This is a genomic window from Streptosporangium sp. OZ121 (assembly GCF_051918885.1).
Classification (GTDB): Bacteria; Actinomycetota; Actinomycetes; order Streptosporangiales; family Streptosporangiaceae; genus Streptosporangium.
Map to the genome: position 1 here is coordinate 1 of NZ_JBPXMC010000014.1, position 56,130 is coordinate 56,130.

Consider the following 56,130-nt stretch of genomic DNA (forward strand, 5'->3'; position numbering starts at 1 on the left):
GGCCGTGATCCGCAAGCTCAACGCCATCACCCCGCCCGCCACCGCCTTCGACGCCGCCTTCTCCTCGGACTGAACCCTCAGATCCTCGGACCGAACCCCAGGCCGGAACCCCGGCGGAGACCAGCCGAACTTCCCGGCTGAAACCCGCGCGGCAACCCGGCCTGAAACCCGAACCGACCCCCTCAGGGCGAACCTCCCGGGCCGAAAGTCCCGGCCCGGGATTCCTGACTGAGCTCGCTGACAGAATTTTCTTAAGTTGAGCTGCTGTGACGGAAAAATATAGCCCTGAGACATATATCCGTAATATCCGCACAACGTACGATTCCTTGCACAAGCGGGTCGGACCTCCCGGCTCGACCCGCCGCGGGGTCGTCTCCTTCGTTTTAACGACCACGTATGCCCGCCGTGACATCCCCTCCGACCGGATGGCCGAAATGGTGATGTCCTCGGCACCGTCCGGCCTCGGCCGGGCGGATGAAAACCGTCATCCCCCAGGAGTCGACTCACCATAGGAGGCCAGATGCGTACGGGAGTGTGGCTGGTAGGAGCACGAGGGTCCGTCGCCGTCACGAGTGTGATCGGGGCGCTCGCGGTGCGCGCCGGTCTCGCCCAGCCGACGGGCTGCGTCACGGAACTCCCCGAGTTCGGCGGCGCCGGGCTGCCAGGTCTGGGAGACCTGGTGTTCGGCGGGCACGACATCGTGCCGACCCCGCTGGAGAAGAAGGCGGCCGCGCTGGCCGGAGCCGGGATCGTACCGGCCCGGCTGGTCGAGGCCCTGCGCGACGAGCTCGCCCGCGTCGAGGAGAACCTGAGGCAGGTGCCGCTCGCCGAGAACCAGGCCGCGACAGCGGAGCTGATCAGCGCCGACATCACCGAGTTCCGGCTGCGGCACGGCCTGGAACGGGTCGTCGTCATCAACGTCTCGACCACCGAGCCGGCACCCGAGCCCCATCCGGCCCACGCCGACCTGGAGCTGCTGGAGGCCGAGCTGGCGGTCTCCGGGGACCTGCTGCCGCCCAGCGCCCTGACGGCGTACGCCGCCTTCCGCGCGGGCTGCCCCTACGTGGACTTCACCCCGTCGACGGGCGCCAGGCTGCCCGCCCTGGACCGGCTCGCCGGCCTGCTGGGGCTGCCGTACGGAGGCCACGACGGCAAGACCGGCGAGACGCTCGTCAAGTCGGTGCTCGCCCCGATGTTCGCCCAGCGCAACCTGCGGGTCCGCACCTGGTCGGGGATGAACCTCCTCGGCGGGGGAGACGGCGCCAACCTCGCCGACCCCGCCGCCAACGCCGCCAAGGCCGCCAGCAAACAGCGGGTGCTGGGCGAGACGCTCGGCTACACCCCGCAGGGCGAGACCCGCATCGAGTACGTGGAGGACATAGGCGACTTCAAGACCGCTTGGGACCTTGTCACCTTCGAGGGGTTCCTGGGTACGCCCATGCGCATGGAGTTCACCTGGCACGGCTGCGACTCCGCCCTCGCCGCGCCCCTGGTCCTGGACCTGGCGAGGCTCACGGCGGCGGCGCACCGCTCCGGCCGCACCGGCCCGCTGAGCGAGCTGGCCTTCTTCTTCAAGGACCCGCTCGGTGTGGTGCCGCACGCGCTGGCCGACCAGTGGCGGGTGCTCCGGGAGTTCGCCGGCACCCTCGGCGGAGAGGAGCCGGTCTGATGCCGTCGCTGCGCGACCTCGTGGAGCTCGTGCGCGCCCCCGCCGCCCTGTCCGTACCCGGTGACGTCGTCGCCGGGGCCGCCGCCGGGCAGGTGCTCGGCGGCAGGACCCTCGGCCTGGCCTGCTCCTCGGTCTGCCTGTACTGGGCGGGGATGGCCGCCAACGACTGGGCCGACCGCCACCTGGACGCGGTGGAACGCCCGGAGCGGCCGATCCCGTCCGGCCGCGTGTCGCCCGGCGCGGCGCTCGGGGTGGCCGCCGGGCTCACCGCCGCGGGTCTCGCGGCGGCCGGGCTCTCCGGCGGTCGCCGGGCCCTCGCGGTCGCCGTCCCGCTCGCCGCCGCCGTCTGGTCGTACGACCTGGTGGCCAAGAACACCGCGGCGGGCCCCCTGGCGATGGCGCTGTGCCGGGGGCTCGACGTGCTGCTGGGCGCCACCCCGGGGCGGAGCGTCGCGGAGGCGCTGCCCTCGGCGTTCACCGTCGCGGCCCACACCTACCTGCTCACCGCGCTGTCGCGCGCCGAGGTGTCCGGCTCCGACCGGAGCCTCCCGGTGGCGACCCTGGCCGGTACCGTCGCGCTCGCCGTGGCCACCGCCCTGGGGCGCGGCGAGGCGTCGTCGCAGCCGCAGACCGCACGCGCGGCGCAGGTGGTGCGGGCCGTGCAGGCGGGCCTCACCGGCTGGTACGCCGCCAGGTTCGGCCTGTCCCAGGCCCAGGCGGTCGCCGAGCCGTCGGCCTCCCGGCTGCGGGCCGCCGTCGGCACCGGCATCGTCGCGCTGCCCGCCCTGCAGGGCGCGCTCGTCGCCCGCAGCGGCGCCACCCGCGAGGGCATCGCGGTCGCGGCGGCCGTCCCGCTCGGGCGGGCCCTCGCGAGGAAGGTGTCCCCCACGTGAGCTCCGGCAGCACCGGCATCAGCACCGGTACCGGCGCGGGCACCGGGCCGAGGTTCGGCTACGGCACCAACGGGTTCGCCAACCACCGGCTCGCCGACGCGCTCCGGGTCATCGCCGACCTCGGCTACCAGGGCGTCGCCCTCACGCTCGACCACGACCACCTGGACCCGTACCAGGAAGGGCTGGCGGGCAGGGTCGCGGCCACGGCCGACCTGCTGCGCGACCTCGGGCTCGGCGTGGTCGTCGAGACCGGGGCCCGCTACCTGCTGGACCCGTGGCACAAGCACGCCCCCACGCTGCTGCACGACGAGCGCGAGACGCGCCTGGACTTCCTGAACCGGGCGGTCGCCATAGGCGCCGACCTGGGAGCCGAGGCGGTGTCGTTCTGGGCGGGAGTGCGTCCGGAGGCGGTCGACGAGGCCACGGCCTGGGCCAGGCTCGTCGACGGCTGCGCCCGGCTCGCCGAGACGGCCGGCGCCGCCGGCGTGCCGCTGGGCTTCGAACCCGAACCCGGCATGCTCGTCGAGACGATCGCCGGATGGCGCAAGCTCCACGCCGAGCTCGGCGAGCCGCCGGGGTTCGGCATCACGCTGGACATCGGCCACTGCCGCTGCCTCGAACCCGACCCGGTCCCCGACTGCGTCAGGGCCGTCGCCGAACACCTGGTCAACGTGCAGATCGACGACATGCGCCGCGGCGTGCACGAGCACCTGGAGTTCGGCGAGGGGGAGATCGACTTCCCTCCCGTGCTGCGCGCCCTGACCGGCTGCGGCTACCGGGGCCTCGTCGCGGTCGAGCTGCCCCGCCACTCGCACGCCGCGCCGCAGGTGGCCGCCCGATCCCTGGACTTCCTGCGTGCGGCCGCCGCAGAAGGGACGAACGCATGACCCCACGACCGAGCATCCAGACGGACGGCCTGCTGAAGGCGCTCGACCAGGAGTGGCTCGCCGGCGCGCGCGAAAGCGTCGCCGCCAAGCCCGAGAGCGTCACGCGGCACTTCGCCTCCGCGGGACGGCGCGCCGGACGGGCACCGCTGCCGGACGCACCCGGCTGGACCGCCGACGAGGCGGCGAGGGCCGTCCTGCTCGCCGCGCTCCCGCCGGACGCGGTGGCCGGGCAGGTCGCCGACCTCTACCGGTACGGCGACGCCGACGAGAAGCGCGCCGTGCTCAAGGCCCTGCCGCTGCTGCCCCTCGGCGCGGAGGCGGTACCGCTCCTGCACGACGCGATCCGCACCAACGACACCCGCCTGGTGGCCGCCGCCCTCGGCCCCTACGCCCGCCACCTCGACCAGACCATGTGGCGGCAGGCGGTGCTCAAGTGCGTGTTCATGGGCGTGCCGCTCGCCGCCGTGGACCGGCTGGAGGAGCGGGCCGACGCCGAACTGGCCGGGATGCTGGCCGCGTTCGCCGAGGAGCGAACCGCGGCCGGGCGCCACACCCCCGACGACGCGACCGCACTGCTCGACCGCCTGACCAGCGAGAAGTCCGACCGTCCGACCAGCGAGAAGGAGGCCTGATGCGGATCTTCGACCCGCACATCCACATGACGTCGCGCACCACCGACGACTACGCGAGGATGGCCGCCGCCGGGGTGCTCGCCGTCGTGGAACCCGCCTTCTGGCTGGGCCAGCCGCGCACCAACCCCGGCTCGTTCACCGACTACTTCGACTCGCTGATCGGCTGGGAGCCGTACCGCGCGGGGCAGTTCGGCATCCTGCACCACGCCACCATCGCGCTGAACCCCAAGGAGGCCGGGGACCCGCGCTGCCGGCCCGTGCTCGACCTGCTCCCGCGCTACCTGGAGAAGGACCGCGTCGTCGCGGTGGGCGAGATCGGCTACGACTCGATGACCCCCGCCGAGGACGACGCCTTCGAACGGCAGCTCGCGATGGCCGTCGACCACGAGCTGCCCGCGCTCGTGCACACCCCGCACCGCGACAAGGCCAGGGGCACCCAGCGCACCCTCGACGTCGTCGCCTCGTCCGGCATCGCGCCCGGACGGGTCGCCGTCGACCACCTCAACGAGGTCACCGCGGGCATCGTGCACGACTCGGGCTGCTGGATGGGCTTCTCCATCTACCCCGAGACCAAGATGTCGCCGCCCCGCATGGTGGAGATCCTGCGCGAGCACGGCCTGGAGCGGGTGCTGGTCAACTCCGCCGCCGACTGGGGCGTGTCCGACCCGCTGCTCACCCTGGAGACCGGCAGGGCGATGCTGGAGGCCGGGTTCAGCGAGGACGACGTCGACCGGGTGCTCTGGCGCAACCCCGTGGAGTTCTACGGCCAGTCGGGACGCCTGGACCTGTCCGAGGTCGCCGGGGCGCGGGAGGCCACGTTCGAGGGCAGTTCCATCAAGCGCGGAGGGTCTTGATGCGGCTGCGTCACCCCGGCGGACGGACGTTGCACCTCAGCTACTGCACCAACGTGCACCCGGCCGAGGACCTCGACGGCATCGTCGAGCAGCTCGACACGTACGCGGTGCCGGTCCGCGCCCGCCTCGGCGCCGAGACGCTCGGGCTCGGGCTCTGGCTGGCCGCGCCCGTCGCCGCCGCGCTCGCCGCCGACCCCGCGCTGCTGGCCGGGTTCCGCCGCGAGCTGGACGCGCGGGAGCTGGAGGTCGTGACGCTCAACGGCTTCCCCTACCGCTCGTTCCAGGACCCGGTGGTCAAGCACGCGGTCTACCACCCCGACTGGACCACCTCCGAACGGCTCACCTACACCCTCGACCTGGCGAACATCCTGGCCGCCCTCCTGCCGGACGACGCCGCCAGGGGGTCGATCTCCACGCTCCCGCTCGCCTGGCGCGACCCCTGGGACGAGGACATGGCCGGCCTCGCCATGAGCAGGCTCGACGAGCTCGCCACCGGGCTCGGCGCCGTCGAGTCCGCCACCGGCCGCGTCATCAGGGTGGCGTTCGAACCCGAGCCCGGCTGCGTGGTGGAGACCACCGGGCAGGCCGTACGCGCCCTGTCCGGCGTCGACACCGACCGGCTCGGCGTCTGCCTGGACCTCGCCCACCTGGCGTGCGCCTGGGAGCGGCCCGCCGACGCGCTGCGCCAGTACGCCGAGGCGGGCCTGCCCGTCGTCAAGGTGCAGGTCTCCGCGGCCCTGGAGAGCGACGACCCGGAGACCCTGCGCGAGTACGTCGAGCCGCGCTTCCTGCACCAGACCCGCAACGCGGCCGGCGACGACGCCGACGACCTCGACGAGGCGTTCGAGCGGAAGCTGCCGGGACCGTGGCGGGTTCACTACCACGTACCGCTGCACGTCGCACCGCAGGCGCCGCTCGGCACCACCGTGCCGGTGCTCCGCGAGGCCCTCGCGGAGCTGGTCGGCGGCCCCGAGCCGCTCTGCGACCACTTCGACGTGGAGACCTACACCTGGGGCGTGCTGCCACCCGCGCTGCGCCCGCAGACCCCCGAACAGCTCGCCGCGGGCATCGCCGACGAGCTGGACTTCGCCCGCGCCGAGATGCGCGATCTGGGAGTGAAAGCATGACATCGTTGCTGGTCCTCGACGTGGTGGGACTCACCCCGAGACTGCTGGCGCACATGCCCAGGCTGCGCGCCGTCGCCGACGGCGGTTTCCAGGCCGAGCTCGGCACCGTGCTGCCCGCCGTCACCTGCTCGGCCCAGTCGACCTTCCTCACCGGCGTCGCGCCCACCGAGCACGGCGTCGTCGGCAACGGCTGGTACTTCCGCGAGCTCGGCGAGGTCCTCCTGTGGCGCCAGCACAACGCGCTGGTCGGCGGGGACAAGCTGTGGCACGCCGCCCGGCGCGAGCGGCCCGGCTTCACCGTGGCCAACGTGTGCTGGTGGTACGCGATGGGCGCCGACGTCGACTGGACGGTCACCCCCCGGCCCATCTACCGCGCCGACGGGCGCAAGGACCCCGACTGCTACACCTACCCGCCGGAGCTGCACGACGAGCTCACCGGCAAGCTGGGCGCCTTCCCGCTGTTCACCTACTGGGGCCCGGGCGCGGGAATCGCCTCGTCCACCTGGATCTGCCGCGCCACCGAGCAGATCATGAAGGACCACGACCCGGATCTCACCCTGGCGTACGTGCCGCACCTGGACTACGACCTGCAGAGGTTCGGCCCGTCCGACCCGCGCTCGGCCGCCGCCGCCTCCGAGCTCGACACCGTGCTGGCCCCCCTGCTGGACGCCGCCGCCGCGCGCGGGACCACCGTGGTGGCCCTGTCGGAGTACGGGATCACCGACGTCTCCCGCCCGGTCGACGTCAACCGGCTGCTGCGGACCGAGGGGCTGCTGGAGGTCTACACCCAGGACGGCATGGAGTATCTCGACCCCTGGACCTCCCGCGCGTTCGCCGTCGCCGACCACCAGGTGGCCCACGTCTACGTCGCCGACCCCGCCGACATCCCGGCCGTCGCCAAGCTCTGCGCGGGCCTGCCCGGGGTCGCCGAGGTGCTCGACGAGGAGGGCAAGGCCAGGAACGGGCTGGCGCACTCCCGCTCAGGGGAGCTGGTCCTCGTCGCCGAGCCGGACGCCTGGTTCACCTACTACTACTGGCTCGACGACGCCCGGCGTCCCGACTTCGCCAACCTGGTCGAGATCCACCGCAAGCCCGGCTACGACCCCGCCGAGCTGTTCTTCGACCCCGCCGCCCCCGGCGCCGCCAAGCGCAGGGCCGCCGTGGCGTTGTTGCGCAAGAAGACCGGCATGCGCTACACGATGAACGTCGTCGGCCTCGACGCGGGCGCCCGCGCCATCCGGGGCTCGCACGGCCGCCTGCCCGACAACCCCCTCGACGGGCCGGTGCTGCTGTGCTCCGACCCGTCCGTGGCCAGCGACCAGATCGCGGCCACCGAGGTGAAGGACCTGCTGCTCCAGCTGTCCCTGCGCTGAGCGGCTTTTCAACGGCGCCGCCCGCCTGTGCCTTTCACCCCCCGGGCGGGCGGCGCTCTCCACCTTCTCCTCGCACGCCTTCCGGACGGGTCGCACGTTCTCCCGCACGCGGGGCCGGCCGCGTCCGGGCTCCCGGGCGGGAGAACACTCCCGACGGCGCGCGGCCGCGCATCCCGGTCGCCGGCCTGCCCGTGCCGAGGGCGCCGTCCTAGGCGGCGGTCGCCCCCTCCGGCAGGCGGGCGCCCAGCAGGGCCAGGCAGTTGACCCACATGGTGTCGAGGCCCTGGGTGTCGTTGTACAGCTTCGCGAAGAGCACCTGGCCCTCGAGCTGCGCGACCACGGCCCGGGCGGCCGCGGCGCTGTCGGCCACGGTGACCTCGCCGCGCTCGCGCGCCTCCTCGACGACGGTCCGCACCATGTCGACCTGGGCGTCGAAGACCTCCTGCAGGCGGGCGCGGATCGGCTCGGTCCGGTTGCTCAGCTCCAGCGTGAGGTTGCCGAACATGCAGCCGGAGACGGTGCCGCACGACTGCTTCCCCGCGCGCTGCTCGGCCGCGGTCGCGTCGAACAGCCGGCGCAGCCGCTCCAGGGGGGCGCCGTCGCCGTCGAGGATCACCTTCCAGCTGTCGCGCTCCTCGTTCCACTCCTCGTCGATGACAGCCAGGACCAGAGCTTCCTTGGACTCGAAGAAGTAGTAGAAGCTGCCCTTGGGGACGCCGGCGGCCTTGCAGATCTCCGCCACCCCGAGTGCGGAATACCCGTTCAGCTCGACCAGCCGCCGCGCGGTGGTGAGGATCTTTTCCCTGGCGTCACTGGTCCGTCCCATATGACAAGTGTACGACCGGTCGTCTATGTTTTCCACTAGACCGGTCGTCTATAAACGGAGGGTAATCATGAGTCATCCGATGCCTGTGATCCTGGAGCGATGGAAGGCCGCGTTCGACGGTCACCGGCCGGACGCGATGGCCGAGCTGTTCACCGACGACGCGCTGTTCTTGGGCTTCCTCCCGGAACCGGCGTCCGGCAGGGAGGCCGTGCGCGCCTACTACGCGGCCGTCCCGCCCGGCCGCACGGCCGACGTGAGGATCCTGCACACCTACGCGCTCGGGGAGGAGGTGGCGGGCGGCTTCGCCGCCGTCTCGTTCCGTGCCGACGGTGAGGACGAGGTGCCGGTGAACCTCTCCCTGGTCCTGGTGCGCGACGGAGACGCGTGGCGCATCCGGCAGTACCACGTCTCGCGCGTCCTCGATCGGTAGCCGGCGCGCCCGCGGAGGCCCGGTTCCGGGGCCGGGCGTCCGCCGCCCCCAGGTTTTGACGAATACTAGACCGGTCGTCTACATTGAAATAGTAGACCAGTCGGCTAGTAAGGAGTCATCATATGAACACGCAGGAGCAGAAGGTCGCGATCATCACCGGGGCCTCCCAGGGCATCGGCGCCGGCCTGGTCGCCGCGTACCGCCGGCTGGGTTACGCCGTCGTCGCGACGTCGCGCTTCATCGCGCAGCCCGAGGACCCGGAGATCCTCGCCGTCCGGGGCGACATCGCCGACCCCGGCACCGCGGAGAAGCTCGTCGACGCCGCGATCGGGAAGTTCGGTCGCCTCGACACCGTGGTCAACAACGCCGGGATCTTCATCGCCAAGCCGTTCACCGACTACACCGACGACGACCTCGCGATCTACCTCGGCGTGAACCTGACCGCGTTCTTCCAGGTCACCCGGCGGGCCGTCCCGCACCTGCTGGCCCACGGAGGCGGCCACATCGTCAGCATCACCACCAGCCTGGTCGACCACGCCAACTCCAGCGTGCCGTCGGTGCTCGCCTCGCTCACCAAGGGCGGCCTGCAGTCGGCCACGAAGTCGCTCGCGGTCGAGTACGCCGGCCGCGGCCTGCGGGTCAACGCGGTGTCGCCGGGCGTCATCCGGACCCCGATGCACGCGCCGGAGACGCACGAGGCCCTGGCCACCCTGCACCCGGTCGGCCGCCTGGGCGAGATCCCCGACGTCGTCGACGCCGTGGTCTACCTGGAGAACGCGCCGTTCGTGACGGGCGAGATCCTGCACGTCGACGGTGGCCAGAGCGCCGGTCACTGACCTCTTCCGGCGAGACCCCGGCGGGGGTGGGGGCCTCTCCGAGACGGCTGTTCCCGGACCGCGGCTCTGGGGCCGGGGCTTTGGGGCCGCGGCTCTGGGACGGCTTCCGGGGCGGCGGCGCGCGGGCGGCGCACCCGTCAGGCGCGGGCGGCCAGCTCGTGGTGACGGATCACCTCTTCGATGATGAAGCGCAGGAACTTCCTGGCGAACTCCGGATCGAGCTTCGCCTGCGCGGCGAGCGCCTGGAGCCGTTCGATCTGCGCCGCCTCCCTCACGGGATCGGCCGGGGGGAGCCGGTGGGCGGCTTTCAGCTCACCCACCTGTCTGGTGCACTTGAAGCGCTCCGCGAGGAGGTGGACCAGTGCCGCGTCGATGTTGTCGATGCTGTCGCGAAGATCGCGAAGGCGGGCGAGGGTCGGATCGGCGCTGTGCCGGTCGTCCTCGAGAGACTGGTCGTCCATTCGCTTCTCGCCTCCGCTCGGATCGGTGGTGGAGTCCGTCGTCCCGCCTCGGCGGGTGTCGGCGGGCCGGAGGTCTCCTGGCGGGCGCGACCACGCCGGCCGGGCCAATCGGGTGACCGGTGAAGATTACACCCGCGGGCGCGGCGGGGCCGCGACCGGGCCGCCGGGCCGTGTCCGCGAGGCCGGCGAGGGCTACCGCGCCCAGGCCTCGCGGCCGGTGGTCACATCGGCGCCGGTGCGCAGGGACTCCTCGATCGCCAGGCCGATCAGGTGGTCCTGGCAGCCGTCGGCCAGGGAGTAGGGCTCCGGGGCCTCACCCCGGCACCAGGACGTCATCCGGCACAGGAGCGAGACGACGGCCAGATCGTCCTCGGAGAAGTGCGCGCCCCGATGGTCGTTGCGGTAGACCACGCGCCCGTCGAAGCTGATGTGGTCCAGTTCGCGGCCCTCCAGGTTCAGGTCGATCCCGGTCTGGCGCCGGATGAGCCGCGACTCCACCGGGGTCCTGGGGTCGGCCAGGCGCACCACGCTGTCGTCCACGATCTCTCCCAGCGATCCCCGGACGACGACGCGCCGGGCGCGCAGCGGGTTCCACCACTGGTTGTCGGTGAAGTCGTAGAGCCCCATCCCCTCGGCGAACTCCAGGGTGGCGATCGTGGTGGCCGCCTCCTTCGGCGTGGAGTCACCCGTCCAGCCGTCCCTGGACAGCGGGTCGGCCAGCGGGGCGGTGAACGAGCGCGCCGTCACCGTGGTCTCCCCGAAACCGGCCCCGAGCAGGTGCCGGATCAGGGAAACGGCGTGGTACAGGTGCGTCGAGGAGATCTGCGCGGAGGTCACCTGCCCGATGATCCCCTCGCGGACGAGCGCGAGCCTCGCCGCGTGTCCCGGCATGTACGAGTACTGCTCGGCGACCTGCACCAGGCCGCTGGATCCGACGGCCGACCACAGGTCGCGCAGCCCGTCCAGGTCGGCCGCCGGGGGCGTCTCCGCCAGCACCGGCACGCCGAACCCCACCAGTTCCTTCGTCACCTCCGGGGTGACCGGCCACGGCACCGAGGGAATGACGAACTCGGGACGTCCGGCGGCGAGCATCTCCCCGACGGAGCGGAACGCCGGCACGCCCCAGGCGGCCTCGACCTCGGCGCCGCGCTCCCGCGACCTGGTCACCACGCCGGCCACCGACAACCGCCCGGGCAACTGCCTGGCCAGGCGCACGAAGAACTCCGAACGCCACCCGCTGCCGACCAGGCCGAAACGTCCTGCTGACTGTGAGGTCATCACACTTCCTTGAAAGGGGGGCGTCGTCAGCCCGTCGGGTGGCGGTCGCGGCGGGTGCGGAGCTTGTGGCGGTTGCCGCAGCGGTCCATCGAGCACCAGCGCCGCGCCCCGGGGCGGGAGGTGTCGAGGAAGAGCAGGTAGCAGCGCTCACCCCCGCACATCCTGATCCGGTCGAGGGCAGGGCCGCCGAACACCTCGATGGCGTCGCGGGCCACCGCGGAGAGGAACTGCGCCCCGGTCACGGGGGAGGCCCAGCCGCGATCCAGGGCGGTGCCGATGACCGGGACGGGCGGCGGCGCGGCGGCGGCCTCGTTCAGCGTGGCGAGATCGGCCTCGGAGAAGGCGCGCGAGCCCGTGGCGGCGGTCACGGCGAGCCGCTGGACGGCGGCACGCAGGCGGAGGGCGGCGGCGAGGTCACCGGGGGAGACCTGGACGAGGTTTCCGAGCCCCGCCCTGGAGTGCGGGATCCAGGCGGCGAGGTCGCCGGGCGTGTGGAGCCGCTCCCATTTCGAGAGCTCCCCCTCGCCTCCGGTGACGAGAAGCTCCAGGCACAGCGTGCCGGCGTCGAACCTGAAGCGCTGCCCGTCGAGCGGGGTGAGCTCCATACCGGTTGCCAGGGTCATGGACCGAGTGTAACACTTGACACCGGTTAAACCAGTGTCAACGAGAGGGAGCGCGACGATGAGCCCTGGGCGTGAGCAGGCCGAGCGTGAGCTGATCGAACTGTCCGAGCGGGCCTGGGAGGCCAACAGGAACGGCGACGCGGAGTTCTACGACCGCTTCCTCACCGAGGCGCCGCTGAGCGTGTCGCAGTGGGGGATCGTGGACGACCGGGAGGCGATCCTGAAGGGGTTCGCCGAGAACCGCAACCCGTACACGCGCACGGACCTGAGCGACCATCGGGTGACCGTGCTGAACGACGGCGGCGCGACCCACACCGCCACCGTGGAGATCGACGTGCTCGTCAACGGCACGGACAAGCAGACCATGAGAATCTTCGCCACCACCGTGCTGACCCGCCGCGACGGCGAGTGGAAGGCCGCCCTGTTCCAGATCACCCCGGCGCCCGCCGGGTGAGGCGCGTCCCGGTCAGATGATCATCGAGGTGACGCGACTCCACGAGCGGTTTTCGGTAGCGTGCCGCTTCAGACGGCATTCATGTCGTAAATGGCAATCATCCGAAATGAGAGTATTCGCCAAGGTGGATTTCTCCGGCGGTGTGGGCGAATCGCCCACACCGCTCCACATTCACCGCGCGAGCAGCGGGAGCGCCGGGAAGGCGTGGTCCTGCCACAGCAGCCGCGAGGCCTCTTCCGGGTAGGCGGCCACCGTCGACGGCGTGTCGAAGAGCTGTGCGAGGCGGTGGCGGGTGTCGTACGGGGGCCAGCCCGGGTCACCGTGGGCGGCGAACGCCGTCCACGCCCCGCGGATCCGCGCGGACAGCTCCTCCGCCGCCGGGGAGGGCGGGTCGCCGATCAGCATGGCGGGCTGTCCGCCGCTCAGGTTGCCGAAGACGAGCGGCACGTCCAGGCCGTGGCAGGCGCCGAGGGCACCGCCCAATCCCGGGGCGGGCCAGGTCAGCTCGTAGAGGTGGGCCCGGCCGCCGCCGGCGATCTGCGCGTCGGCGAGGTGGAGGCTCGGCATGCGGAACAACCAGTCGGCGTTGACCAGCTCGTACAGCTCCTCGTCGGCCGCGACCGGGAACGCCTGGCGGTACCGGCGTGCACCGTCCGGGCCGGGGGCGAGCATGTGCAGAGCGGCCTCGGCCTGCTCGTGCGTGACCTGGCCGAGCACGCCGTCGATCAGGCTGAACAACCGGTGCTCGTCACGAGTGTGCCCGACGAGAAGCCCGACGTCCCGGGCGGCGCCGTCGGCCAGCGCCTGCCAGGGGGTCGCCGGCAGGACGTCACCGTCGACAACCGGTGCGAACGGGATCGGCCGGTGTGTGATCTGCCCCCAGCGCTCCCGCCACTGGACCGTCTTGGCGAAGATCGCGTCGCCCGCGGCGGGCAGCCGGTCCGGGGCCACCGCCGACAGGCCGGACACCGTGGGCCGTACCCCCAGCTCGGCGGCGCAGGCGGCGGCGATGTCGGCGGCCAGCTCGGGGGAGAAGAACGTCCCCGGCACGCTCTGCGCGACCGCCCGGTGGAAGAGCCCGGCGGCTCGCGGCATGGCGAGCAGCGCGGCGACCGATCCGCCACCCGCCGACTGGCCGAAGATCGTGACCCGGTCCGGATCGCCGCCGAACACCCGGATGTTGTCCCGCACCCACCGCAGGGCCGCGACCTGGTCGAGCAGCCCCCGGTTGGCCGGGGCTCCGCCGATCTGCGCGAACCCCTCGACACCGAGACGGTAGTTGAGGGTCACGACCACGGCTCCGCTCCCGGCCAGGTGCCCGGCGTCGTATTCCGGGAGGCTGGAGTCGCCCATGGCGTAACCGCCGCCGGGGATCCACACCATCACCGGGAGCCCTGCCGCCGGATCCGGTTCCGGTGTCCAGACGTTGAGCGTCAGCCAGTCGTCGCCGGCGGTGTCCCGGGACACCCCGAGCACGCCGGACTGCGGGGGCGGCGGGCCGTACGCGACCGCCGGGCGCACACCGTCCCAGCCGCGCACCGGCTGCGGCGCGGCGAAACGGAGGGGGCCGACCGGCGGCTCGGCGAACGGGATGCCGCGGAAGACCGCCAGGCCCGCCTCCCGGCCGCCGCGCAGGACGCCGGCCGCCGTGCGGACCTCCGGCCCGGACTCGGACGGCTTGTCGGATGCGGTGACGGCCATTTTCGCGGTTTCCTCTCCCTGCCGGCCCGGTCGAGCATCCCAGCACGCGCCATCCGCGGGCAAAGCATTTAGGGCGCGGCCCGCATGAGCCTGAAAAACCGCGTTGAATTAATCTTGAACGCTTTCCGGAAACGATCCTCCCGCGCCGATTCCGCCGGCCGGTACGCAGGCGACAGCAGACCAGTGCTCGTGTTCACAGGAGGATGGTGGCCGTGTCAGCTACCTCGCCAGAAGAGTTGCACGATGAGACCCGTCGTCCATCGCCGAGTCGGCGACGGCGGTGGGTTCGCCGTATGGTGATCGTGTTCACGCCGATCCTTCTGCTTTACGCGCTCATCATGGCGCCCGCGTGGTTTCACAATCATCTTCTTGATGGTCTCGCGGACCGGATTCTGAGCCATCCCCTCCCGCCGGGGAGCGACTTCGGCGATTACGAGAGGCAGGGCGTGGTGATGCCCGGTGGTGGCCACAAGGACACGTGCGGCTATCGGGTCCGTTTCGATCTCCACACATACAGATCGGCAGAGGAGGTGCTGAAGCACTACCAGGCAGCGAAGATCGAACCTGTTGAGGGGAACAGGCCGTTTGAGATCAACGTGTGGACGCTGTCTCGGTCACAGCCTTCCCCGTTGGAAGACGGTGGTCGTCAGCGGATCATCGTCGAGATCCAGGACAACGGTCACGACGGCGGAGGCTGGGATGTCCGTTGCTGGTGAGTGCCGGCGAGCGCCGGAGCGGGTGACGGGAGTCGAACCCGCGCTGCCGGCTTAGGGAATCTCCCACGCATCCGGTCGCTGAGCTGGGAAGGCGCTGATCTCATACCTGGCAGTCTCACGAATTCGAGCGGTCAAGAACAGCCCCGTTGACGCAACCAGTTGATTGCCATATATTCAGTAGCAACCAACTAGTTGCTACATGGAGGCGGACATGACATTCCCCGATCGCATCGAGCGCACGGTCCAGCTGGCTCACTCGCCGGAGCGGGTCTGGGCGGCGCTGACCACCGCCGAGGGCCTGGGCACCTGGTTCGGGAACCGCGCCGAGGTCGACCTGCGCGTCGGCGGCGAGGCCAAGCTCGTCTGGGACAGCGGCGACACCGCCACCCTCACCATCGAGCGCCTCGAGCCGCCGCGCGTCTTCGGCTACACCTGGCCGGTCGCCGGCCTTCCCGACGGCGATCCGCGACGCACCTACGTGGAGTTCACGCTGGAGCCCGCCGGCGCCGGCACCACGCTGACCATGGTCGAGAGCGGGTTCGCGCAGCTGCCGGACGCCGAAGCCCACGAGGCGGCCTACTCGGGCAACACCAAGGGCTGGACGAACGAGCTGGGCGAGCTGGTCGCGTACCTCGACGGACATGGCTGACCTGGAGGCGGTGGCGCAGGAGGTCTTCACCGCCCTGGCCGATCCGAGCCGGCGGGGGATCCTCGCCGCGCTCGCGGCCGGGGGGCCGGCCACCGCGACGGATCTGGCCGCCCAGCTGCCGATCACCCGGCAGGCCATCGCCAAGCATCTCGCCCTGCTGGCCGAGGCGGGGCTGGTGGTGGCCGAGCCGGGGGAGCGGCGCCGGGTCCGCTACCGGGTGGACTCCGCGCCGATGAAGGTGGCCCAGCAGTTCCTCGCCGTGCTCGCCCGCGACTGGGACGGTCCGCTGGCCGCCCTGCAGGACCGGTTGAAGTAGGGGCGCGGCGCCCGGCCGGTTGAAGCAAGGACCGGGGCCCGGCCGGTCGCGGTGAGGGCCGGCGCCCGGCCGGCCGGTTCCCGCGCGATCTCGCCGGCCGGCCTCGCGTAGTGCCTGGCCGTTCTGCCCGCCGAACTCGTCGTCCGGGTCCCGGCCGACCCCGTCCGAAGGGAGTGTCCGATGTTCGATCCAGTCGCGATGATCTTGGCTGACAAGGCGACCAGACGTCACGTGCTGTCCGCCCGTCCGAACGCGCCCGTGGTGCCCGAGCGCCCGCGGCGGCGGCGCGGCGCCGCGATGCGCCGGCTGACCGCGGAGGCGCTGCGCCGCCTCGCCGACCGGGTCGAGCCGGGCTGCATGAAACCGCGCCGGGCGGACACCGCCGCGCCGGCGTCGTAACCGCTCGCGCCCCGGACCGGATCCCGTACGGCTGCCGCGAGACCGTACGGGATCCGGTCCGGGGTCGTCCGGGTCTCGCGTAGGGGAGGCGTCAAGCCTCGGGGCCGGGGCGTATGGGACCCGTCAAGACGCGCGGTAAGTGCGAAAAACGGCGGTTTCCTTACGTGTGCCCCGCCCGTCGGGCGGTGGCGAGTGAACCCCGGATTCGAGGAGTGGGGATGGCAGACGTCATCTTCGTCGCCCTGACGGTCACGGTTTTCGTGATCCTCGGGCTGGTCGTCAGGGCGGTGGAACGGTTGTGAGCGCCGTCAACGCCGTCGGCCTGGTGGTGGTCGCCGGTCTGGTGATCTTCATGGTCGCGGCACTGCTCTTCCCGGAGCGTTTCTGATGAGGGAGCGCTCCTGATGTCCTCGACCACGGCCGGGATCCTGTTCATCGGATCCCTCGTCGTCGCCCTCGCGCTGGTCCACCGGCCGCTGGGCGACTACATGTACCGCGTCTACACCGGTACCAGGCATCTCGCCGTCGAGCGGGTGATCTACCGGCTCGTCGGTGTCCAGCCGGACGCCGAGCAGAGGTGGGGCGTCTACGCCCGCGCCCTGCTGGCGTTCTCGGCGATCTCCATTCTGTTCCTCTACGGGCTGCAGCGGCTGCAGGACAGGCTGTTCCTGTCGCTGGGCCTCGCCCCGGTGCCCGACCACGTCGCCTGGAACACCGCCGTCAGCTTCGTCACCAACACCAACTGGCAGGCGTACTCGGGCGAGTCGACCATGGGCCACCTGGTGCAGATGTCCGGCCTGGCGGTGCAGAACTTCGTGTCCGCCGCGGTGGGCATGGCGGTGGCGATCGCGCTGGTCCGCGGCTTCGCCCGCAGGAGGACCGAGGAACTCGGCAACTTCTGGGTGGACCTGGTCCGCGGCACCGTCCGCGTCCTGCTGCCGCTCGCCGTCGTCGGCGCGGTCGTGCTGCTGGCCGGCGGCCTGGTCCAGAACTTCGCCTCCCCGCACGAGGTGACCACCCTGACCGGCGGCACCCAGGCGATCACCGGCGGCCCGGTGGCCAGCCAGGAGATCATCAAGGAACTGGGCAACAACGGCGGCGGGTTCTACAACACCAACTCGGCCCATCCGTTCGAGAACGCCACCGCCTGGACCAACTGGGTCGAGATCTTCGCGATCTTCCTGATCCCGTTCGCGCTGCCCCGCACGTTCGGCCGCATGGTCGGCGACACCCGGCAGGGCTACGCGATCGTCGCGATCATGGGAACCCTGGCGCTGGCGAGCGTCGCGCTGCTGACCGGGCTGGAGATCGCCCACGGCGGCACGGTCCCGCAGGCTGTCGGCGCGGCGATGGAGGGCAAGGAGGTGCGCTTCGGCGTGCCCAACTCAGGCACCTTCGCCGCCGCCACCACGCTCACCTCCACCGGGGCGGTCAACTCCTTCCACGACTCGTTCACCGCGCTCGGCGGCATGCTCACGATGTTCAACATGATGCTCGGCGAGGTCGCCCCCGGCGGCGCGGGCGCGGGCCTGTACGGCATGCTCGTCCTCGCCGTGATCACGGTCTTCGTGGCCGGGCTCATGGTCGGCCGCACCCCCGAGTACCTGGGCAAGCGGATCGGCTCGCGCGAGATCAAGTTCGCCGCGATGTACTTCCTGGTCACGCCGCTGCTCGTGCTGACCGGCACGGCGCTGGCGATGGGCTCGGCCGAGCAGCGGGCGAGCATGCTCAACAGCGGCCCGCACGGCTTCTCCGAGGTGCTGTACGCCTTCACCAGCGCGTCCAACAACAACGGCTCCGCGTTCGGCGGCATCACCGTCAACACGCCGTGGTACGACGTGGCGCTCGGCCTGTGCATGGCCTTCGGCCGCTTCCTGCCGATCGTCTTCGTTCTCGCCCTGGCCGGATCCCTGGCCAGGCAGGCGCCGGTGCCCGTCTCGGCGGGCACGCTGCCCACGCACCGCCCGCAGTTCGTCGGCATGGTCGTCGGCGTGACGGTGATCCTCGTCGCGCTGACCTTCCTGCCCGCCCTGGCGCTCGGCCCGCTCGCGGAAGGAATCCAGTGATGCCCGCCCAGACGCTCGAGGCGCCGGGCCGTACCCCCGCCTCCAAGGACGGCAAGCGGGACGGAAAGGTGGGCGGCGGCCTCCTCGATCCCCGGCAGCTGGTCACCTCGCTGCCCGAGGCGGTCAGGAAGCTCAACCCGGTCACGCTCTGGCGCAACCCGGTGATGCTGATCGTCGAGATCGGCGCGGTCTTCACCACGGTGCTCGCCGTGCTCACCCCGTCGTTCTTCGCCTGGGCCACCGTGGTGTGGCTCTGGCTGACGGTGATCTTCGCCAACCTGGCCGAGGCCGTCGCCGAGGGGCGCGGCAAGGCCCAGGCGGCGACCTTGCGCGCCGCCAAGCGCGACACCACGGCGCGGCGGCTGCGCGGGCGCGACTCCGCCGAGTGGGACGTCGTCGGAGCCCCCGAACTGCTGCGCGGCGACCTCGTCGTCGTGGAGGCCGGGGAGATCATCCCCGGTGACGGCGACGTGGTCGAGGGCATCGCCTCGGTGGACGAGTCGGCCATCACCGGCGAGTCCGCCCCGGTCATCCGCGAGTCGGGCGGCGACAGGTCGGCGGTGACCGGCGGTACCAAGGTGCTGAGCGACCGGATCGTCGTCGAGATCACCCAGCGGCCCGGCGAGAGCTTCATCGACCGGATGATCGCCCTGGTCGAGGGCGCCGACCGGCAGAAGACGCCCAACGAGATCGCCCTCAACATCCTGCTGGCCGCTCTGACGATCATCTTCCTGGTCGCCACCGCGACCATGCAGCCGCTGGCGATCTACGCCAAGGCCCAGAACCCCGGCGTACCGGACTCGCTCGCCCTGACCGGGGACGGCGTCACCGGCATCGTGCTGGTCGCGCTGCTGGTCTGCCTCATCCCGACCACCATCGGGGCGCTGCTGTCGGCGATCGGCATCGCGGGCATGGACCGCCTCGTCCAGCGCAACGTCCTCGCGATGAGCGGCCGCGCGGTCGAGGCGGCGGGCGACGTCAACACCCTGCTGCTGGACAAGACCGGCACCATCACGCTGGGCAACCGGCAGGCGTCGGAGTTCCTCACCGCCCCCGGCGTCTCCGCCGACGAGCTGGCGGCGGCCGCGCAGCTGGCCAGCCTCGCCGACGAGACCCCCGAGGGCCGCTCCATCGTGGTCCACGCCAAGCAGGCGTACGGCCTGAGGGAACGCGAGCCCGGCGAGCTCGCGCACGCCGAGTGGATCGGGTTCACCGCGCAGACCCGGATGAGCGGCGTCGACCTCGACGGCCGCCAGGTCCGCAAGGGCGCCGCCACCGCGGTGATGAAGTGGGTACGCGAGCGCGGCGGCCACCCCACCGACGAGGTGGGGAGCATCGTCGACGCCGTCTCCGGCTCAGGCGGCACCCCGCTGGTCGTCGGGGAGTTCGTCGAAGGGAAGGCGCGCGTCCTGGGTGTCGTCCACCTCAAGGACGTCGTCAAGCAGGGCATGCGCGAGCGCTTCGACGAGATGCGCAGGATGGGCATCCGCACCGTCATGATCACGGGCGACAACCCGCTGACGGCGAAGGCCATCGCCGACGAGGCGGGCGTGGACGACTTCCTCGCCGAGGCCACGCCCGAGGACAAGCTCGCCCTGATCAGGTCGGAGCAGGAGGGCGGCAGGCTGGTCGCGATGACCGGCGACGGCACCAACGACGCGCCCGCGCTCGCCCAGGCCGACGTCGGGGTGGCGATGAACACCGGCACCTCGGCCGCCAAGGAGGCCGGCAACATGGTCGACCTCGACTCCAACCCGACCAAGCTCATCGAGATCGTCGAGATCGGCAAGCAGCTGCTCATCACCCGCGGCGCGCTGACGACCTTCTCGATCGCCAACGACGTCGCCAAGTACTTCGCGATCATTCCCGCGATGTTCGCGGCCGTCTACCCGGGCCTGGACGCGCTGAACGTCATGCGCCTGTCCAGCCCGCAGTCGGCGATCCTGTCCGCGGTCGTCTTCAACGCGGTCGTCATCGTGGCGCTGATCCCGCTCGCCCTGCGCGGCGTGCGTTACCGCCCCTCCAGCGCCTCGAAACTGCTCAGCCGCAACCTCTACGTCTACGGTCTGGGCGGCATCGTCGTGCCCTTCGTCGGCATCAAGCTGATCGACCTTCTCATCCAGTTCCTTCCGGGGATGTCTTAAATGGAACGCCTGCCCAGCTGGATCCGCCGGCATCTCGCCGCGCTCCGCGCGCTGCTCGTCCTCACCCTGGTCACCGGGGCCCTCTACCCGCTGGTGATCACCGGCGTCGCCCAGGCCGTGTTCGACGGCGGCGCCGACGGCTCCCTCGTCCGGAAGGACGGCAGGGACGTCGGCAGCGCGATCGTCGGCCAGAGCTTCACCGACGCCGACGGCAGGCCGGTCGGCCGCTACTTCCAGAGCCGGCCGTCGGCGGCCGGTGACGGCTACGACACGCTCTCCACCTCCGCGAGCAACCTCGGGCCCGAGGACGTCGTGGACGTCTTGGGGGCTGGGGGGAGACAGAGCCTGCTCACTCAGGTCTGCGCCCGCTCCAGGGCCGTCGGGGAGCTGGAGGGGGTGAGCGGCGCCCGGCCGTACTGCACGCCCGACGGGGTCGGCGCCGTGCTGAAGGTCTTCCCCGCCGCCGGCGCCCCCACCCGGGCCGTCAGCGTCAACCAGGCCTGCCCCGCGACCCCGTTCGTCGCCGAGTACCGCGGCGTGAAGGTCGAGTGCGGCAGGCCCGGCGAGGACTACGCGGCCGGGCGCACCGTCCCGGTCCGGGGCACGGCCAGGGCCGTGGTGCCCGCCGACGCGGTCACCGCGAGCGGCTCCGGCCTCGACCCGCACATCTCCGTCGCGTACGCCGACCTCCAGGCGGCCCGCGTCGCCAGGGAGCGCGGCATGCCGGTGGAGACGGTGCGGCGGCTGATCGCGGCGAACACCACCGGCCGCCCCCTCGGCTTCATGGGGGAGCCGGCGGTGAACGTCCTCGAACTCAACCTGGCCCTCGACCGATGAACGGGGGGCGAGGGCGGCTGCGCGTCTATCTCGGAGCCGCGCCGGGTGTCGGCAAGACGTACATGATGCTCTGCGAGGGCCGCCGCCGTCTCGCACGAGGCACCGACGTCGTCGTGGCCCTCGTCGAGACCCACGGCCGCCCTCGCACCGCGGAACTCCTCGACGGCATGGAGGTCGTCCCGCGCGCGAGCATGGTCCACCGGGGGAGCGCGTTCACCGAGCTCGACGTGGACGCCGTCATCGCCAGGAGGCCCAAGGTCGCCCTGGTGGACGAGCTCGCCCACACCAACGTGCCGGGCTCGCGCAACGCCAAGCGCTGGCAGGACATCGAGGAGATCCTCGACGCGGGCATCGACGTCGTCTCCACCGTCAACATCCAGCACCTGGAGTCGCTCAACGACGTGGTCGAGGAGATCACCGGGGTGGCCCAGCGCGAGACGGTACCCGACGAGGTGGTGCGCCGCGCCGACCAGGTGGAGCTGGTGGACATGGCCCCGGAGGCGCTGCGGCGGCGGATGGCGCACGGCAACGTGTACGCGCCGGAGAAGGTCGACGCGGCCCTGTCGAACTACTTCAGGGTCGGCAACCTGACCGCGCTGCGCGAGCTGGCGCTGCTGTGGGTGGCGGGCAAGGTCGACGCCCAGCTCGACCGCTACCGCGCCGAGCACGGCATCGCCGGCACCTGGGAGGCGCGCGAGCGCGTCGTGGTCGCGCTGACCGGCGGCCCGGAAGGCGACACGCTGGTGCGGCGGGCCGCCAGGATCGCGGGCAGGAGCAAGGGAGCCGACCTGCTGGCCGTGCACGTCACGCGCGCCGACGGCCTGGCCGGGGCCGATCCGGCGAGCACGGCCCGCCAGCGCACGCTGGTGGAGGACATGGGCGGCACCTACCACCAGGTCGTCGGCGACGACGTCCCGGGCGCCCTGCTCGACTTCGCGCGCGGCGTCAACGCCACCCAGCTGGTGCTGGGGGCCTCCCGGCGCGGCCGGTTCGCGCAGATCCTCTCCCGGGGGGTCGGGGTGACCACGACCGCGCGGTCCGGCTCCATCGACGTCCACATGATCACCCACGACGAGGTGAAGCGGGGGCGCGGCCGCGCCCCGTCGCGGGCCGCGCTGACCCGCACCCGCCGGGTGGCGGGCTGGCTCCTCGCGATCCTCGGGCTCCCGCTCCTGACGCTGGCGCTGCATCCCTTCCGCGGCGACGTGAACCTGCCGAGCGACATCCTGCTCTTCCTGCTCATGGTGGTCGTGGTCGCCCTGGCCGGAGGCATGTGGCCGGCCGTCACCGCCGCCGTGCTCGGCTTCCTGCTGCTCAACTACTTCTTCACCGCGCCGGTCGACCGCTTCACCATCGCCGACCCGGAGAACCTGTTCGCGCTGAGCGTCTACGTGCTGGTGGCCGTCATGGTGAGCGCGGTCGTGGACGTCGCCGCCCGCCGTACCCGGGAGGCGGCCCGCGCCCGCGCCGACGCCGAGGTCCTCTCCACCCTGGCCGGGCACGTGCTCCGCGGCGAGCACGCGCTCGCCTCGCTGCTCGCCCGGCTGCGGGAGACCTTCGGGCTCGCCTCGGTCACCCTGCTGGAACGCACCGGCGAGCCGGGTTTCGACGACCAGTCCGATCCCGAGGCGTGGCGGATCGTGGCCACCGCCGGTGAGGCGCCCTGCACCTGCCCGGGGGGCGCGGAGACCGACGTGGCCATCGACGAGCGGCTCGTCCTGGCCATCCGGGGCAGGCTGCTGGAGGCCTCCGACCGGCGGGTGCTGGAGGCGTTCGCCGCCGAGGCGGCGGTGGCGCTGCGCCAGGACCGGCTGGCGGCGGAGGCGGAGCGGGCCAGGCCGCTGGCCGAGGCCGACAAGATGCGCACCGCGCTGCTCGCCGCGGTCAGCCACGACCTGCGCACCCCGCTCGCCTCGGCCAGGGCGGCCGTGGAGAGCCTGCGCAACACCGGCATCGACTGGTCGCCGCAGGACAGGGAGGAGTTGCTCGCCACGGCCGACGAGTCCCTGATCAAGCTGGACCGCCTGGTGGCCAACCTGCTCGACATGAGCCGCCTGCAGGCGGGGGTGCTCGGGCTGAGGCTGGAGCCGACCGCGCTCGAGGAGATCGTGCCGCGCGCCGTCGACGACCTCGGCCACCTGTCCCGGCGGATCGACGTGGACCTGCCCGCCGAGCTGCCCGAGGTCGTCGCCGACCAGGCGCTGCTGGAAAGGATCCTGGTCAACCTCATGTCCAACGCCGTCCGCTACAGCCCCGAGGACCGCAAGGTCCTCGTCATGGCCGGAGAGTACGGCGACCACGTGGAGATCCGCGTCGTCGACCGCGGCACGGGCATCCCGCCCGACGCCTACGACCGGGTCTTCATGCCCTTCCAGCGGCTCGGCGACCGCGACAACCACACCGGCGTCGGCCTGGGCCTCGCGCTCTCCCGGGGGCTCGCCGAGGCGATGGCCGGCACCCTGCTACCGGACGAGACCCCAGGGGGTGGTCTCACCATGATCCTGACACTTCCCGTTTCCTCCCGCGCGCGGGCACGCGCCTCGGTGGAGCAGCCGTGACCCGCGTCCTCGTCGTCGACGACGAGCCCCAGCTCCTGCGCGCCCTGCGCATCAACCTCGCCGCGCGCCACTACGACGTGGCCGTGGCCCCCGACGGCGGCGGGGCCCTGCGGCAGGCCGCCGACTGGCACCCCGACCTGGTCGTGCTCGACCTCGGCCTGCCCGACCTCGACGGGATCGACGTCATCCACGGCCTGCGCGGCTGGACCACCGTCCCGATCATCGTGCTCTCCGGCCGTACCGGAGGATCCGACAAGGTCGACGCGCTGGACGCCGGGGCCGACGACTACGTCACCAAGCCGTTCGGCATCGACGAGCTCCTCGCCCGCATCCGGGCGGTCTCCCGGCGCAGCACGCTGCACGACGCGGAACTCGCCCAGATCCGCGTCGGCGACCGGATCGTGGACCTGGTCGGCAAGACCGTCTCCGGCGGCGTACGGCTGACCCCCACCGAGTGGCACCTGCTGGAGATCCTGGTCCGCAACCCCGGCAAGCTCATCACCCAGCGGCGGCTGCTGACGGAGGTCTGGGGTTCCAATTACCTCAAGGAGACCCACTACCTGCGCCAGTACATGGCCCAGATGCGCAAGAAACTGGAACGCGACCCGGCCCGCCCGGTCCACCTGCTCACCGAGCCCGGCATGGGGTACCGCTTCCAGCCCTGACCGGCTCAGCGGACCCGGTCGTAGACGAGGGCCAGCGTGCCGTGCTCGCCCGCGGCCTGGCCGGCGAGCGTCCACCGCCCGGCGGGCAGGCCGTCGTCGAAGAGGCGCGGCCCGCCGCCGAGGAAGACCGGGAAGACGGTGAGTGCCAGCCGGTCGACCTCGTCGGCCGCAAGCAGCGCCTTGATGACGCTCGCGCTGGAGAGCACGAGAATGTCACCGCCCTCGGTCGCCCTGAGGTCCGCGACCACCTCGGCGGCCGGCTTGTCGACGACCGTCGTCCGCTCCCACGGCGCCTCGCCGAGGGTGGAGGACAGGACCACCTTGTCGGTGTCGACGAGCCACTTCGCGAAGCCCTCGTCACGCGGGTCGACCCCCTCCATGCCGATGACGGTGGGCCAGAAGCCGAGGAACCCCTCGGCGTTGACCCGCCCGAGCAGGGCCGTCGTCGCCGGCTCCCAGAGGCTGGTCAGGTGGTCGCGGGCGACGTCGGTGTGCGCGTACGGCATCACCCAGCCCATGTCCCGAGGGTCGCCCGGCCCGGCGTAGTGACCGTCGAGGGAGAGGCTCATGTTGGTGACGACCCTGCGGCCGCCGGTCTGCTGTGTCACTTCGTGCTCCTCGTGTCGGGGTCATACGCGGTGCTGCCGGTGCCGGTGCCGGTGCCGGTGGTGTCGGCGGTGTCGTGCGGGTTCGCGGCGAGGGTCGCCGCGAGCTTGTCGAGGCTCTGGCCGAAGCCGATCTCGATGCCCGCGACGAAGTCGGCGGAGTCGACCGTGCTGTCGGTGATCCGGTAGTGGACGTCGAGGTCCGTGCCGGTGCCGGTGGGCCGGAGGCCGAGGTCGAGGTGGGCGGTGAAGGCGAGGCCGCCGCCGGGAAGCAGCGGGGAGAGCCGGTAGGCGAGGCGCTCGCCGGGGCGTACGTCGTCGACGACTCCCTCCGCTCGCCCGGCGACCAGGTCGGAGCCGTCGGCGTCCTCGGCGTCGCGGTACTCCTGGACGATCCGCCCGCCCGGTCGCGCCTCGAACACGAGCTCGGAGACGCGGAGGTCGTCGGGCGTCCACCACCGGGCGAGCAGGGAGGCCTCGGTCAGGTGGCGCCAGACCACCTCGGGGCGCGCCGTCAGCGACCGGAGGAACCTGAACGTGCGGCCGTCGGCCCAGCCCGGCTCCTCGGCGGCGAGCCGTTCCGTGTGGAGGCTGAGCCCGTGGCGGTCGTAGGTCTCGCGCGGGCCACCGGGCCGGTCCGCGGCGTCGGCGAGCCGGCCGAGCGCGGCCGCCAACTCCCGTAGAGGACCGGGTTGGAGCGCGTAGACGCGGCGCTGGCCGATGCGCCGGCAGGTGACGAGGCCGGCGCGCTCAAGGGTCTGCAGGTGCTTGGTCGTCTGCGGCTGGCGCGCCCCGGCGAGCTGGGCGAGGACACCGACCGGCCGGGGCCGCTCGGCCAGCAGGTTCACGAGCCGCCATCGGGCCGGGTCGGCCAGTGCGGTGAGGAGTGCGTCCATGGAACAAAGTATTCTTCATGGAGAATATTTGCGTCAAGGAATAATTGCGAATGATCGCTGTGGTCCACACGGCACGCGCCACGCCGGGGTCCCGGTGAAGGTCACCGGCGACCGGGACGAGGACGTGCCGGGGAGGGCCGTACGCCTTCCCGCGCCGGGTCCGGGGATGTCACAGGAGGGGGCGCTGTCTCGTCATACGCGGTGCGGGCAATCTTCGATCAAGGAGTGGATGATGAACCTCGCGTTGTGGATCGCCGCCGGGCTGCTGGCCGCGGTGGCACTGGCCGGTGGCGTCAGCAAGACGTTCGTGCCCAAGGAGAAACTGGCGGCGGTCCACGGTGGGGGATGGACCGGAGACGTCGGCGTCGCCTTCGTCAAGACCCTCGGCGTCCTCGAACTCCTGGCCGCGTTGGGCCTGATCCTGCCCGCCGTGCTCGGGGTCGCACCGGTTCTGGTGCCGGTGACCGCGGTCTGCTGGGTCATGCTGATGGTCGGCGCGATGATCACCCATGGCCGCCGCGGCGAATTCGGTTTCGTGATGCTGAACCTGGCTTATCTCGCGCTCGCGGCATTCATCGCGTGGGGCCGTTTCGGCCCTGAGTCCTTCACCGGCTGACCTGCGGTGACGCACGGTTCCCGATCGCCCGGGCCCGCACTCTGGCGCTCGACGTACTCGACGGGCGGAGCCAGGCGATCCGCCTGGTGATCGACCCCGGCAGGCTCGGGCACGTGGGCCCGGTGGCGGACGCCTGGGCGATCACCCGCGAAGTGAGACGGGCACACCGGCCGCGAACCGGCCCGGGCCGGGGACGGGAAACCGTCATCGGCGCTCCGTGCGCCCGGCGGACTCCGAGGTGCCGACGCCGCCGGTGGGTTCGACGATGTCGTCGCCGAAGGCCGCGGCGAGCGCCTTCGCGATCACGTCGGGCAGTTCGGTCCGCCCGTCGTCCTCGGCCCAGCGCACCAGCGCCGTGTGCATGGCGGCCAGGCAGGCGCTGGCCGCCACCTGGGCGTGGAACGCCGTGTCGGGATCGGTGGCGTCGTCCCCGAGGGCGTCGACGATCGCCCGCTGGAGGGCGTAGTGGTTGTCCAGGTGCCTGGCACGCAGGGCCGGCGTCGAGATCATGAGCCGGAGGCGGGCGAGCAGGAACCGCTCGCCCGTCTCCACGTCGTCTCCGCGGGCGCCGCGGGTCAACGTCGCGGCCGAGTCGATGAGCGCGCCGCCGATGCGGCGGACCAGGGGCTGCGCGCCGGACGACGCGACGATCCGCTCCGCGACCAGCCGGCCGTGCTGGTCGACGAGCACGAGGTCTTCCTTCGTGGGGAAGTGCCGGTACACGGTCATGGGCGACACGCCCGCGGCTTCGGCGACGTCGGTCACGGTCGTGGCGTCGTATCCGCGCTCGGTGAACAGCCGTACCGCGTGTGCCTGAATCATGCGCTGCGTCTCGGCTCTCCGTTGCGCTCGCAGGGTTGAGTGCTGGTCGGACATGTGATAGACCCTACCAGACTGGTAGTCACTACCAGATTGGTAGTCACTAACGAGATGAGGTGGTCGGCATGAACGACCTGATCGGCAGGACGGCTCTCGTGACCGGAGCGTCGCGCGGCATCGGGCAGGCGATCGCGGTCCGGCTGGCGGCGAAGGGGGCGGTGGTCATCGTGCACTTCGGCACGGACGAGGACGGCGCGACGGCGACGGTCGACGAGATCGAGCGTGCCGGTGGGACCGCGCTCGCCGTCAGGGCGGAGCTGGGCGTGGACGACGACGTCGAGACACTCTTCGCGGGAGTCGAGGCCGGCCTGGCCGGGCGGCCACTCGACATCCTCGTCAACAACGCGGCGGCCGCGCCCGCCGGCCCGCTCGGAGCCACGACGCGGACGGAGTTCGACCACCTCTTCGCGGTGAACGTGCGAGCGCCGTACTTCATCATCCAGCGGGCGTTGCCGCTGCTCCGCGACGGTGGCCGCATCGTCATGATCTCGTCCGTGGCGACCCGGATGGCCAACCCCGCCCAGACGTCCTTCGCCATGACGAAGGGCGCGGTCGAGACGATGAGCATGACCTTGGCCAACGAGCTCGGAGTCCGGGGGATCACGGTGAACGCGGTCGCTCCCGGCGCCACCCGTACGGCGACGAACGCAGCGGTCTTCGAAGTGCCCGGCCTGGCCGAGCTCATCGCCGGGACGACGGCGCTCGATCGCCTGGGCGGGCCCGGCGACGTCGCCGACGTGGTCGCGTTCCTCGCCACCGACGCCGCGCGCTGGATCACCGGTCAGGTCATCGACGCGAGCGGTGGCCTGTTCCTCGGGCCGCGCGCCTGATCGCCGGTCGCCGGTCGCCGGCGACGCGTCCGTCCGGTCGGTGGCGGGAAACCGGCGTCCTTGCCCGGGACGGCCGGCCCGCTGCCTCTTCCCGGTGGGGACGACCGCCTGGGCGCCGCCCCCGCGCGACGGGGGCGCCGGTTCCCGCCTGGCGGTTCCTACCTCGCGGTGCGTCCCCTCAACGCGTCACGCCCCCGCGCCACGATGATGTCGACGGCCTTGACCTCGTCGATGTCGCGGGCGGCGGCCAGCGCCTGCTTGGCCGCGTCGTAGGCGTCCAGGGCCCGGTGCCAGTTGACGTCGTCGCCGCCCTCGCCCCCGTCGGCCAGGCGGTCGATCTCCTCGCCCAGCCGCGTCACGTTCTCCTCCTGCGACAGCCTGGTCTTCTCCAGGCGGGCCGCCCGCTCGGCCACCTCTCGCTTGACCGCCTTCGCGAGCCGCCGTCCGCGCGCGACCACCTTGACCAGCACCCAGAACGCGACCAGGCCCACCAGCGAGAGGAAGATCACCCAGCCGATCGCCATCCGGCTGGACGACCCGGACAGGTCGGCGTCCTTGGCGTGGCCGGTCTTCATGCCGGTGACCTCGGCGTCCACGAAGGTGGCCCCCCGCAGCTCGGCGAAACTCAGGTCGGCGTCGGTCAGCGTCGCCCCGCGGAAGACCGCGTCCTGGAACTTGCCGCTGCTCAGGTCGGCCCGCTCCATCCTGGCACCGGTGAAGTCGGCCCGGTCGGCCCTGGCGCTGCCGAACTCCGCGTCGCGCAGGTCGGCGCCGCCCAGCCTGGCCTGCGTCAGGTCGGCGCTGCCGAACGCCGCCCCCGACAGGTCCGCCTTCGACAGGTTCGCCCCGGCGAGCTTGGCGCTGCCGAGCTCCGCCCTCGCCATGCGCGCCCCCGTCAGGTCGGCCCCCATCAGCTCGACGCTGCCGAGCTTGGCGCGCTCCAGGCGCGCGCCGCGCAGGTCGGCGCCCTTGAGGTAGCGGATCGTGGCCCCGGTGGCCGAGACGTCGCGCAGGATCGCCCGGTCCAGCTTGACGCTGCCCAGGTCGACCCCGTCCAGCTTGGCGCCGGTCAGGTCGGCGCAGCTCAGGTCCCGGGGAAACTCGGCGACCGAGGTCAGGTCCCAGCCCGCGTACTTCTGCCCGCTGCCCGGCGCGCACGCCGGGTCGGGGGTCGGCAGGTCCTTGGGCATGCCCTTGCTGCCCACCAGCAGCGCGCCCGTGGCCTCGCGCAGCTCGGTCCCCCCGAGGTCGGCGCCCTGGAAAGTCGCGCCGTCCAGCACCGACCCGCGCAACTGCGCGCCACGCAGGTCGGCGTCCCGGAACACGGCCTTGATCATCGTGGAGTCGTACATGCGGGCCTTGGGCGCCTTGAGACCGGTGAGATCGGCTCGGCGCAGGTCCACGCCGTAGGCGTCGGCGTCGGTGAGGTCGACGCCGACCAGCTTCGCGTCGTCGAACTGGGCTCCGTACGTCCTGGCGCGCACCATCGTGGCCCCGCTCAGGTCGGCATCCTCGAAGTGCGTGCCGTAGGGCAGCGAGTCGTCCATGGTCGCCTCGCGCAGGTCGGCGCCGCGCAGGTTCGCGTAGTACAGCTCCGCCTCCGTCAGGTCGGCCCCGCGCAGTTTGGCCCCGGCCATCTCGGCGTTCCCGAGGCGGGCGCCCTTGAGCGAGGCGCCCCGCAGGTCGGCCCCGGTGAGGAGGCTGCGCACGACCATGCCGTCCAGCCTCGCCCTCCGCAGGTCGGCGCAGGAGAGGTCGGCGGGCAGCGTGATCCGGGTGAGGTCCCTGCCGGCCAGCTTGGGACCGCTGCCGGGCCTGCAGCCGGCGGCGCTCCCCGTCGCCCGGTCGTCCTGGACGGCGTGGGTGTCCTGAACGGCGTGGGCCGACGCCGCGGGGGCGGGCAGCAGGGCGGGCAGTGCGATCACGGCCCCGGCGAGCAGGCGGGTAAGGCTGGGCATGTCTCTCTCACTGTCTCCCCCGAGGCGCGCGGATCCGCCGGCGGGGGAGAGCGGTGCCGGGCGGGAGCTCGTGGACAGGCCGGGGCGGGTGACATCCCGAGGGGGAGGGGCCCGCCCGATGGACCATACGGGAACGCGACCCTTTATAGGAGGGCCCGGTTGCGGCCCGCTTGAGAACCGCCTTCCGCGGTGGCTCCTCTCCCGCCGCGCCGGGTCGGCGCCGCCCGCGGAGCCGATCGGGACGGCGCACACGAGGACGCCGAGGACGCCGAGGACGCGGCGCCGCGGACGGATCCGGTGGTCCCCCGCCCGGTCGCTACCGGGAGCCCAGCAGGGCGTCGACCAGGGCGCGGCCGTATCCGGGAGCGAGGGAGTCGCTCATGAACAGGAGCCGGTACGTCATCGGCGCGACCACGTGGTCCAGCACCGCGTCCAGCGTGGGCACGTCCTCGCCGCGCCCGGCGGAGCGGGTGAGGATGGTCTGGATGTGGCTGCTGGTGTACGCGCAGCACTGTCCGGTGCTCCTGCCGTCGTCGTCGCCGGCGACCACGTCGCGGGTGAACGCGCGCCCGGTGGGGGAGGACATCTCCTCCAGCCACTCCTCGGCCCACGTCGCGAGGTCGTCCCGCAGGTTGCCGAGGTCGGCCGGGGGGCCGTCGGGCCGCATGTGCTCAAGGGCGACGTCGGCCAGCAGTTCCTGCAGGTCACCCCATCTGCGGTAGACGGTCGAGGGGGTCACGCCCGCGCGGGCGGCGACGAGCGGAACGGTCAGGTCGGCTCGGTCGCGCTCGGCGAGGAGATCCCGTACCGCCTCGTGGACGGCCTGCTGCACCCGCGCGCTCCGTCCCCCGGTGCGTACCGCCTGCCTCGTCGCCATGAACCGAGCTTAACGCAAAATATTTGCTTCAGTGGTCCGAGGTGTGTACGTTGCTAACGCAAATCCTTTGCTTTAAAGCTTCGGGAGTTCCTCCATGTCCACCGTGACTTCGACGCTGCCCGCCCAGCGGGTCCGCTTGGGGGCCGGCGCGGCCGTGGTGCTCCTGGCGACGACCCTGACGACGTTCATGGCCGCCGCCAGCGCACCCACCCCGCTGTACGCCGTGTACCAGGGCCACTGGGGCTTCTCCTCCAGCGTCCTGACCGCGGTCTACGCCGTCTACGCCGTCAGCCTGCTGGTGGCCCTGCTCACCGTGGGCTCCCTGTCGGACCACGTCGGGCGCCGCCCGGTGATCCTCGGAGCGGTGGCGCTCGAGACGGTCGCGATGGCGATCTTCGCCTCCGCCGACGGGGTGACCGCCCTGGTGGTCGCGCGCGTCCTGCAGGGCTTCGCCACCGGGGCCGCGACCGGGGCGCTGGGAGCGGGCCTGCTGGACGCCGACCGGACGCGCGGCCCGCTGGTCAACAGCGTGACGCCCGCCCTGGGCCTGGCGGCGGGCGGCCTGGGATCGAGCCTGCTCGTGCAGTACCTGCCCGCGCCGACGCGGACGGTGTTCGTCGTCCTGGCCGCCGCGTTCGTGCTGCAGGGCGCCGCCATCCTCCTCCTGCCCGAGTCCGCCGGCCGCCGGGCGGGCGCGCTGGCCTCGCTGCGCCCGCGCGTCAGCGTGCCCGCAGGGGCGCGCCGGGTCCTGCTGCTGGTCACCCCGATCACCGTGGCCGGGTGGGCGCTCGGCGGGTTCTACCTGTCCCTGGGGCCGTCTCTGGCGCGCGAGGTCACCGGCTCGGGATCGGTCGTGGTGGGCGGGCTGCTGGTCTTCGCGCTGACCATCAGCGGCACCGTCGCGATCCTCGCCCTGCGGGCGGTCCCCGCCCCGCGCGCCATGCGGGTGGCCTCCGCGCTGCTGGCCCTCGGCGTCGTCGTGACCCTGCTCGGTGTCAACGCCGGCTCGGGAGTGCTGTTCTTCGCCGGTACGGTCGTCGCCGGGCTGGGCTTCGGCGCGGGCTTCCAGGGTGCCGCGCGCACCCTGCTGCCGGCCGCCGCCCCGCACGAGCGGGCCGGGCTGATGGCCGCCTTCTACATCGTCAGCTACCTCGCCATGAGCGTCCCCGCCACCGCCGCGGGGATCGTCGCGGGCCACCTGCCCCTCGTCGAACTCACCACGTACTACGGGATCGTCCTCACCCTCCTGGCCCTGGTCGCCCTGGCCGGGACGTTCCTCGTCCGCGAGGGTCTCCCCGAGGCGACGCGCCCGGCGTGACCGCTCCCCGGCGACGGCTCGCCGGACCCGGCGTGGAAGGCTGTCGGCCATGACTGTTCTGGACATCCCAACCTTGAAGCTGGTCAACGGCGCGGACATCCCGCAGGTCGGCCTGGGCACCTGGCCCATGTCGGACGAGGAGGCGGAGGTCGCGGTCGCCGAGGCCGTCGAGATGGGCTACCGGCTGGTGGACACCGCCTACGCGTACCGCAACGAGACCGGCGTGGGGCGCGGGCTGCGGGCGAGCGGAGTGCCGAGGGAGGAGTTGTTCGTCACCACCAAGCTGAACGGCGAGTGGCACGGATACGACGCCGCCCAGGAGGCGTACCAGGCCAGCCTGGACCGGCTCGGCCTCGACTACGCCGACCTCTACCTGATCCACTGGCCGCTGCCGCGCAAGGACCGCTACGTGGAGGCGTGGAAGGGCATGGTCAAGCTGCTGGAGGACGGTCGCGTGCGGGCGATCGGCGTGTCGAACTTCAAGCCGGCCCACATCGACCGGCTCCTCGCCGAGACCGGCGTGGTGCCCGACGTGAACCAGATCCAGCTCAACCCGTTCTTCACCCGTGACGAGCCCCGCGCCTACGACACCGCCCACGGTATCGCCACCCAGTCCTGGGGCCCCATCGGGCAGGGCGGTGACCTGCTGGCGCAGCCGGTCGTCACGGCCGCCGCCGAGCGGCACGGCAGGACCCCCGCCCAGATCGTGCTGCGCTGGCACATCGAGCTCGGCCTGATCACCGTGCCGAAGTCGTCCAGCCCCGAACGGATGAGGGCCAACGCCGACATCTTCGACTTCGCCCTCACCCCCGAGGAGGTCTCCGAGTTGTCCTCCCTCGACCGGGGCGAGGCCGCCGCGACCGACTCCGACTCCGTCGGTCACTGACCCACCGGCCTTCTCCACCGCCGGCGGGCTGACCTCGGTGCGAGGGCGGCCGGCCGGCGACGCGGGGTGTGACGGTGCACCGTGCGCCGCGCGTGGGATGAAGATTCCCATACCTTGAGACGCCTTGCTCGAAACGTGACTTGACGTCGCCGTGGCATTCAATCACGATAATTCCTATCAACAGAGTAGGAAAAACAGGAAGGGGAGCGTTGTGCGTGCGCTCATCCTCTTAGGCCTGGTCGGCTTCGCGGCACAGCTCGTCGACGGCAGCCTCGGCATGGCCTACGGTGTCACCTCGACGACGCTGCTCCTGGCCATCGGCACCAACCCCGCCGCCGCTTCGGCCACCGTCCACCTCGCCGAGATCGGCACGACCCTCGCCTCGGGCATATCCCACTGGCGCTTCAACAACATCGACTGGAAGGTCGTCGCCAAGATCGGTGTTCCCGGCGCCGTCGGCGCGTTCGTGGGAGCCACCTTCCTGTCCGGCCTCTCCACCGAGGTCGCGGCGCCGGTCATGTCGATCATCCTGCTCGCGCTGGGCGTCTACGTCCTGATCCGCTTCACGGCCTTCGGCCTCCCGCGCGGCAACCTGGGCAAGCCGCTGCGCAAGCGCTTCCTCGCGCCCCTCGGCCTGGTCGCCGGCTTCGTCGACGCCACCGGTGGCGGCGGCTGGGGCCCGGTCGGCACCCCGGCTATCCTGGCCAGCGGCCGCCTGGCGCCGCGCAAGGTGATCGGTTCCATCGACGCCAGCGAGTTCCTGGTCGCCATCGCCGCCAGCATCGGCTTCTTCGTCGGCATCGGCTCCGAGAACATCGACTTCTCCTGGGTCGCCGTGCTGCTGATCGGCGGCGTCATCGCGGCCCCCATCGCCGCCTGGCTGGTCCGGCACATCCCGCCGCGCATCCTGGGCTCCGCCGTCGGCGGTGTCATCATCCTGACCAACGTCAGGACCCTGCTGCGCAGCGACTGGATCGACGCCTCCAGCGGCGTCCAGACCTTCGCCTACATCACCATCGCCGTCATCTGGGCCGCCGCCGTCGCCTACTCGGTCCGCGAGTACCGCCGTGACCGCGACAACGAGACGGTCGAGGCCATCGAGGGGGAGGAGAGGCGCCGCGCCGCGGAGCAGGAGACCGCGGGCACCGCCAGCTGAGCCCGGCGCGCCCTCCGGATCCGCCCACGGCACGCCGGCGGTCACCCGCACCATCACCCTGATCACCGGCGACAAGGTCACGGTCCGCTCCGGCGGCATCGGAGCCGGTACCACGGTCGTCCGGGGCCCCGGCGGCGAACCCGTCGGCGCCCACGTCACCACCGTGGGCGCCGACACCTACGTCTATCCCGACAGCGCGATGCCCTACGTCTCCGCCGGGCTGCTCGACAGGCGGCTGTTCAACGTCACCCGCCTCCTGGCCGACGACTACGACGACGCCCACGTCGACCACCTTCCGCTGATCGTCACCTACGCGGACGACTCAGCCGCCCGCACGGCCACGTCGTTGCCCGAGGGCGCCACGAAGGTCCGTACCCTCAGCAGCATCAAGGGCGCGGCCGTCACCGAGGACCGCGACAAGGCCGCGAGCTTCTGGTCCTCGCTCACCGGCGGCCGGGCCACGGCGCCCGGCGCCCGTGAAGGCGGGCGCGGGAACCTCGCGCCCGCCTTCGCGAACGGCGTCGCGAAGGTCTGGCTGGACGGCAAGGTCAAGGTCGACCTGGCCGACACCGTGGCGCAGATCGGCGCCCCCGAGGTCTGGGCGGCGGGCAACACCGGCGAGGGCGTCGACGTCGCCGTCCTGGACACCGGCGTCGACGCGGGCCACCCCGATCTGGCCGGCCGGATCGAGGCCTCCGCCAGCTTCGTACCCGGCGAGGAGGTCACCGACCGGCACGGTCACGGCACCCACGTCGCCTCCACGATCGCCGGCACCGGCGCCGCCTCGGGCGGGAGGGAGAAGGGCGTCGCCCCCGGAGCCGAGCTGCACGTCGGCAAGGTCCTCAGCGACCAGGGCCAGGGCCAGGACTCCTGGATCGTGGCCGGCATGGAGTGGGCCGCCAGGGAGCGGAACGCCAAGGTCATCAGCATGAGCCTCGGCACCGACGCGCCCACCGACGGCACCGACCCGATGAGCCAGGCCGTCAACGCGCTCAGCGCCGAGACCGGCGCCCTCTTCACCGTCGCGGCGGGCAACGCCGGGCCCTCCGAGCGCACGGTGGGCGCCCCGGGCGCCGCCGACGCGGCCCTCACCATCGCGGCGGTGGACACCTCCGACCACCTCGCCGACTTCTCCAGCCGGGGCCCGAGGCTGGCCGACGGCGCGCTCAAGCCGGAACTCAGCGCCCCCGGCGTCGGCGTGCTGGCGGCCCGGTCCCAGTACGCGCAGACGGGCGAGGGCCCCTACACGACCATGAGCGGCACCTCGATGGCCACCCCGCACGTCGCGGGCGCCGCCGCCCTCCTCGCCGCCACGCACCCCGACTGGACCGGCGGGCAGCTCAAGGACGCCCTGATGAGCACGTCCAGGAGCACCCCGGACCACACCGCCTACGAGGCCGGCACCGGCCGCCTGGACGCCCGGGCCGCCACCACCGCCACCCTGTTCGTCACCGGCAGCGCCTACCTGGGCATCCATCCGCTGGGAGAGGAGCCCGGAGGCAGGGCCGAGCGGCAGGTCACCTACACCAACACCTCCGGCACCGACGTCACCCTCGACCTGGCGCTCAAGGTCACCGGCGCCCCGGACGGTCTGTTCGCCCTGTCGGCCTCTCAGGTCGTCGTCCCGGCGCGCGGCACCGGCACCGTCACCGTCACCGCCGACCTGGACCGCGCACCGGAAAGGAACGGCTACACCGGGTGGATCGAGGCGTCCGCGGGCGGCGGTCCGGCGCTCGCCCGCACCGTCGTCGGCCTCAGCACCGAGGACCAGCCCCGCCACCTCGTCATCAAGGCCAAGGACCGCGACGGCGCCCCGATGAGCGGCCAGATCAACCTCCTGCGGGAGGGCGACCCCGCCGACGGCTACTACAGCTTCCTCACCTTCACCGGAGAGGTGGACGTCCTGGTGCCCCAGGGCAGGTACTCGGTGTGGATGTGGGGCGACGTGCGAGGCACGCACGGTCCCTCCTCGCTCGGTCTCGCGCTGCTCAACGAACCCCTGGTCACGGTCAAGACCGACACCACCGTGACCCTGGACGCCGCCACCGCGCGCGAGGCCAGGGCCGTCACGCCCCGGGAGAGCGCCGACGCCGAGACCCGGGTCGACTACCACCGCACGCTGGGCGACACCGCCTCCGTCGCCGACTCCTACACGCTCGGCACCGGGTACGACAGCATCTGGATCCAGCCCACGAAGCGGGTGCGCGAGGGACGGCTGTCCATCGGCACGCGCTGGCGCAAGACACAGCCGCTCCTGACCGTGAGCTCGGGCGGGCGGACGTACGACGACCTGTGGATCCAGCCGGGGGCGGGGCTCCTGCCCGAGGGCTCGTGGGACCTCCCCGCCGTCTTCGCCGGCCGGGGCCGCGCGGCCGACTACGCCGGGCTGGACGTCAAGGGGAAGATCGCGGTCGTGCGCCACGGCGACACGGACGAGCAGGTGCCCGCCGCCGTGGCCGCCGGGGCGAAGCTGCTGCTGATCGTCAACGACGAGGTGGGACGGCTCCGCGAGGCGATCAGGAGGACGCCCCTGACCGTGGCGTCACTGACCAGGGACGAGGGCGAGCAGCTCATCTCCCGCCTCGGGAAGGAGACCGTCCTGCTGCGCACGGTCTCCAAGCCCGACACCGCCTACCTCTACGACCTGGTCCGGCGCTGGGAGCAGTCCGTTCCCGGCGACCTGACCTACCGTCCCGCGCACCGCGACCTGGCGCGGGTCGACGTCGACTTCCGCAACGACCCGGCGGACGAGGTCGCCGAGTACCGCTTCGACGTCGTCCCCGGCCTGAACACCAAGGTGGGATACACGCTGCTGAGCAGGTCGAAGCGCGAGCGCACCGACTGGGTCACCCCGGGAGACTCCGTACGCTGGACGTCCGAGGCGGAGATCCCGCGGAAGACGTGGCAGTTCTCGGGGGAGAGGTCCTACCGGGCGGGGAGCACCACCGGCGAGCAGTGGTTCGGCCCGATCCAGCGCCCGAGGGTGAACGACTCCATCGCGCTCCCGGTCCGCGAGGGGAACACCCTGCACGTCCAGGTGCCCGGGTGGGGCGACTCCGGGGCCGACCACGTCGGGCTCTTCGGACCGGGCCAGCTCGACCAGACGACGTCGCTCCACCAGGGAGGGACCCTCGTCGCCGAGACGGGCGGCTACGTCCTGGACGCCGAGGTCGGCCAGGCCAGGCTTCCCTACCGCCTCGTCACCACGACGGAACGCGACGCCGCGGCGTACCCGTACTCCACCACCACGCGGACCGTGTGGAACTTCACCTCGGCATCCTCCGGCTCCGCCGAGCCGGTCGCGCTGCCGCTGGTGCAGCTCGACTACGCCGTGGACACCGGGGTGGACGGCAGGGCCTCCCGCTCGGCCGCCCTCACCATCCTCCCCTCGCACCTGCCGGGAGGGCCGAAGGCGGACATCCGTTCGGGTGAGCTCCAGGTCTCCTACGACGACGGCGCCACCTGGCGCACCGAGCGCCTGACCCGCACCGGCGACGGGTGGCGGGCCAGGCTGGACGCCCCGGCCCACGCCCGGTACGTCAGCCTGCGGGCCGGTGTCAAGGACGAGAGGGGCAACGCCGTCGAGCAGACGATCGTCCGTGCCTTCGGGCTGAGGTAGAGCCCGGGGCAGAGGCGGGCGGCACCGTCCGTCAGGCGCGGACGGCGCCGTTCGTCACGTACGGGCGGCGCCGTTCGGCGACCCGGCAGCGCCTCGCGCTCATGCCCCTTTCGGGGGTCGTACCTCCGGGCGGCGGGCCGCTCCTGGACGGCCCGCCGCCCGGAGGTACGGCGGCTCAGGCGAGCTTCTTCCCGATCTCGGCGATCAGGGCGCGCTGCCCGGTGACCATCTTCTCCGCCAGCCGGGCGGTGGGCCGGTGCCTGCCCAGCGCGATCACGACCTGGGCCATCTGGACACCGCTGTCGAGGTGCTTGCCCAGCACGCTCAGCCACAGCTTGTCGAAGGCGGCACCCGACCGTCCCTCCAGGGACGAGAACTGGGCGGCGGACAGCATGCCCGGCATGTCGTGCGCGGCGTGGTCGCCCTCCGCCGGCACCTCGACCTGCCACGACCGCAGCCAGCCGGACATCAGGTCGATGTCGGCGGCCTCGTGCTTCCTGATCTTCGCGGCCAGGTCGCGCACGTACGGGTTCTCGCTCCGGCCGTCCACCAGGCCGGCGAGCCGGATCGTCTGGCGATGGTGGGGGATCATCTCCTGGGAGAAGCGGACGTCCGCGTCCGCCCGATCGCCGGCCAGTCCCACCGCCTGGACTGCGGCCCCGGTCGTCACGGCCGCTGACGAGCACCCGGCGGCCAGTATGGCGGAGACCAGCAAGGTGGCGGTCAGAGACCGTCTTCTGCGCGACCGCCGGGTGCTCATCGAGATCACTGCCCCTTTCCTGCGGGTGGGAAGGATCATTCGTGCCGTTCCGCCCTGAGATACGCGGGTCCCGTTCCCGGGGTTCAGGGTCCGCCGGAAATCGGGTGCCCGACATTCCGGGCACCCGGTTCCGGCTCGGGCCGCGCCCCGTCTTCCGAGCGCACTCCGTCTTCTGGGTGAGCCCTGTCCTGAGCGCTCCCTGTCCTGAGCGCTCCCTGTCTGACATGGCCGGGGACGTCGCGGGACTCGAACGAGTGGCGGCTCGCCTCCGCAGGGCCCGGCCGCCGGGTGGGTCAGCCGGGGACGTCGCGGTGGTCGGAGATACTGTCGAGCCAGGCGCGGTGCAGGTCGGCGTAGCGGCCCGCCCGCCGGACGAGCTCGCCGGGCGGGCCGTCCTCCACGATCCTGCCGCCGTCCATCACCAGCACCCGGTCGGCGATCTCGACGGTCGACAGGCGGTGCGCGATGATCAGGGCCGTCCGGTCCGCCAGGATGGTCCGCATCGCCCGCTGCACCAGCCGCTCGCTGGAGACGTCCAGGCTGGACGTCGCCTCGTCGAGGATCAGCACCGCCGGGTCGGCCAGGAACGCCCTCGCGAACGCCACCAGCTGCCGCTGCCCGGCCGACAGGCGGCCGCCGTGCTTGCCGACCTGGGTGTCGTACCCCTCGGGAAGCGCGGAGACGAACGCGTCGGCGCCGATCGAGCGGGCCGCCGCCACCACGTCGGTCATGTTCGCGCCCGGCCGGCCGAACCTGACGTTGTCCGCCACCGACCCGCTGAACAGGAAGTTCTCCTGGGTGACCAGGACCACCGCGGCGTGCCGCGACTCCTCGCCGAGGTCGCGCAGGTCGACGCCGTCCAGCAGCACCCGGCCCGCCACCGGGTCGTAGAACCTGGAGACCAGCTTCGCCAGCGTGGTCTTGCCCGCCCCCGTGGTGCCGACCAGCGCCACGGTCTGCCCGGCGGGGACCACCAGGTCCAGCCGGGGCAGCACGGGGGTGCCGTCCAGATAGGAGAACTCCACGCCCCGGAACTCGACTCTCCCGCGTGGCCGCTCCAGCGTCACCGGGTCGTCGGGTTCGGCCACCACGGGACGCTCCTGCAGCACGCCGGAGAGCTTCTCCAGCGCAGCCCCGGCGGACTGGAAGGTGTTGTAGAACTGCGAGATCTCCTGCATCGGCTCGTAGAACTGGCGCAGGTAGAGCAGGAAGGCGGCCAGCACGCCCACCGTGACCTCACCCTGGATCGCCAGCGTGCCCCCGTAGAGCAGGACGGCCGCGATCGTCACGTTCCCGATCAGCTTGACGCCCGGCGAGAAGATCGCGACCAGGTGCATGCTCCGCCGGTTGGCGTCGCGGTAGTCGGCGTTCAGGTGGGAGAAGATCTCCTGGTTGCGCGGCTCCCCGCGGAACGCCTGGACCGCGCGCATGCCGGCCATCGACTCCACGAAGTGGACGATCACCAGGGCCACGGTCTCCCGGGTCCTGCGGTAGACGATGCTCGACTGCCGCCGGAACCAGCCGGTGAACAGCATCAGGACCGGCAGCGGAAGCAGCGCGACCACGCCGAGGTGGACGTCCAGGACGAGCAGCAGGACCGCCGTGCCGACCAGCGTCAGCACGGCGGTGACGAGGTCGTCGAACCCTGACTGCAGCATCTCGGAGATGGCGTCGATGTCGGAGGTGAGCCGGGAGACGACCCGGCCCGAGGTGTAGTCCTCGTGGAACGACAGCGACAGCCGCTGGAAGTGGACGAACACCCGCCGCCGCAGCTCCAGCAGGATGCCCTGGCCGATGCGCCCGGCCATCCTGAGGAATATCCGCCGGGTCACCAACTGGACGACCGCCGCCGTCAGGATCGCCGCGACGACCGTCACCAGCGTCCGCGGTCCCGCGCCCGCCACCATCGGCGGGATGCCCGCGTCGATGCCCACCTTGACCAGGTAGGGGATGGCGAGCGAGGCGACGTTGCAGGTCACGATGATCGCGACGAGCAGGATGATCTCTTTGCGGTACGGGCGCAGCAGGTCGCCGAGCAGCCGCCTGGACCTGTCGCGCAGCAGGAACGACACCCGCGCCGACAGCTCGTCCTGGTTCTCCGCCGCGACCCCCCGCCACTCCCGGGATCCGTTCGCGGTCCCGGCGGAGGAGGGTCCGGAGGGTCCGGAGGAAGGTCTCGAAGGTTGGGTGGAAGGTTCGGTCACGCTCACAGCCGTGCCTCCTCGGCGTCCGGGTCGGCCGACAGCAGCGCGCGGTACTCGGGCACGCTCGCCATGAGCTCGTGGTGCTCGCCGACATGCGCGATCGTGCCGTCGAGCAGCAGGGCCACCCTGTCGGCGAGGAGCACGGTGGAGGCCCGGTGGGCGACGACGATCCCGGTGGCCTCGCGCAGCACGTGCCGCAGCGCCTCCTCCACCAGGGCCTCGGTCTCGACGTCCAGGGCAGAGAGCGTGTCGTCCAGCACGAGGATCCTGGGACGGCTGAGAACCGCGCGGGCCAGCGCGAGCCGCTGGCGCTGGCCGCCGGACAGGGACATGCCCTGCTCGCCGATCCTGGTCTCCAGCCCCCACGGCAGCGCGTGGACGAATCCGGCCTGGGCGATCCGCAGCGCCTCCGCGATCTCCTCTTCGCTCGCGTCGCGCCGCCCCAGCGTGAGGTTCTCCCTGACGCTCATCGAGAACAGCGTCGGTTCCTCGAAGGCCGTGGCGACCATCGAGCGCAGCACGGGCAGCGGCAGGTCGCGGACGTCGACCCCGTCGATCGTGACCCGGCCGGCGCCGACGTCGTACAGCCGCGGCACCAGGGAGGTCAGCGTGGTCTTGCCCGACCCCGTCGCGCCCACGACCGCCACCGTCTCTCCCGGCCGCACCTCCAGCCAGACGTCGTGGAGCACCGGTTCGGCGGCACCGGGGAAGGCGAAGCACGCCCCCTCGAAGCGCAGGTGCCCCCGGGGCCGCTCGATCGCGCCGGTGCCCCCGACGATCTCCGGTTCGGTGTCGAGCACCTCCATCACCCGGTCCGCCGCGGTCATCGCCTCCTGACCCATCGTCAGGATGAAGCCGAGCGCGGAGACGGGCCAGACCAGCTGCAGCATCAGGGTGGCGAAGGCCACCAGCGTGCCCAGCGTCAGCGTGCCCGAGCCGACCGCCAGGGCGCCGAGCAGCAGCACGAGCGCGAGGGTGATGTTCGGGATCACCTCGAGGAAGGTGAAGAACCTGGCCGACAGGCGGACCTTCTCCATCGAGGTCCGGTAGACCTTCAGCGCTCCTTCCTCGAAGATCCCGGAGACGTACCGGCCGCGGCCGAAGGCCTTGATCGTACGGATGCCGGCCGCCGACTCCTCGACGACCGTGGCGAGGTCGCCCTGCTCGTCCTGGACCCGGCGGGAGATGGTGATGTACGTGCGCTCGAAGCGCAGGGTGGTGAACACGATCGGCACCGCCGAGGCCACGACCAGCAACCCGAGCGGCCAGTACATGTGGAGCAGCAACCCGGTCACCGTCGCGATCTGGACGGTGGTCAGGACGAGGAAGAGCAGGCCGAAGCCGAGGAAGCGCCGGATCGTCGACAGGTCGGTCGTCGCCCGGGACAGCAGCTGGCCCGACTGCCAGGAGGCGTGGAACCCCATCGGCAGCCGCTGCAGGTGGCCGTAGAGGTCGTCGCGGATGCCGGTCTCCAGGCCCAGGACGGCGTCGGCCAGCAGCCACCGCCTCAGGAAGACGAGCAGCGCCTCGACCACGCCCAGGATCAGGGCCAGCAGCGCGAGGGGAGGTACGGCCCCGGTGTCGCCCCGGGCGACGGGGCCGTCGATGATCTCCCTGCCGATCAGCGGGATGGCGATGCCGATCGCGACCGCGGCGAAGGACACCAGCCAGATGGCGATCAGGCGGGCGACGTACGGGCGGAGGTAGGACCTCAACCGCCACAGGGAGGCGGCCCTGGCGCGGCGCGGGGAGAGGGGTTGCCGGGGCGGGGATTCCGCGTCGGCGGCCGAGGTGTCTGTGTTTTTTGTGTTGTCTGCTTTAGATGTGGTGGTTCCGGTGTCAGGGGGCATCGGCAGGCGGCACGCTCCTCACGGTGTTCTGACGGGGTGAGAGCCGTCCGGGACATGGCAGGCCGGAACACCATCCCCTCTCGACCGGTCTCCCGTGCCACCGCTCCCGGTGGCCGCCCCGCCGGATCACCGCCACCCGCGTGACACGGGTGACCATCCAGTCTTCGCACCCGGGCGCGGCGTCGGCAACTGATTTGACGGTCCCCATGCTGTAGCCCCCAGGCCAGAGTGCCCGTTGACCGCGCGTCCTCTCCCGGAGTGAACGGCTCGCGCCTCCGATGGAGAACGACCCGTGTCCCGGGCGGGCGCGTGCGACGGCCCGGCGGCCGTCGCCGGGGGCCTTCCGGGCCGTCGGTACCGGCACCGGCCCGGCCCGGAGACAGGGCGGACTAAAATCCCCGGTGGTGTTGAGCGCGAGGAGGCGGGCCCCGATGGATCTGGAGACGTTGCGCGATGTTTCCGGGCTGAGCGACCCCGTGGAGCGCGCACGGGTTCTGAGCCGTCTCATCACCGAAGAGCAGGGGCTCCTCGCGGAGGCGGCGAAGATGCGTCGTCAGGCGATCGCCGAAGCCCGTGACTCAGGGATGAGCCTGGAGGACATAGGGACGCGCCTGGGCGTGTCCCCCGGCCGCGTCTCCGAGGAGCCCGTGGTCCGCACGTCGGAGGAGTCTGTGGTCCGCGTCTCCGAGGAGCCCGTGGTCAGCACGCCCAGGGTCCTGGTGCGGCGGGCGCTGCCGACCGACCCCGCCGTGCGGGCTTCCGCGTCCCTGTTCCTCGCCGAGGCGGAACGGCAGGGCGTCACACCGGGCCGCAGGATGCTCTACGTGGGCCCGGAGCCGGCCGGTGAGCACGTGGCCGCCTGCCTGCGCGTCGAACCCGGCGCCGAGGTGATCGCCCGGCGGAAGATGATGACGGCCGACGGGATCCCGGTGCGCATCGCCACCAGCTACTTCCGGGCGGACCTGTTCGGGGGCACCCGCCTCGCCGAGCCCGGGTTCGTCAAGCCGTCGCTCCAGTCGGCACTGGTCGCCCTCGGCCACACCTTCGGCCGCGCCGAGGAGACCCTGACGGCCCGCCCGCCGACACCCTTCGAGTACGAGACCCTGGAGCTCGAACCGGGGGAGTGGGTCGTCCAGGTCCTTCGCGCCGGCTACTCCGACGAGGACGTGCCCGTCCACGTCCTGGAGACCGTCTGCGCCGCGAACAGGCACGTCTTCCCGATCGGCCAGGTCTCCGGGCACGACGAGTTCTGACCGGCCCGCCCTGCCCGGTCCGGTCAGGGCGCGCCGGCCGGGGACGGAGCGGGCTCGGCCGCCCGCGGTGCCCGCGGCGGCCTGACGCGCGGCCGCGCCCACGCCGGGGAGGCGTTCCCCGCCCGAGGAGAACCCGCCCGAGGAAAAGGGGAGGCCGGGGCGGGCGGGGCGGCTGTATGGTCTGCGGTATGACCTGGCGACATTGATCCTCAACGATCGGTCGGTCCGGCGCGAGCTGCCGTGGACCCCCGGAGATGCCGAGCATCCCGAGTCCGCCCAGCCTCCGCGAGAAGGACCTCATGACCACTTCTTTTCACCGTGCGCCCGAAGGGCGTGCGAAGCGCCTGGCCGCGACGCTCTACGCCTACACCCTCCTTGATGAGTTCGTCCTGTTCTACCCGTTCTACGCGTTGCTGTTCGTCGACACGGGTCTGTCGACCGCCGAGATCTCCTCGCTCCTGGCGATCTGGTCGGTCACCTCCGTCGCGCTGGAGGTTCCCTCAGGGGTGTGGGCCGACGCCGTCTCGCGGCGCGCGCTGCTCGCCCTGGCGCCGCTGCTGGCCGCCGCCGGCTTCGGCCTGTGGGTCGCGGCCCCCTCCTACTGGGTGTTCGCCGCGGGCTTCGTGCTGTGGGGCGCCTCCGGAGCGCTGCAGTCGGGCGCGCTGGAGGCGCTGGTCTACACCGAGCTCGACCGCCTGGGCGCGGCCGGCCGCTACGCCGCGATCATGGGCCGCGCCCGCGCGATCGGCACCGGCGCCGTCGTGGTGTCCACGGTCGTGGCCGCCCCGGTGTTCGCCATGGGCGGCTATCCGCTGGTCGCCGCCGGCAGCGTCCTGGCGTGCGTGCTCGCCGCGGTGGCCGCGCTGGCCTTTCCCGAACACCGCGTACGCGCCGGGCGGGAAACCGGACGGGAAGGGGAGGGGGCCGCGGAGGGGGCCGACGAGGAGGAGGTGCCCGCGGGCGGGTACGCCGCGATCCTGCGCGAGGGGCTGCGGGCGGCGCGCGCCGACCGGCCGACGCGCCGGGCGCTGCTGCTGGTGCCGGCGGTGACGGCCCTGTGGGGCTCGCTGGAGGAGTACACCCCGCTGCTCGCGATCGGCACCGGCGTCGCCACGCACCTCGTGCCGCTCCTGGTGCTCCTGGTCTCCGTGGGGATCGCGGCCGGTGGCCTGCTCGCGGCGGCCGGGCGGAGCTTCACGGACCGGGAGTTCGCCGCGCTCCTCGCGTTCGGGGCGCTGGCGCTCGGCGCGGGCGCGGCCGGCGGGACCGCGGCGGGGTTCGTCGCCCTCGCGGTGGCCTTCTGCGTCTTCCAGATGGCGAGCGTGCTGGCCGACGTACGGCTGCAGGAGAGCATCACCGGCCCGGCCCGCGCCACCGTGACCTCGCTGGCCGGGCTGGGCACCGAGCTGGGCGCCGTCCTCGTCTACGGCGGCTACGCCGCGGCCTCGGCGCTGGCCGGCCATGCCGCGATCTTCACCGCGTCCGCGGTGCCGTACGCCGTCCTCGCCCTGGTCCTGTTCCTCGGCGGGTCCCGCTCGCGAAGATCGGCGACCGCCCGGGTCCCGCTCGGCGGTCCGTGAGGCGGTCCGGGTTCAACGCCTCGTGAAGCGGTTCGTGAAACGGTCCGGGTTCAGCGCTTCGTGAAGCGGGGCAGGCCCAGCTCGGCGAAGACCGGGCGGTGGTCGGTGTCCGGGAGGCGGTGGACGCCGAAACTCCTGATCGCCATGCGCGAGTCGGCGAGCACGTGGTCGATCGTCACCCCGGGGACGGGTTCCCATCCCTGCTGCGGCCAGGTGGGCGTCAGGCCGTGCCCGGTGACGTCGGCCGCGTCGCGGTAGCCGCTGTCGAGCAGGTCGCGTACCAGCCGGTGGTCGAGGGTGGCGTTGAAGTCGCCCGCGAGCACCCGCAGCTGCCCGCCCGCCCTGGGCAGCGCCCGCAGTCCCTGCTCCCAGCACGGCACCTTGTCGCCGTACCGGGGCGCGCAGGGGTGGACCGAGACGACCTCGATCTCGTGGCCGCTCGGGTGCTTGACCACCCCTCGCGCCTGCCGGAACCTGCCCAGCGCGATCAGCGGCTTCTCGGCGACGGGGTGCTTGGAGTAGATGCCCGAGCCCCACACCCCGTCGACCGCGCGGTCCACGACGTGGGGCATGCGCCGGCGCAGCCCGGCCGCCTCCAGGCGGTCGCGCGCGGCCGGGGTGACCTCCTGGAGGGCCAGCACGTCCGGGTCGAGGGAGCGCACGAGCCTCATCAGGACGTCGGTGTCGCCCGCGCCGACGGCGAGGTTCGCGGCGAGCACCCGCAGCCGTCCCCCGTCGGCGGCGGGCTGATCCGTGTCGCCGAAGTACCGGGGGAGTACGGCCGTCGCCAGCACCGCGCTCGTGACCAGGGCGACGGCCGCGGCCGCCCAGCGGCGCAGCCCCAGCGCCAGGAGCAGCGGGATCGCCGAGGCCGCCGCCACGTACGGCGTGAACGCCACCAGGGCGACCCACTGCCAGAGCGGGGTCCACCCGCCGGCCCTGAGCGCCGCCCAGGCCGCGAACGGCAGCACCACCGGCCAGACCAGCAGGCCCACCCATCTCGATCTGATCATGCACCCGGAGCGTAATGGCCTTCTGTGCAGATTCGGTGGAGATCGAGGTCTTTGTCGGCACAGATGCGTCAGAGCCGGGCGGGGAAACTGCCGAATTGCAAAGTAAATGAAAATCATTATCATTCCCTCTGTCTGGCTCGGTGGCCGAGGAGGCACCCCCGGGCGGTCGGGCGAGGTCCCCGGTGTCGACGGGGTGATCTCCTCGCGCGACCACCGCCTCGGACGGCCGCCAGGCACAACCGATGAAAGGACCCCTCCCATGCGCTCCCTGAACCGCCGCGGCTTCCTCGGCACCGCCGCCGGGCTGTCCGCCGCCCTGCTCGCCGGGTGCGCCACAGGCCCCACGGCCGGGACCGCCGCGAGCGGGCCTCGATCGGGCGGCCGGCTGCGCGTCGCGTTCGCCGGGGGCGGGGCCCAGGAGACCCTGGACCCGCACCTGTCCAACCTGTTCGTCGAGGCGTCCCGGTCCAAGGCGCTGTTCGACAAGCTCGCCGACTACGGGCCCGACCTGTCGGTGGTGCCGCGCCTCGCCGAGCGCTGGGAGCCCTCCGCCGACCTCACCACCTGGCGGGTCACCCTGCGCCAGGCGAACTTCCACGACGGCAGGCCGGTGCGCGCCGCCGACGTCCTCTACAGCTATGCCAGGATCGCCGACCCCGCACGCGCCTTCCGCGCCAGGTCCACTCTCGCGGTCATCGACCTGGCCGCCAGCAGGGCCGTCGGCGACCGTACGGTCGAGTTCGCGCTCAGGCAGCCGTTCGCCGAGTTCCCCAACGTGCTGGCCGCCTTCGGCGTGTTCGTCGTCCCCGAGGGCACCGAGGACTTCACCAGGCCGATCGGGTCCGGCCCGTTCGCCTTCGACTCCTTCGAACCGGGCCGCTCCCTGCTGCTCAGGCGCAACCCCGGCTACTGGGAGGGCGCCCCCCACGTCGACGAACTGCAATACCTGATCGCCAACGAGGAGTCGGCCCGGGTCAACGCCCTGCTGGGCGGGCAGGCCGACTACGCCCACGACATCACCGCGACCACCGCCAGGACCTATCGGGGCAACGACCGCCTGGCCGTCACCCGGCTCGCCAACAGCGGCATGCAGGCGTTCGCCATGAAGCTGGACCGCCCGCCCTTCGACGACCGGAACCTGCGCGAGGCCATGTTCCTGCTGGCCGACCGGGGGGAGCTGGTCGACACCGTGCTGGCCGGCGCGGGACAGGTCGGCAACGACCTCTTCGGCAGGGGCTACCAGTACTACGCCGACGAGATCCCGCAGCGCGCCCGCGACCTGGACAAGGCCAGGTGGCTGGTGGAGAGGGCCGGGGCGAAGGGGCTGAAGGTGCGGCTCGACACGTCGGCGGCGGCCGGCGGCTTCGTCGAGTCGTCGAGCGTGTTCGCCGACCAGATGCGCCAGGCCGGTCTCGACGTCGAGGTCTCGGTGGGTGACAAGGACACCTACTGGAAGGACGTCCTCGACAAGGGCACGCTGTGCTGCTTCCGGTCCGGCGCCATGCCCATCGAGTCCCACTTCGCGCAGCGCCTGCTCAGCGCGTCCCCGATCAACATCACCAAGTGGAGGCGCCCGGAGTTCGACGCGCTCTACGCCAAGGCCGTCTCGCTGGCCGACGAGAAGGCGCGCCGCGACGTGTACGCCGAGATGCAGCGAGCCCAGCACGCCGAGGGCGGCTACCTCGTCTGGGGCTTCGCCGACTGGCTCGTCGCGACCGCACCGGGGGTGGGCGGCGTGGCCGACGCCCCGGCCAACACCCTCGACTGGGCCCGGTTCGACAAGGTCTGGCTGGCGTGACGCACCTTCGTGCCGCCCCGCCGTCCCGGCCCTCGCGGCGTCCCCGCTCCGGAGGCCGGACGAGCCTGCCCGGGTACGCCGCGCGGCGCATGGCGCTCGGCCTGGCGCAGGTCGGGGCGGTCACCGTGCTGGTGTTCGCCCTCACCGAGGCGCTGCCGGGGGACGCCGCCGTGGTGCTGGCCGGTGACACGCCCGATCCGGCACGGATCGAGCGGATCCGCCAGGAGCTGGGGCTCGACCGGCCCGCGCCGGTCCGCTACGCCGAATGGCTGCTCGGCCTGTTCCGGGGCGACCTCGGGACGTCGCTGACGGCCGGGCGCCCGGTCACCGGGTTCCTCGCCGACGCCGGCGGGCCGACCCTCCAGCTCGCCGCGATCACCCTCCTGCTCCTGGTGCCGCTGGCGGTGGCCGCGGGCGTCGTCGCCGCGATCCGCCAGGGCCGGGCGCTCGACCGCGTCCTCACCTCGGCCGGCATCGCCCTGTACTCGGTGCCGGAGTTCGCCCTCGCCGTGCTGCTGGTCGCGCTTTTCGCGCTGCGCCTCGGCTGGCTTCCGCCCACGGCGGTGGGCGCCGGCCCGAACCTGCTCGCGCAGCCGGCCGCGCTGCTGCTTCCCCTGCTGGTCCTGCTCGCCCGGCCGATCTGCTCGATCAGCAGGCTGGTCAGGGCCGGGATGATCGACGCCCTGGGCTCCGAGTACGTCCGCCACGCGCGCAGGCTCGGGCTCTCCGGCCGGAGGGTGGTCGTGGCGCACGCCCTGCCCAACGCGCTGGCGCCGGCCGTGCAGCAGCTCGCCAGGACCACCGACTGGCTGCTCGGCGGCGTGATCACCGTTGAGGCCGTGTTCGTCATCCCCGGCCTCGGCACCTCGCTGGTGAGCGCGGTCTCCGCCCGCGACATCCCGGTGATCCAGGGACTCGCCCTGGTCTTCGCGGTCACCACCGTGGCCGTCAACCTCGCCGCCGACGTCGCCGCTTTCCGGCTCGCCCCGCGCGCGGCGGGTGCGTCATGAGGCCGGGACGGGAACCGGGGCCGGTCCTTGGGGCGAGGCCGGTTCCGGTGCCGAGGTGGTGGGTGGGCGGGGTGCTGCTGGGCGTGCCGCTGGTGATCGCCCTCGCCGGTCCGTGGTTCGCGGGCGAGCCGGTTCCCCGCGGTCTCCCGTTCGGCTCCGGCTTTCCGCTGGGGACGGACTTCGTCGGCAGGGACGTATGGCGGCAGGTGCTTCTCGGCGGCCGTACGGTCGTGGTGGTCGCCCTGGCCGCCACCGCCCTGGCCTTCCTGGTGGGCGCGCCGCTGGGACTGCTGACCGCGATGACCCGGCGGCGGTGGCTCGACGAGCTGCTGATGCGGCCCCTGGACCTGCTGCTGGCCGTCCCCTCGTTGCTGACGCTCGTCCTGCTCGCCGCCATCGCCCCTCCCGGGCCCGTCGCCCTGGTCGTCATCGTCGCGGTGATCAACCTCCCGGAGGTGGCCCGCATCTCCCGCGCGGCGGCCCTGGAGATCGCCGCCAGGCCCGCGATGGAGGCGATGCGCCTCCAGGGCGAGAGCTGGTGGCGCCGGGCGTTCGGTTACGTGGGCAGGTCGATGCTCCGAACCCTCCTGGCCGACATGGGCGTCCGCGTCGTCGGCGCGCTCTACCTTGTCGCGACGGCGAGCTTCCTGGGCGTCGGCGTCTCCCCGGACGCCGACGACTGGGCGGTGATGGTCGACCGGAACCGGGCCGGCATGTTCCTCCAGCCATGGGCGGTGCTCGTGCCGGCGCTGCTGCTCGTGTCGCTGTCCGTCGGGCTGAACCTGCTCTTCGACGAGGTACGGCGCGGCAGGGGGGTGGCCGCGTGATCCGCGTCGAGGGACTGCGCGCCCGGGCGGGCGGCGGCACGCTGGTCGACGGGGTCTCCTTCGAGCTCGCGCCCGGCCGGGTGCTCGCCCTGGTCGGGGCCTCGGGCAGCGGCAAGACCACCATCGGGCGGGCGCTGCTCGGCGAGCACGCGCCCGGCGTGGTCCTGTCGGGGACGGTCGAGGTGGCCGGGACGGTGGGCTACCTGCCGCAGCACCCCGCGTCCGCCCTCAACCCGGTCCGCCGGGCCGGGGCGGTGCTGCGCGAGATCGCCCGGCGGCACGCGCCGGGCGGGGCGGCGGACGGATCCGTGGGGGAGCGGATCGCGTCCGTCCTGCGCCGCGTCGACCTGCCCGCCGGCGGGGAGACGGCGCGCCGCTACCCGCACGAGCTCTCCGGGGGACAGCAGCAACGCCTGGTGCTCGCCCAGACGCTGCTGACGGCACCGTCGGCGATCGTGGCGGACGAGCCCACCACCGGCCAGGACGCCGTCACCAAACGAGAGGTCGTGGACGAGCTGGAGGACCTCGTACGGCAGGGCATCGCGCTGGTGCTGCTCAGCCACGATCTGGACGTGGTGCGCGCGCTCGCCGACCACGTCGTCGTGTTGCGCGGCGGCCGGGCGGTGGAGAGCGGCCCGGCCGGGGAGGTGCTCGTCCGGCCCCGGCACGATCACACCCGGCGCCTGCTCGACGCCCGGCTCCCGGTGTCCCCGTCCCCCGGCTCGGCGACCCCTCACCTGGACGGGATCGGGTCGCCCACCTGCGGGGGAGGGGATTCGCCCTCTCGCGGGTCGCGTCCGTCTCCCGGTGGCGTCGCCCCGCCCACCGGCGGAAGAGGCGTCCCGCGCTCCGGCGAGGCGGGCCGCTCCCCCGGGAAGGCCGCGCCGCCCCGGGCGGTCGTGCCGGGGCCGGTCCGGCTCGACGTCGTCGGCCTGATGGCGAGGCACCGCTCGGTGACGGTGCTCCACGACGTGTCGCTGCGTGTGGCCGCCGGGCGGTGCCTGGCGTTGGCCGGGCGTTCGGGAAGCGGGAAGACGACCCTCGCGCGCTGCGTCGCGGGGCTGCACGAGCCCGCGCGGGGAGCGGTGCTGCTCGAGGGGAGGCCGCTGGCGGGGGCTCTGTCGCGGCGGCGTCGCGAGGACGTGGCCCGCGTGCAGTACGTCTTCCAGGACGCGCACGCCTCCTTCGACCCGGGCCGGACGGTGGCCGACCAGGTGAGCCGCACCGCGGTGCGGTTGCGGGGCCTGAGGTCCGGGGCGGCGCTTGACGCGACGCTGGAGATGCTCGAACGCGTCGGGCTCGGTGCCGCGGCGGCGGCTCGCCGTCCCGGCGGGTTGTCCGGCGGGGAGCTCCAGCGCGCGGCGCTCGCCCGCGCGTTGCTCGCCGCGCCCGAGGTCCTCGTCTGCGACGAGATCACCTCCGGGCTGGACACGATCACCCAGGCCGGAGTGCTCGACCTGCTCGTCGAGCTGCGCCGCGAGTCCGGGTTGACCCTCGTACTGATCAGCCACGACATGGGTGTCGTCGCGCGGCTGGCGGACCACGTCGCGATCCTCTCGGAGGGGAGGGTCGTGGAGGAGGGCGCCGCGGCCCGCGTCCTCGGCCGGCCCCGGCACCCACTGACCCGCGATCTGCTCGGCCCGCACGTCGCGCCGGGTCCGCACGTTCACCAGGAGAACCGGACATGAGCCCCTACGACGTTCACATGGCCGAGGCCGGGCACCTCGAAGGCGCGCGCGGCGTCATGCTCGACACCTTCTCCCGGGAGTTCGGGTACGGCTACCGTCCCGAATGGCATCGCGACGTCATCGACCTCGACGGCACCTGCCCGCGTCCGGCCGGGCACGCCCTCGTCGTGGCCACGAAGGGCGGCGAGGTCGTGGCGACCACCGCGGTCCGGGCCGCGGCTGAGCGGGGGGCGAGCCGGGACGGCCGGGTCAGGAGCCGCCGGTGAGGTCGTACGCCTGGGCGATGAGCTCGAAGGAGCGGGCCCGGTCGGCGGTGCTGTGGACCATCGTGGTGATCATCAGCTCGTCGGCCTCGGTGCGCTTGCGGAGATCCTCCAGCCCCTGACGCACCCCGGCGGCGTCCCCCAGCACCATCTTGGACAGGTGGTCGTCGAGGAAGTCCCGCTCTATCGGGCTGTACGGGTAGTTCTCGGCCTCCTCGGGCGTGGGGATCGGCTGCGGGGTCCCGCGCCGCAGCCGCAGCATGGACAGCCCGCCGGAGCGGGCCAGGCGCAGCGCCTGCTCGGGGGTCTCGGCGGCGATCGCGGAGACGCCGATCATCGCGTACGGCCGGTCGAGGACGGCGGAGGGCTCGAAGGACGACCGGTACAGCTCAAGGGCGGGGATGGTGTTGTTCCCGCTGAAGTGGTGCGCGAAGGCGAACGGCAGGCCGAGCATCCCGGCGAGCTGGGCGCTGAAGCCGCTGGAACCGAGCAGCCAGATCGGTGGGCGGCCCGACTCGGGCGAGCGGGGCACCGCGACGACCCGCTCCAGCGGGTGGCCCTGCGGGAACGCGCCGTCCAGGAAGGCCGTCAGCTCGGCCAGCTGCTCGGGGAAGTCGTCGGCGTCCAGGCCGTGCCGCCCGCGCAGGGCCCTCGCCGTGGCGGGGTCGGTGCCGGGGGCCCGGCCGAGCCCGAGGTCGATACGGCCCGGGTGCAGCGCGTGCAGGGTGCCGAACTGCTCGGCGACGACCAGCGGGGCGTGGTTGGGCAGCATGACGCCGCCGGACCCCAGCCGGATGCTCCTGGTCGCGGCGGCCAGATGGGCGATCAACACCGCGGGCGAGGAACTCGCCACGGAGGGCATGCCGTGGTGCTCGGCCACCCAGATCCGGTGGTAACCCCACTCCTCCGCGCGCCTGGCCAGCTCGGTGCTCGCCTTCAGGGTCTCGGTGGGCGTCACTCCCGAACCGACGGTCGCCAGTTCGAGGATCGACAGGGGCACTTCGGAGGAGCCGCGGGCCGTCCCGCGGATGTTGTCGTCATCAGCCATGTAGGCGGCAACCAGGCCGGACAGAGGTTTATTTCTGTCGACCGCCCGATTTCGATCTTGCATGAGCCGGCGGGACCGGTCTGCGGTGCCGCCGTCGCGACGAAGCCCGCCCCTCGCACCAATCGCACCAAGGCGGGCGCACTCGCGCGCGTGGTCGCAGCGCGTCGGCGGGCGACCTCGCGATGACGGCGGGGCCCGCCGGCCACCGCGAGGTTCTCACCGCCCCGGCCCGCCCGGCCGGGAGGAACCCCGCCCGATCACCTCCGCCGTCCTCCACCCGTCCGCCCGCCGGTGGATCCCGGCGGGCCGTTCATTCGCCGCCGGTGTCCCCGGCGGGTCGCCCGCCGGCCACTCAGCCGCCGGTGTCCCCGGCCAGCCGATCGCTCGCCACGGCTCCGGTGTACACCAGGGCGGGCGGTACGTTGCGCCAGATCGGGCCCAGGGTGCCGACGGTGGTGAACGTGCTGTTCATGAGACCGCGGAAGTGCCGGAAGCGCCGGAACGGCATCACGGTCAGCGTCGTGATGGTGCTGAAGGCGCCGCCGGGGGTGAGCGAGGCCGCGATCTCCTCCAGAACGCGTTTCTGCTGGGCGTCCTCGAACAGGGTCCAGGGAAGCGAGGAGACGATCGCGTCCGCGTGGGACAGGCCGGCCTCCCGCAGCAGCTTGCCGAGGTCGCCGGCGTCGCCGGGGATCACCTCCAGCCAGGGTCTGCTGCGCCGCAGGTGGTCCACCATGCCTTCGTTGACCTCCACGGCGAGCTGCCGTCCCCCCGGGGGCAGCCGGTCGCGGATCGCGTCGCTGATCACTCCGCCGCCGGCGCCGAGTTCGACGACCACGGCTCCGGGGGTCGTGGGGACGATCGAGGACACCAGCCGGGCGACGGCCTTCGAGCTGGGAGCGATCGCCCCGAGTTGGTGGGGATTACGCATGATCGCGCCGAGGAAGGTGAGCGTGTCACTGCCGGCAGGACGAGTTTGAGAGAGCATCGACAGCTTATTCCCCCAGTTGAGGGGGTTATGCCAGTTTAACGGGCTTTGATGATCGGGCCTCCGCCGCCGTGCGGCTGCCGTACCACTGCTGTATCACCGCCGTACCAACGCTGTACAGCCGCCGTTCCGGTGATCGGGGAAACGACACCGCGAAGACGGTTCCCACCCGCCCCTGCCCGGGGGAGGTGGGGCGAGGTACCGTCGTCTTATCGGATCCCGGTCATGAGGGGAGCCGCCATGCCAGACGATTCCGATCACGTGCTCGACTCCATCGACGGCGCCGTCGACGAATGGCTCGCCATGAGCGACGACTCGATGCGCTGGACGCCGCCGGAGAAGGCGCGGCCGAAGCCCCAGTTCGGTCTGCCGGTGCCGCCGCTGCCGCAGGTGCTGGAGGAGTTCCTCCAGGAGGTCGGCACCCGCCTCGGCCCGCCCGCCCAGGCCGTGGTCGACGCGTTCCGCCCGCTGGGGGAGGGGGTGGTCGACGCGGTCTCCACGTTCCTGGACAGCCCGCCCGTGCGGCAGCTCATCGATCCGCCCGATCCGTCGGGCGATCGCCCGGAGGCCCTCGGGGTACGCGCGTTTCCCGACACGTTCGGGCCGCCGCCGGAAGACGCGCCCCGGCCACCGCGCATGATCGAGTCGCGCCCGGACGAGGCCGAGCTGCTCCCCGGCCCGTCCGGCCCGTCGGACCCGCCGGGTTCGCCCGACCCCGCCGAAGCCTTCCCTGCCCGGGAGCGGCCGGACGCCGGGCCGTCAGGGCGTGACGAGTCCCCGGCCGGGTAACCCGCCCGCGTGGGCTCCGTTCACCGGGCCGGGCATGAGGGGGAGCCCGGCCGTGGTTCCCGCCGCGGTCAGGGGTGATCACGCCGGGCCGGGCGTGGCCGGGGACAGGGATCGCCGGGCGTGGCGAGGTCGCGTCCTGCCCTCGGGCGGAGTTTCGCCGGAGAGGTCCGTCCCGTCGCCGGTGGCCATCGATGTCCTCTTCGAAACCCGTGTGATATCTCCCGCCCGAAAGAGGTGAGTCCGCGCGCCGAAAGGGAAGCGGGTCTGTCCGGCAGGGAGCGACCTCACGGCTTCACTTTCTCGCAAAGTGCCTCGTGAAGTGCGGAACTCCTTTTTTCGGGCAAAGAACAAAAAACCCCATGAACCGGCGTACTTCAGGAGTGATGAAATGGCGGGTCTGGCGGGGCCGATCGCGGTCGGTGTCGAAGAGGAGTTCCACGTCGTCGATGTCGACACCCGGCACCTCGTCCCACGGGCCGGTGTCCTGCTCGAGCAGTTGCCGGCGGAGCGCTTCACCCACGAGCTGCAGCGTTCGGTCGTCGAGGCCAACAGCAGGCCCTTCATGCATCTGGAGGACCTCGGGCACGACCTGACCGCGCTGCGCCGCACGGTGATCCAGGCCGCGGACGGCCTCGGCCTGGGAATCGTGGCGGCGGGAAGCGTGCCGCTGGTGGATCTGGAGGCGTTGAAGATCTCCCCTGATCCCCGCTACGAGCAGATGCTCGCCGACTACCAGCTGCTCACCCGCGAGCAGCTGATCTGCGGGACGCAGTTCCACGCCGACGTCGAGGATCGCGACCTGGCGGTGGCCGTCGCCCACCGCCTGGCCCCCTGGATCCCCCCGCTGCTCGCCCTGAGCTCCAGCTCGCCGTACTGGCTGGGCTCCGACACCGGGTACGCCAGCTACCGCCCGCTGCTGTGGCAGCGCTGGCCCACCGCCGGTCCGGTGCCCAGGTTCGAGTCGGCCGCCGAGTACGACCAGGTGGTGCGGGACCTCGTCGCCTCCGGGGTGATCACCGACCCCG

The 56,130-nt window shown here is 72.5% G+C and carries 51 protein-coding genes (1 of these 51 only partly in view); 35 read left to right on the forward strand and 16 right to left on the reverse strand.

The annotated features are described in order from the left end of the window. Positions 1-520: 520 nt before the first annotated feature. The 7 genes from ACTOQ1_RS23750 to ACTOQ1_RS23780 are packed head-to-tail and all read left to right on the forward strand — an operon-like array spanning position 521 to position 7,435. Positions 521-1,669, forward strand: a complete 1,149-nt coding sequence (locus tag ACTOQ1_RS23750; RefSeq protein ID WP_440070218.1) for an inositol-3-phosphate synthase — start codon at positions 521-523, stop codon at positions 1,667-1,669. After that, positions 1,669-2,562, forward strand: a complete 894-nt coding sequence (locus ACTOQ1_RS23755; RefSeq protein ID WP_440070219.1) for an SCO3242 family prenyltransferase — start codon at positions 1,669-1,671, stop codon at positions 2,560-2,562. Before ACTOQ1_RS23750 ends, ACTOQ1_RS23755 begins: the two co-directional genes overlap by 1 nt. After that, positions 2,559-3,449: a sugar phosphate isomerase/epimerase family protein gene (locus ACTOQ1_RS23760; RefSeq protein ID WP_440070220.1), complete on the forward strand. Its 891-nt coding sequence runs from the start codon at positions 2,559-2,561 to the stop codon at positions 3,447-3,449. Before ACTOQ1_RS23755 ends, ACTOQ1_RS23760 begins: the two co-directional genes overlap by 4 nt. After that, positions 3,446-4,081, forward strand: a complete 636-nt coding sequence (locus ACTOQ1_RS23765) for an EboA domain-containing protein (protein WP_440070221.1) — start codon at positions 3,446-3,448, stop codon at positions 4,079-4,081. The genes ACTOQ1_RS23760 and ACTOQ1_RS23765 overlap by 4 nt, the downstream gene beginning before the upstream one ends. Next, entirely contained in the window at positions 4,081-4,935 is an 855-nt protein-coding gene (locus ACTOQ1_RS23770; protein WP_440070222.1) for a TatD family hydrolase, read from the forward strand. Before ACTOQ1_RS23765 ends, ACTOQ1_RS23770 begins: the two co-directional genes overlap by 1 nt. Continuing rightward, positions 4,935-6,062 (forward strand): metabolite traffic protein EboE, encoded by a 1,128-nt coding sequence (gene eboE / locus ACTOQ1_RS23775; protein ID WP_440070223.1) that lies wholly within the window; start codon positions 4,935-4,937, stop codon positions 6,060-6,062. The genes ACTOQ1_RS23770 and eboE overlap by 1 nt, the downstream gene beginning before the upstream one ends. Further along, entirely contained in the window at positions 6,059-7,435 is a 1,377-nt protein-coding gene (locus ACTOQ1_RS23780) for a nucleotide pyrophosphatase/phosphodiesterase family protein (RefSeq protein ID WP_440070224.1), read from the forward strand. The genes eboE and ACTOQ1_RS23780 overlap by 4 nt, the downstream gene beginning before the upstream one ends. A 208-nt stretch (positions 7,436-7,643) precedes the next feature. On the opposite strand, the gene ACTOQ1_RS23785 is transcribed toward ACTOQ1_RS23780, so the two are convergent. After that, the gene (locus ACTOQ1_RS23785) at positions 7,644-8,261 is read right to left on the reverse strand and encodes a TetR/AcrR family transcriptional regulator (RefSeq protein WP_440070225.1); all 618 of its coding nucleotides are present in this window, start codon (positions 8,259-8,261) and stop codon (positions 7,644-7,646) included. Between the two features lie 67 nt (positions 8,262-8,328). Here ACTOQ1_RS23785 and ACTOQ1_RS23790 point away from each other — a divergent pair, with 67 nt between their 5' ends. Continuing rightward, entirely contained in the window at positions 8,329-8,691 is a 363-nt protein-coding gene (locus ACTOQ1_RS23790) for an SgcJ/EcaC family oxidoreductase (RefSeq protein ID WP_440070226.1), read from the forward strand. A 122-nt stretch (positions 8,692-8,813) separates the two neighbouring features. Beyond that, on the forward strand, positions 8,814-9,527 hold the full coding sequence (locus ACTOQ1_RS23795; protein ID WP_440070227.1) for an SDR family NAD(P)-dependent oxidoreductase: 714 nt from the start codon (positions 8,814-8,816) through the stop codon (positions 9,525-9,527). A 137-nt stretch (positions 9,528-9,664) separates the two neighbouring features. On the opposite strand, the gene ACTOQ1_RS23800 is transcribed toward ACTOQ1_RS23795, so the two are convergent. The 3 genes from ACTOQ1_RS23800 to ACTOQ1_RS23810 form a co-directional block, all read right to left on the reverse strand. Further along, a complete protein-coding gene (locus ACTOQ1_RS23800; RefSeq protein ID WP_440070228.1) occupies positions 9,665-9,988 on the reverse strand; it encodes a chorismate mutase in 324 nt (107 codons plus the stop codon). A 192-nt stretch (positions 9,989-10,180) separates the two neighbouring features. Further along, entirely contained in the window at positions 10,181-11,266 is a 1,086-nt protein-coding gene (locus ACTOQ1_RS23805; protein WP_440070229.1) for a Gfo/Idh/MocA family protein, read from the reverse strand. 26 nt (positions 11,267-11,292) lie between these two features. After that, complete coding sequence (locus ACTOQ1_RS23810) at positions 11,293-11,889, reverse strand: CGNR zinc finger domain-containing protein (protein WP_440070230.1); 597 nt, start codon at positions 11,887-11,889, stop codon at positions 11,293-11,295. A gap of 58 nt (positions 11,890-11,947) precedes the next feature. Here ACTOQ1_RS23810 and ACTOQ1_RS23815 point away from each other — a divergent pair, with 58 nt between their 5' ends. Further along, positions 11,948-12,343, forward strand: coding sequence for a nuclear transport factor 2 family protein (locus ACTOQ1_RS23815; protein WP_440070231.1), 396 nt, complete (start codon positions 11,948-11,950; stop codon positions 12,341-12,343). A gap of 171 nt (positions 12,344-12,514) precedes the next feature. Here the strand turns inward: ACTOQ1_RS23815 and ACTOQ1_RS23820 are convergent, their stop codons facing one another. After that, positions 12,515-14,044, reverse strand: a complete 1,530-nt coding sequence (locus ACTOQ1_RS23820; protein ID WP_440070232.1) for a carboxylesterase/lipase family protein — start codon at positions 14,042-14,044, stop codon at positions 12,515-12,517. Between the two features lie 293 nt (positions 14,045-14,337). Between ACTOQ1_RS23820 and ACTOQ1_RS23825 the strand changes: the two genes are divergently transcribed. From ACTOQ1_RS23825 to ACTOQ1_RS23870, 10 genes are all read left to right on the forward strand, one after another. Further along, positions 14,338-14,760: a hypothetical protein gene (locus ACTOQ1_RS23825; protein ID WP_440070233.1), complete on the forward strand. Its 423-nt coding sequence runs from the start codon at positions 14,338-14,340 to the stop codon at positions 14,758-14,760. Between the two features lie 211 nt (positions 14,761-14,971). Continuing rightward, entirely contained in the window at positions 14,972-15,409 is a 438-nt protein-coding gene (locus tag ACTOQ1_RS23830; protein WP_440070234.1) for an SRPBCC domain-containing protein, read from the forward strand. After that, the gene (locus ACTOQ1_RS23835; protein ID WP_440070235.1) at positions 15,402-15,725 is read left to right on the forward strand and encodes an ArsR/SmtB family transcription factor; all 324 of its coding nucleotides are present in this window, start codon (positions 15,402-15,404) and stop codon (positions 15,723-15,725) included. Before ACTOQ1_RS23830 ends, ACTOQ1_RS23835 begins: the two co-directional genes overlap by 8 nt. A 180-nt stretch (positions 15,726-15,905) precedes the next feature. Continuing rightward, positions 15,906-16,124, forward strand: a complete 219-nt coding sequence (locus tag ACTOQ1_RS23840; protein WP_440070236.1) for a hypothetical protein — start codon at positions 15,906-15,908, stop codon at positions 16,122-16,124. Positions 16,125-16,422: 298 nt separating this feature from the next. Next, positions 16,423-16,512, forward strand: a complete 90-nt coding sequence (kdpF, locus tag ACTOQ1_RS23845) for a K(+)-transporting ATPase subunit F (RefSeq protein WP_344745511.1) — start codon at positions 16,423-16,425, stop codon at positions 16,510-16,512. Between the two features lie 16 nt (positions 16,513-16,528). Then, the gene (kdpA, locus tag ACTOQ1_RS23850) at positions 16,529-18,190 is read left to right on the forward strand and encodes a potassium-transporting ATPase subunit KdpA (protein WP_440070237.1); all 1,662 of its coding nucleotides are present in this window, start codon (positions 16,529-16,531) and stop codon (positions 18,188-18,190) included. Further along, positions 18,190-20,334, forward strand: a complete 2,145-nt coding sequence (gene kdpB / locus ACTOQ1_RS23855; protein WP_440070238.1) for a potassium-transporting ATPase subunit KdpB — start codon at positions 18,190-18,192, stop codon at positions 20,332-20,334. The genes kdpA and kdpB overlap by 1 nt, the downstream gene beginning before the upstream one ends. Then, positions 20,335-21,171: a potassium-transporting ATPase subunit C gene (locus tag ACTOQ1_RS23860; protein WP_440070239.1), complete on the forward strand. Its 837-nt coding sequence runs from the start codon at positions 20,335-20,337 to the stop codon at positions 21,169-21,171. Next, positions 21,168-23,729 carry a DUF4118 domain-containing protein gene (locus ACTOQ1_RS23865; protein WP_440070240.1) on the forward strand — a complete coding sequence of 854 codons (2,562 nt, stop codon included), beginning with the start codon at positions 21,168-21,170 and terminating at the stop codon, positions 23,727-23,729. The genes ACTOQ1_RS23860 and ACTOQ1_RS23865 overlap by 4 nt, the downstream gene beginning before the upstream one ends. After that, complete coding sequence (locus ACTOQ1_RS23870; protein ID WP_440070241.1) at positions 23,726-24,394, forward strand: response regulator; 669 nt, start codon at positions 23,726-23,728, stop codon at positions 24,392-24,394. Before ACTOQ1_RS23865 ends, ACTOQ1_RS23870 begins: the two co-directional genes overlap by 4 nt. A 5-nt stretch (positions 24,395-24,399) precedes the next feature. Here ACTOQ1_RS23870 and ACTOQ1_RS23875 read toward each other — a convergent pair whose 3' ends face one another. Both ACTOQ1_RS23875 and ACTOQ1_RS23880 read right to left on the reverse strand, forming a co-directional pair. Beyond that, positions 24,400-25,002, reverse strand: coding sequence for a dihydrofolate reductase family protein (locus ACTOQ1_RS23875; protein WP_440070242.1), 603 nt, complete (start codon positions 25,000-25,002; stop codon positions 24,400-24,402). Continuing rightward, complete coding sequence (locus ACTOQ1_RS23880) at positions 24,999-25,895, reverse strand: metalloregulator ArsR/SmtB family transcription factor (protein WP_440070243.1); 897 nt, start codon at positions 25,893-25,895, stop codon at positions 24,999-25,001. Before ACTOQ1_RS23880 ends, ACTOQ1_RS23875 begins: the two co-directional genes overlap by 4 nt. Before the next feature lie 229 nt (positions 25,896-26,124). Here ACTOQ1_RS23880 and ACTOQ1_RS23885 point away from each other — a divergent pair, with 229 nt between their 5' ends. Further along, entirely contained in the window at positions 26,125-26,511 is a 387-nt protein-coding gene (locus ACTOQ1_RS23885) for a DoxX family protein (protein WP_440070244.1), read from the forward strand. 204 nt (positions 26,512-26,715) lie between these two features. Here the strand turns inward: ACTOQ1_RS23885 and ACTOQ1_RS23890 are convergent, their stop codons facing one another. After that, on the reverse strand, positions 26,716-27,333 hold the full coding sequence (locus ACTOQ1_RS23890) for a TetR/AcrR family transcriptional regulator (RefSeq protein WP_440070245.1): 618 nt from the start codon (positions 27,331-27,333) through the stop codon (positions 26,716-26,718). A 122-nt stretch (positions 27,334-27,455) separates the two neighbouring features. Here ACTOQ1_RS23890 and ACTOQ1_RS23895 point away from each other — a divergent pair, with 122 nt between their 5' ends. Further along, entirely contained in the window at positions 27,456-28,220 is a 765-nt protein-coding gene (locus tag ACTOQ1_RS23895) for an SDR family oxidoreductase (RefSeq protein ID WP_440070246.1), read from the forward strand. A 158-nt stretch (positions 28,221-28,378) separates the two neighbouring features. Here ACTOQ1_RS23895 and ACTOQ1_RS23900 read toward each other — a convergent pair whose 3' ends face one another. Both ACTOQ1_RS23900 and ACTOQ1_RS23905 read right to left on the reverse strand, forming a co-directional pair. Further along, positions 28,379-30,178, reverse strand: a complete 1,800-nt coding sequence (locus tag ACTOQ1_RS23900; RefSeq protein WP_440070247.1) for a pentapeptide repeat-containing protein — start codon at positions 30,176-30,178, stop codon at positions 28,379-28,381. A gap of 316 nt (positions 30,179-30,494) precedes the next feature. Continuing rightward, positions 30,495-31,055: a TetR/AcrR family transcriptional regulator gene (locus ACTOQ1_RS23905; protein ID WP_440070248.1), complete on the reverse strand. Its 561-nt coding sequence runs from the start codon at positions 31,053-31,055 to the stop codon at positions 30,495-30,497. A gap of 94 nt (positions 31,056-31,149) precedes the next feature. On the opposite strand from ACTOQ1_RS23905, the gene ACTOQ1_RS23910 reads away from it, so the two are divergent. The 4 genes from ACTOQ1_RS23910 to ACTOQ1_RS23925 all read left to right on the forward strand — a co-directional run bounded on the left by ACTOQ1_RS23910 (position 31,150) and on the right by ACTOQ1_RS23925 (position 38,034). Continuing rightward, positions 31,150-32,373, forward strand: a complete 1,224-nt coding sequence (locus tag ACTOQ1_RS23910) for an MFS transporter (protein WP_440070249.1) — start codon at positions 31,150-31,152, stop codon at positions 32,371-32,373. Between the two features lie 49 nt (positions 32,374-32,422). Further along, the gene (locus ACTOQ1_RS23915; RefSeq protein WP_440070250.1) at positions 32,423-33,259 is read left to right on the forward strand and encodes an aldo/keto reductase; all 837 of its coding nucleotides are present in this window, start codon (positions 32,423-32,425) and stop codon (positions 33,257-33,259) included. Positions 33,260-33,470: 211 nt separating this feature from the next. After that, entirely contained in the window at positions 33,471-34,415 is a 945-nt protein-coding gene (locus tag ACTOQ1_RS23920) for a sulfite exporter TauE/SafE family protein (protein WP_440070251.1), read from the forward strand. 163 nt (positions 34,416-34,578) lie between these two features. Continuing rightward, positions 34,579-38,034 (forward strand): S8 family serine peptidase, encoded by a 3,456-nt coding sequence (locus ACTOQ1_RS23925; RefSeq protein ID WP_440070252.1) that lies wholly within the window; start codon positions 34,579-34,581, stop codon positions 38,032-38,034. 175 nt (positions 38,035-38,209) lie between these two features. Here the strand turns inward: ACTOQ1_RS23925 and ACTOQ1_RS23930 are convergent, their stop codons facing one another. The 3 genes from ACTOQ1_RS23930 to ACTOQ1_RS23940 form a co-directional block, all read right to left on the reverse strand. Beyond that, complete coding sequence (locus ACTOQ1_RS23930) at positions 38,210-38,794, reverse strand: DUF305 domain-containing protein (RefSeq protein WP_440070253.1); 585 nt, start codon at positions 38,792-38,794, stop codon at positions 38,210-38,212. Between the two features lie 293 nt (positions 38,795-39,087). Then, on the reverse strand, positions 39,088-41,004 hold the full coding sequence (locus tag ACTOQ1_RS23935) for an ABC transporter ATP-binding protein (RefSeq protein ID WP_440070254.1): 1,917 nt from the start codon (positions 41,002-41,004) through the stop codon (positions 39,088-39,090). After that, positions 41,001-42,713, reverse strand: coding sequence for an ABC transporter ATP-binding protein (locus tag ACTOQ1_RS23940; RefSeq protein ID WP_440070255.1), 1,713 nt, complete (start codon positions 42,711-42,713; stop codon positions 41,001-41,003). The genes ACTOQ1_RS23935 and ACTOQ1_RS23940 overlap by 4 nt, the downstream gene beginning before the upstream one ends. A 566-nt stretch (positions 42,714-43,279) precedes the next feature. On the opposite strand from ACTOQ1_RS23940, the gene ACTOQ1_RS23945 reads away from it, so the two are divergent. Beyond that, positions 43,280-44,101, forward strand: a complete 822-nt coding sequence (locus ACTOQ1_RS23945; RefSeq protein WP_440070256.1) for a GntR family transcriptional regulator — start codon at positions 43,280-43,282, stop codon at positions 44,099-44,101. Positions 44,102-44,400: 299 nt separating this feature from the next. Further along, on the forward strand, positions 44,401-45,681 hold the full coding sequence (locus tag ACTOQ1_RS23950; protein WP_440070257.1) for an MFS transporter: 1,281 nt from the start codon (positions 44,401-44,403) through the stop codon (positions 45,679-45,681). A 50-nt stretch (positions 45,682-45,731) separates the two neighbouring features. On the opposite strand, the gene ACTOQ1_RS23955 is transcribed toward ACTOQ1_RS23950, so the two are convergent. Further along, on the reverse strand, positions 45,732-46,694 hold the full coding sequence (locus ACTOQ1_RS23955) for an endonuclease/exonuclease/phosphatase family protein (RefSeq protein WP_440070258.1): 963 nt from the start codon (positions 46,692-46,694) through the stop codon (positions 45,732-45,734). 259 nt (positions 46,695-46,953) lie between these two features. On the opposite strand from ACTOQ1_RS23955, the gene ACTOQ1_RS23960 reads away from it, so the two are divergent. The 5 genes from ACTOQ1_RS23960 to ACTOQ1_RS23980 are packed head-to-tail and all read left to right on the forward strand — an operon-like array spanning position 46,954 to position 52,283. Next, complete coding sequence (locus tag ACTOQ1_RS23960; protein ID WP_440070259.1) at positions 46,954-48,492, forward strand: ABC transporter substrate-binding protein; 1,539 nt, start codon at positions 46,954-46,956, stop codon at positions 48,490-48,492. After that, positions 48,489-49,502 (forward strand): ABC transporter permease, encoded by a 1,014-nt coding sequence (locus ACTOQ1_RS23965; protein WP_440070260.1) that lies wholly within the window; start codon positions 48,489-48,491, stop codon positions 49,500-49,502. Before ACTOQ1_RS23960 ends, ACTOQ1_RS23965 begins: the two co-directional genes overlap by 4 nt. Before the next feature lie 47 nt (positions 49,503-49,549). Then, on the forward strand, positions 49,550-50,329 hold the full coding sequence (locus tag ACTOQ1_RS23970; protein ID WP_440070261.1) for an ABC transporter permease: 780 nt from the start codon (positions 49,550-49,552) through the stop codon (positions 50,327-50,329). Then, positions 50,326-52,017, forward strand: coding sequence for an ABC transporter ATP-binding protein (locus ACTOQ1_RS23975; protein ID WP_440070262.1), 1,692 nt, complete (start codon positions 50,326-50,328; stop codon positions 52,015-52,017). The genes ACTOQ1_RS23970 and ACTOQ1_RS23975 overlap by 4 nt, the downstream gene beginning before the upstream one ends. Continuing rightward, positions 52,014-52,283, forward strand: coding sequence for a hypothetical protein (locus tag ACTOQ1_RS23980; RefSeq protein ID WP_440070263.1), 270 nt, complete (start codon positions 52,014-52,016; stop codon positions 52,281-52,283). The genes ACTOQ1_RS23975 and ACTOQ1_RS23980 overlap by 4 nt, the downstream gene beginning before the upstream one ends. Here the strand turns inward: ACTOQ1_RS23980 and ACTOQ1_RS23985 are convergent. After that, entirely contained in the window at positions 52,267-53,328 is a 1,062-nt protein-coding gene (locus tag ACTOQ1_RS23985) for an LLM class flavin-dependent oxidoreductase (protein WP_440070264.1), read from the reverse strand. The two genes, ACTOQ1_RS23980 and ACTOQ1_RS23985, sit on opposite strands and share 17 nt — an antisense overlap. 352 nt (positions 53,329-53,680) lie before the next feature. After that, positions 53,681-54,316: a class I SAM-dependent methyltransferase gene (locus ACTOQ1_RS23990; protein WP_440070265.1), complete on the reverse strand. Its 636-nt coding sequence runs from the start codon at positions 54,314-54,316 to the stop codon at positions 53,681-53,683. Positions 54,317-54,556: 240 nt separating this feature from the next. Here ACTOQ1_RS23990 and ACTOQ1_RS23995 point away from each other — a divergent pair, with 240 nt between their 5' ends. Further along, complete coding sequence (locus ACTOQ1_RS23995) at positions 54,557-55,105, forward strand: hypothetical protein (RefSeq protein WP_440070266.1); 549 nt, start codon at positions 54,557-54,559, stop codon at positions 55,103-55,105. 388 nt (positions 55,106-55,493) lie between these two features. Next, on the forward strand, positions 55,494-56,130 hold the beginning of the coding sequence (locus ACTOQ1_RS24000; RefSeq protein ID WP_440070267.1) for a glutamate--cysteine ligase. Its footprint extends 1,901 nt past the window's final position; 637 of the gene's 2,538 nt are visible here — the first part of the coding sequence; the start codon lies at positions 55,494-55,496; the stop codon falls past the right edge of the window.

Bases quoted from the DNA above. Each gene is read 5' to 3' on its own strand.
- ACTOQ1_RS23780 (WP_440070224.1), top strand. From the start codon at position 6,059: ATGACATCGTTGCTGGTCCTCGACGTGGTGGGACTCACCCCGAGACTG.
- ACTOQ1_RS23835 (WP_440070235.1), top strand. From the start codon at position 15,402: ATGGCTGACCTGGAGGCGGTGGCGCAGGAGGTCTTCACCGCCCTGGCC.
- ACTOQ1_RS23900 (WP_440070247.1), bottom strand. From the start codon at position 30,178: ATGCCCAGCCTTACCCGCCTGCTCGCCGGGGCCGTGATCGCACTGCCC.
- ACTOQ1_RS23950 (WP_440070257.1), top strand. From the start codon at position 44,401: ATGACCACTTCTTTTCACCGTGCGCCCGAAGGGCGTGCGAAGCGCCTG.
- ACTOQ1_RS23860 (WP_440070239.1), top strand. From the start codon at position 20,335: ATGGAACGCCTGCCCAGCTGGATCCGCCGGCATCTCGCCGCGCTCCGC.
- ACTOQ1_RS23800 (WP_440070228.1), bottom strand. From the start codon at position 9,988: ATGGACGACCAGTCTCTCGAGGACGACCGGCACAGCGCCGATCCGACC.
- ACTOQ1_RS23815 (WP_440070231.1), top strand. From the start codon at position 11,948: ATGAGCCCTGGGCGTGAGCAGGCCGAGCGTGAGCTGATCGAACTGTCC.
- ACTOQ1_RS23885 (WP_440070244.1), top strand. From the start codon at position 26,125: ATGATGAACCTCGCGTTGTGGATCGCCGCCGGGCTGCTGGCCGCGGTG.
- ACTOQ1_RS23985 (WP_440070264.1), bottom strand. From the start codon at position 53,328: ATGGCTGATGACGACAACATCCGCGGGACGGCCCGCGGCTCCTCCGAA.
- kdpA (WP_440070237.1), top strand. From the start codon at position 16,529: ATGTCCTCGACCACGGCCGGGATCCTGTTCATCGGATCCCTCGTCGTC.
- ACTOQ1_RS23820 (WP_440070232.1), bottom strand. From the start codon at position 14,044: ATGGCCGTCACCGCATCCGACAAGCCGTCCGAGTCCGGGCCGGAGGTC.
- ACTOQ1_RS23755 (WP_440070219.1), top strand. From the start codon at position 1,669: ATGCCGTCGCTGCGCGACCTCGTGGAGCTCGTGCGCGCCCCCGCCGCC.
- ACTOQ1_RS23790 (WP_440070226.1), top strand. From the start codon at position 8,329: ATGAGTCATCCGATGCCTGTGATCCTGGAGCGATGGAAGGCCGCGTTC.
- ACTOQ1_RS23995 (WP_440070266.1), top strand. From the start codon at position 54,557: ATGCCAGACGATTCCGATCACGTGCTCGACTCCATCGACGGCGCCGTC.
- ACTOQ1_RS23750 (WP_440070218.1), top strand. From the start codon at position 521: ATGCGTACGGGAGTGTGGCTGGTAGGAGCACGAGGGTCCGTCGCCGTC.
- kdpB (WP_440070238.1), top strand. From the start codon at position 18,190: ATGCCCGCCCAGACGCTCGAGGCGCCGGGCCGTACCCCCGCCTCCAAG.
- ACTOQ1_RS23990 (WP_440070265.1), bottom strand. From the start codon at position 54,316: ATGCTCTCTCAAACTCGTCCTGCCGGCAGTGACACGCTCACCTTCCTC.
- ACTOQ1_RS23805 (WP_440070229.1), bottom strand. From the start codon at position 11,266: ATGACCTCACAGTCAGCAGGACGTTTCGGCCTGGTCGGCAGCGGGTGG.
- ACTOQ1_RS23825 (WP_440070233.1), top strand. From the start codon at position 14,338: ATGGTGATCGTGTTCACGCCGATCCTTCTGCTTTACGCGCTCATCATG.
- ACTOQ1_RS23890 (WP_440070245.1), bottom strand. From the start codon at position 27,333: ATGATTCAGGCACACGCGGTACGGCTGTTCACCGAGCGCGGATACGAC.
- ACTOQ1_RS23930 (WP_440070253.1), bottom strand. From the start codon at position 38,794: ATGAGCACCCGGCGGTCGCGCAGAAGACGGTCTCTGACCGCCACCTTG.
- ACTOQ1_RS23910 (WP_440070249.1), top strand. From the start codon at position 31,150: ATGTCCACCGTGACTTCGACGCTGCCCGCCCAGCGGGTCCGCTTGGGG.
- ACTOQ1_RS23810 (WP_440070230.1), bottom strand. From the start codon at position 11,889: ATGACCCTGGCAACCGGTATGGAGCTCACCCCGCTCGACGGGCAGCGC.
- ACTOQ1_RS23915 (WP_440070250.1), top strand. From the start codon at position 32,423: ATGACTGTTCTGGACATCCCAACCTTGAAGCTGGTCAACGGCGCGGAC.
- ACTOQ1_RS23770 (WP_440070222.1), top strand. From the start codon at position 4,081: ATGCGGATCTTCGACCCGCACATCCACATGACGTCGCGCACCACCGAC.
- ACTOQ1_RS23880 (WP_440070243.1), bottom strand. From the start codon at position 25,895: ATGGACGCACTCCTCACCGCACTGGCCGACCCGGCCCGATGGCGGCTC.
- ACTOQ1_RS23840 (WP_440070236.1), top strand. From the start codon at position 15,906: ATGTTCGATCCAGTCGCGATGATCTTGGCTGACAAGGCGACCAGACGT.
- ACTOQ1_RS23955 (WP_440070258.1), bottom strand. From the start codon at position 46,694: ATGATCAGATCGAGATGGGTGGGCCTGCTGGTCTGGCCGGTGGTGCTG.
- ACTOQ1_RS23895 (WP_440070246.1), top strand. From the start codon at position 27,456: ATGAACGACCTGATCGGCAGGACGGCTCTCGTGACCGGAGCGTCGCGC.
- ACTOQ1_RS23830 (WP_440070234.1), top strand. From the start codon at position 14,972: ATGACATTCCCCGATCGCATCGAGCGCACGGTCCAGCTGGCTCACTCG.
- ACTOQ1_RS23980 (WP_440070263.1), top strand. From the start codon at position 52,014: ATGAGCCCCTACGACGTTCACATGGCCGAGGCCGGGCACCTCGAAGGC.
- eboE (WP_440070223.1), top strand. From the start codon at position 4,935: ATGCGGCTGCGTCACCCCGGCGGACGGACGTTGCACCTCAGCTACTGC.
- ACTOQ1_RS23945 (WP_440070256.1), top strand. From the start codon at position 43,280: ATGGATCTGGAGACGTTGCGCGATGTTTCCGGGCTGAGCGACCCCGTG.
- ACTOQ1_RS23960 (WP_440070259.1), top strand. From the start codon at position 46,954: ATGCGCTCCCTGAACCGCCGCGGCTTCCTCGGCACCGCCGCCGGGCTG.
- ACTOQ1_RS23785 (WP_440070225.1), bottom strand. From the start codon at position 8,261: ATGGGACGGACCAGTGACGCCAGGGAAAAGATCCTCACCACCGCGCGG.
- ACTOQ1_RS23865 (WP_440070240.1), top strand. From the start codon at position 21,168: ATGAACGGGGGGCGAGGGCGGCTGCGCGTCTATCTCGGAGCCGCGCCG.
- ACTOQ1_RS23905 (WP_440070248.1), bottom strand. From the start codon at position 31,055: ATGGCGACGAGGCAGGCGGTACGCACCGGGGGACGGAGCGCGCGGGTG.
- ACTOQ1_RS23765 (WP_440070221.1), top strand. From the start codon at position 3,446: ATGACCCCACGACCGAGCATCCAGACGGACGGCCTGCTGAAGGCGCTC.
- ACTOQ1_RS23795 (WP_440070227.1), top strand. From the start codon at position 8,814: ATGAACACGCAGGAGCAGAAGGTCGCGATCATCACCGGGGCCTCCCAG.